Here is a 57,671-nt window from a genome sequence, read left to right as displayed (position 1 = left end):
CGCCGAGCGGAATCACGGAATCGGTACGGATGTCATGAATCTCCTCCCACGGTTTTAATTTTCCCGCCGTCAGCATCACGAGCGTCTCCGGGTCCATTTTCTTTTCCTCGTGGCACATGTAAACTTCGTCGAATTCATCGATGTGATACATGTGATCCGGGTGCGCATGCGTGATAACCAGCAGCAGAGGCTTATCTGTCAACTCCCTTATCACCGGCAGAATCTTTGCGCCTGCTGTGATGCCGGTATCAATCACAGCCGCTTTCTCTTCTCCTTCTACCACATAGAACGACGAATTTCCCGCGTCAAGAATACAGTAAATTTTTTCTCCGATTTCTGTTACCTGAAAACCTTCCATTTTGTAAAACCTCCCTTTTGTTCACCGGAACATACTGAACCCTATGTTAAATAAAATCCCCATAACAATAATAATAACCCAGATCAGAGCTGCAATTCTTGCTTTTGGCGTATGGGACTGTGTTCGGAGCGGCTCAGGAAATTCCCCTTTTTTCTCCCAGTCGGCAATCCGTTTTTTTGCCTCCTCTGCCTGTTCTTCCTTCACATAAACAACGCGTCCCTGATACGGTATTCCAGTTGTAATCTGCAGAATTTCTCCGGCTCCTTCGCTTTTTCCATAAGCCATGATTCCATGACGCTGCAGCATCTTTACCATCTTTTTTGTAGTCTGTTCATCTACCGTACGATACACCTTTCGATACCCCATATCTTTCCCTCCTGTGCTTTGTGCCTTAGATCCACCTTCCGCTATTTTATGCTATTTTCTTTTTTTCTCTCAGCATCATCACCCACGCAATCCGTAATCGAAGTTGATTGTGAGCAGCATCGTAATCTGGCCAAGTGAAATATGATATCAATGTCCTGCGTTCTCTTCCCCGATGATAATCGAAAGCAGCGTATGATCCAGCATGATCGTGCGGTTCCACGGATTGAAAATCACACCGCTGATCTCCTTTGTCTCAGATGCCATGTGGATCAGCTGTTCCAGACTCACGAGAAACGTAGATTTCACGCTGCTGCTCCCCTTTAATTCCTCATCAAAGCTCGTAAACGCGGCCCACCAGACTTTTCCGTCCGCGCTCTTTACCGTTCCGATCCGGATCTGATCGTCGCCGGATGGCGGTTCCACGGAAAGAATCGCCTGTCCGCCCTCTTTCATTCTGCGGCGGATTACCGTCAGCACATGTGCCAGCAGTTCCGGCGTCGGCTCCTTTTGCAGTCCCAGAATTGCTTCCTCTATCGTTTCATTCCCCTGCAGCCCTTCGTCCTTTGGAGTTTCCATTTCTTTTGCCATTGCTCTTGTCCTTTCTTTTTCGTTTTTCCCACACAGAATCTGTGTACCATCATCCCCGGCAGCTTCGGCACTTCCGATGACATTTACTCTGCGCCTACCCAGATGCCGTCTTCCCCGCAGAATCTGCACTCTTTTGATAAATCCAAAACGTTTTCCATCCGCTTTAAGATCTGATCGTACTTCCCTTCCCGCATCAATGCAATCGTCACCTGATCCGTTCCGATCTGCAGATGGCGGAAGCCGCGTTTTCCTTCCTCCGTCCACGGCAGAGTCAGCTCCAGTTCAAAGCCGCCGCTGCTTCCGTACAGCTTACCCGGCTGTTCGTCCGCAAACAGCTCGAAAAGCGGCTGATAATATGCTTTGAAATAATTCTCCTCTGGAAACCAAAGTGTCCCGTCCCCGGTCCGCTCCGGCTCTTTTACAACGGCATTCAGATAGCCTCTCTCGTAATACGTCATGCACGCCGCGCTCTTCGTCAGCGGATTTTCATTGATCTTCTCGATCTCCGACGCCGCCCGGCATCCGTTTCCAAAGGCCGCCTGGCTGTTCTCGCTCCTGCCGACCGGCTCCCAGACGCTCCATGCGTTCTGCTTTCCGTATCCGATCAGATCCTGGCGGTATGCACCGTTGTATTTTACAAATTTTTTCTCCCCCGGCTGCTCGATCAGGTTCAGCGGTACCATACAGTCAATTCCGTACAGCTTCTGCGCAATCAGCCGCGTGTAGATGATGCCGAGATAATGACAGATTGCACTGCGCTCCGCCGTGTCGAGATACATAATCTGCTCCGCTTTTGTCAGCTGGTCGCCGCGTGTTTCGAGCACACTCTCCACCATCGCAATCCGTGACTGCAGCTCCGCCTTCCGTTTTCCGCGGTAGCGCGCCGACAGACGGCCGTACGGCATCGTGCTTGCAAGAACCGCGTGCAACAGCTCCAGATTCGTGTATTTGATCATAATATCTTTCTTATTTAAACCGAGCTCTGCGTCGGTATCGACTTCCGTCACATTGATGATATATGTTTTTTCTTCGGTCAGTATCATTTGTTTTGCCTCTCTTTTTCAGTACTCTCTTCCATGCTCCTTCAGCCAGCTCTGCCACACTTTGTAATCGGGCATCTGCTGTGCCACCACCGCGTAAAACCGCGCGGAATGGTTCATCTCTTTCCGGTGCGCCAGCTCGTGGATAACGACGTAATCCATCACGTGCTCCGGCATCAGCACCAGCTTCCAGTTGTAGTTCAGGTTTCCGGCGCTGCTGCAGCTGCCCCAGCGGGTTTTCTGCTCACGAATTGTGATTCTGCCATACGTTACGCCCATCTCTTTTGCAAAATGTGCCGTCTTTTCCGCCAGCATCTGCGCCGCACGTTTAACCGCCGCTTTTCGTTCTGCTTCCGTCAGACGGTTCGCTTCTTTCTGCTCTGCGGCCGCCAACGCTTTTTCCCGGTGTGTGTGAATCCAATCCTGTTTTTCTTTTAAGAATGCTTCGATTTTGTATTTTGCCATCCGTTTCGGTGCGCGCACCACCACGCTTCCATCCGCTTTGACCTGGACGGCGAGCGTTTTACGGGCGGAATACACGATCTCATAGGGAATCTGTTTTAAAATCCGTTCTGCGCTGTCTTTCTGTTCCATTTATTTTTCCTCAAAAGCTGTCTGTTTTACCATTTTTTTGCCTGTTTTTCATTATACCTTTTTCCCGGCGGAAACGCAATCGGATTGCTCACAGAAAAAAAACGCGAGCAGAATCACCGTTTTTCTTCCGGCAATTCTGCTCACATTTTTCCTTCTCTTATTTCAGCTCAATTTTTTTCTGCTTTCTTCGGATGCACAGCCTCACAAATAAAATCGCCGCCTGCACACAGAGAATCATCACCAAAATTCCAATCATGGACAGCGCTGTTGCCCCCAGTCTGATCAGTTTTCCCATTCTTTTTTCCTCACTTTTCTTTCTATCGTGCCAGAACCGGATCGGCTGCCGCATCCCACAGCAGGCTGTCCGTCTCACTTTGTTCCAGGTATCCATATTTTACCATTGCCGCCAGCACCTGCTTTTCCCGCTGCAGCGCCAGATCCGCGTGGCGCGACGGTGCGTAGGCGGACGGTGCATTCGGGATTCCGGCGAGGAGAACGGCTTCGCTGTCGGTCAGCTCCTGCGGTTCTTTCCCGAAGTAGCCAAGCGATGCTTCTTTCAGTCCATAGTAGCCATCCCCGAAATAGATGGTATTGATGTACAATTCCAGAATTTCTTCTTTCGAAAGCTGCCGTTCCACATAGAGTGCCGTCCACGCCTCTGCCGCTTTCCTGGCAAATGTCTTATTCTGATCGTAATACATGTTTTTTACCAGCTGCTGTGTGATGGTACTGCCTCCCTGCTCCGGTTTCATCACGCGGATATCATGTACAACGGCCCGCGCCATGCTGATCCAGTCTATCCCGTGATGTGTGTAATACCGATGATCCTCAACAGCAAGCACCGCTTTTTTGTACAGATCCGGCACCTGTTCAAGAGAAGCCCACTGTGCTCCGCTTCTGGCTTCCTCTACTGCCTGCGCGAGCGGCTTTTCCTTCACTGCCTTCTGATAGGAAACATATCCCTGGATTGCCCAGAACATTCCGGCCGTCAACAGGATCAGGCAGAAAAATGCCAGAAAACCTCCAACCATTTTTCCCGCTGTTCCCCGGTGTTTTCGTGTTCTTTTTCTCATAGTTTCAAACCCCTTTGTTGTTCTTTCCTGCTTTCTATCCTACCATATCTCCCTTAACGCCTTCTTGCCTCTTTCTTAGGAATTCATTAAAATTTTGAAACTGTATGAAATGCATTTTGCACGTTTTTTCAAATAACCGCTGCTGCTGCGGAATACTTTAACCGAATCAGGCAAGTAGCGAAGCGGATTGCGAATATCCGCTTGACAAAACAGAAAAAGACAGACACCTGGCAGATTGTCAGGATGCCTGTCTCTTGTTTTTATCTTTTGGTTTTTCAGAAACGCTCTGTGATTATGCTGCGGTTCCGTAGTTCATTACATGAGCTGCTGACAGTGCTTTTCGAACGGCTACACCGAGAATTTCAGCTACTACAACGGAAATCACATCTTTTACAATGTACGGAACGGAAACTGCAAGGAACGAAGCCGGGATCGTGTTTCCTGTTACAATGGAAAACTGTACCACACCGAATGCGTGACATACCGCAAGACCTGCGATTCCAAGAACGAATGGTTTGCCCGGGAAGCCTTTTTTAATTCCGGCACCGCAGAGCATTGCCATCGGAATAAATCCGAAAATAAAGCCGCCGGCCGGTCCGAGAAGAGCGCCGAAGCCACCGCTCATGCCGGCATAAACCGGAACGCCGATCGCGCCGAGGATCAGATAAAGAGCGGACGATGCACCTCCCAATTTCCAGCCAAGCACGTAGCCGCAAAATGCCATTGCAAAGGTCTGCAGCGTCACCGGAACGCCGGTCGGAAGCGGAATCGTCACAATGGACAGTACCGCAAGCACTGCCGTCATCATGCCGGTCAGTACAATCTGTTTTGTTGTAAGTTTTGATTTTTTCATGAATGTAAGTCCTCCTCGCAGGTTCTTGTATGCAATTCTTTCTGTCTTTGAATTGTTAACCTTGTTACAATATAGGTTAATATTTCATTTTTGTCAATCTCTTTTTTTAAAAATGCAGAGAGTTCTGCTACGATTCTGTTACACTTCCTGAAAATAGCGGTCACCCTCTTGTTTTCTGTTTTCTTTCTATGGTATACTATATAGTCTCGGAGTTTTTCCGGGAATTTTCACCCGATACAAACGATGAACTTTTACCTCATTTGAAAGGAGATACCCTCTATGAAACCTTCCGAAAATCCTCTCGGCTCGGAACCGGTCAGCTCTCTTTTGCGGCGTTTTGCGATTCCGAGCGTCATCGCGATGCTCGTCAGCGCCCTCTATAACATGGTAGACCAGCTCTTTATCGGTCACAGCATCGGCGTGCTCGGAAACGCAGCGACCAACGTAGCGTTCCCACTCAGCATGGTCTGCACATCCATCGGTCTGCTCTGCGGCATCGGCGGTGCTGCAAACTTCAATCTCTGCATGGGCAGACGAGAGCCGGAGCACGCGAAATCTTATGTTGGAAGTGCCATCTCCATGCTGGCAATCCTCGGTGTGATTCTCTGCGTTGCCGTTCAGCTTTTTCTGCGCCCGATGATGCTTCTCTTTGGTGCAACACCGGACGTCATTGATTACGCCTGTACTTACACCAGAATCACCTCCATCGGCTTCCCGTTTCTGATCGTCACAATCGGCGGCTCCAACCTGATCCGCGCGGATGGCAGCCCGAAATTTTCCATGCTGTGCAACCTGGTCGGCGCGATCGTCAACACGATTCTCGACCCGCTGTTCATCTTCGTTTTCCACATGGGCATGGCAGGTGCAGCGCTCGCCACGATCACCGGACAGATTTTATCATTCGCGCTTGTTGTCTTCTATCTGCGCGGTTTTAAAACGCTGCCGCTTTCTCTTTCCGATCTGAAGCCGAACATGGCCTGCTGGGCACGGATCGCTGCGCTTGGTGCAACTCCGGCATTCAATCAGGTGGCAATGATGGTTGTTCAGATCGTTATGAACAACACACTGACCTACTACGGCTCCAATTCCGTCTATGGAAGCGACATTCCGCTTGCATGCGCCGGCATTATTTCAAAGGTGAATATGCTGTTCTTCTCCTTTGTTATCGGCATTTCCCAGGGACTTCAGCCGATTGTCAGCTTCAACTTCGGTGCGCAGAAATATGACCGCGTGAAGGACGCCTATAAAAAAGCAGTTTTTGCGGCGACTGCCATTTCCATCGTCGCCTTCCTCTGCTTCCAGTTCTTTCCGCGCCAGATTATCGGCATTTTTGGTTCCGGTTCAGAAGAGTACCTGCATTTTGCAGAGCGGTACTTCCGCATTTTCCTGTTTTTCACATTCCTGAACGGTATCCAGCCGGTCAGCTCAAACTTCTTTACCTCAATCGGAGCACCGAAGAAGGGTATTTTTCTTTCGCTGACGAGACAGATTATTTTCCTGCTTCCGCTGCTGCTGATTTTTCCGTATCTCTTCGGCATTGACGGCGTGATGTACACTGCACCGATTGCAGACCTTGCAGCCGCATCAGTCAGCATCGTTATGGTCGTGCGGGAATTTAAGATCATGGCAGAGCTACAGAAGGCTGCCGCCTGAAAACAGTTTTTTTCCTGTAGTTTCCGCTCGTTTTTACTGCGCTGCGGTCGCCAGAGTCTTGCTACAGATCATTGCCGTGTAAACAGGAAAGAATCCTGTCCGGAAAGTAAAAAATCGTATGCTGTTGCTTTTTCCACAACAGCATACGATTTTTTTATGTGTTATCCACACTTTTCTTTATTTATTCACATGCATCCACATCAGTCCATGCGAAGAATCATGGTCAGGATTCGTTTTGCACAAAGAGCGATTTCGTCGCGGGTGATGTATCCCTTCTCAAATGCCTCCTGTACGCGCTCCTCGTATCCGTTTGCCATCTTGATATCATTTCCGGCTTTTGTCTCGCGGTAATGCTCGCCGTGTGTCCACCAGTCGGTCGTTACCATTCCCTTAAAGTCCCACTCACCGCGCAGAATACCGGTCAAAAGATCCTTGTTCTCAGATGCCTGAACGCCGTTGATCAGGTTGTAGGACGACATGATTGTGTATGGATCTGCCTCTTTTACAATGATCTCGAAGGCTTTCAGGTAAATCTCACGCAGCGCACGCTCGGAAACGCGGGAATCGCTGTCTTTTCGGTTTGTTTCTTTGTTGTTGCAGCAGAAGTGTTTCACACTTGCCCCGATATGCTCGGACTGCATACCGCGTACCATTGCCGCACCGGATTTTCCGGCTACAAGCGGATCCTCGGAATAATACTCAAAGTTTCTTCCGCAGAGCGGGCTTCTGTGAATATTGACAGCCGGGGTCAGCCAGATGCCGATGTTGTTTTCTTTGACTTCCTCTCCGCCGGCTTTACCGATCTCTTCGATCAGCTCCGGATCCCAGGTGCAGGCAAGCAATGTTGCGCACGGCCATGCGGTCGTGTTGACGCCACACTGCGGCTGAATGCGAAGGCCTGCCGGTCCGTCTGCGGTCATGATATTCGGGATGCCGTACTCAGGCAGATTTCCCATGCCAAACGTATTGGCAACTCCTGTGTTCGGCTGACCGCCGAGCAGATGAATGAGTGCTTCTGTCGGAAGCTTATCTACAAACTCGTCGAGCGTTTCTTTTCCTTCGACCACATTCATCAGGTTCGGATTCGTCTTTGCTGCTTCCATAAGCTCGCCAAAGCTCTTTCTCTCCTGTGCTTTGACTGCCGGGAGGAAGCCTTCCAGAGTCAGCTTATCCTGACGCTCCAGTCCTTCTTCCTCGACAGGGCCGTTATCGGTCGGAAGCGCTTCGTAGGTTCCATCCGCAAGGAGACGTTTTTCCAGCTTATGCGGAGCGGCAAGGCTGGTGTACTGTGCAGTCACTTCTGCCTCTGCCAGATCGTAGGTGAAGTCCAGTTTCTTCGCATCTCTTACATTGTTTCCAACGTAGAAGACGTAGCTTCCTGCCTCAAGAACATAGGCAGATTTTGCAACCTTTCCAAGGTCATCAAAAGATGCCATATCTTCCACTGTAAAGGAAAGAACGACTCTCTGTGTCTCGCCTGGCTGCAGCAGTCTTGTTTTCCGGTAAGCGCCAAGCTCTTTGGCCGGCTTGCCAAGCTTGCCCTGCGGTGCGCCATAGTAGAGCTGTACAACTTCTTTTCCGGCACGTTTTCCGGTGTTGGTAACAGCTGCTTTTACAACAATCTTTCCATCCTTCTCTTCTGCCCCCAGAACTTCTGTCTCAAAGCTGGTGTAGGAAAGACCGAAGCCGAACGGATAATTGACCTTCTCCGCTGCGCCAGGAATCGTCTCGAAATAACGGTAGCCAACGTAGATATCCTCGTTGTAATCCACGTAATAAACGGATTTATGGAAGTTCTCGGTGGATGGATAATCCTCGAGGGTTGCTGCGTAGGTATCAACCAGTTTACCGGATGGGTTGACGCCGCCTGTTACAACGTCCGCTGCCGCGAGGCCGCCTTCCATGCCGCCCTGCCATGCCATCAGCACCGCCGGAATCTCTTTGCAGTCTTTGAACCAGCTGGTATCAACCATACCGCCGACGTTCATGACAACGATGACATTTTTAAAGTTTGCTTTTACTTTTTCTACCATGGCTGCTTCGCCGTTTGTCAGGCAGAAGTCGCCGTTTTCGAAGATGCTGGCGCTCAGCTCGATCTGTTTTTTCTCATCCTCAAACAGCTCATAGCCTTCCTCGGTGATCTGGCATTTGCGGTCCCAGCCCTCGCCGGAGAAACGGCAGATGGTGATGATTGCGGTATCGGTATATGCTTTTGCTTTTGTTACCAGCTCGTCCGGTACTTCCGGCTCTCTTGTCATGCCCGGTACAGCGCCTGCAGCATACTGTTCTTTTACATTTTTCTCATAGAATTCCGGAAGTTCATGGAACAGAGAAACCTCCCCCTCGGCTTCTTTGATCTTCATGCCTTCGTAGAAGTTGCGGATATACTCGACCGTAACGTCACCGCTTCCGCCGCCGCCTTTTACGTAATCAATCGTTCCTTTTCCAAATAAAGCTACTTTTGTGCCTTTTGCGAGCGGCAATGTCTCGTTCTCGTTTTTCACCAGAACCATACCCTCGCCTGCTGCTTTTCTGGAAAGTGCGATATGTTCCGCGCTTCCTGTTACCCTTTTTCCGTCTTTTCCCAGCGGCAGAACCGGCTGGTAAAGACTTCTCTGCCATTTACCCATTTTAAGCTTACCTCCTGTATTTTCCGGTGCGCAGATTGCTTTCCGAACGCGCCCCATTCTGTCTTTATGATACGAAGTTTTGGAGTGGATGTCAATTGATTTTTCAGCATTTTATCCTGTTTTTCGTTTCTTTTTCTTTCGATTTTATTCTATTTTGCCAATTTTTCAGGCATCCGTCGTTTCTTTCCTTTCTCTCAATATCTTGATCCGTAGGTGGATGCTCCGTCTGCGTCTCCCCGGTGTTTCTGCTGCCTGTCGCTTTTCTGTTATATCAGACACTTTTCTCATTTTGTGGATTGTCCGAAAAATAACAGCGTTCTATACTAAAGCGTGTCTGAAAACAAAACATCGGCATCCCCTTTTTCAGGTTCTCTTCGGGATACAACAAAAGAATGGAGTTTTCTTATGAAGGTACTGATTTTATCCTGCAATACTGGCGGTGGCCACAATGCTGCGGCCTCTGCATTAAAAGAAAGTCTGAATTTTTATCACCACGAAGCCGAGGTTCTGGATCTGATGAGCCTCGGGCGAAAGCATACCTCCGCACTGGTCGGCGGAGCTTATGTGAAGCTCGTCTCCGTTTTTCCGGCCGGCTTCGGCGCACTCTATCAGCTTGGTGAGCTGGTACGGAAATTTCCCTGGAAATCCCCCGTTTACTATGCAAATGCGCGGCTTGGAAATGCGCTTGCAGATTATATTGATCAAAACCATTTTAATGCCGTTGTCACCACACATCTTTATCCGGCGGAAACACTGACCTGGATGAAGCAGAAAGGACGGCTGACGATTCCCTGCGTTGCCATTGCCACCGATTACGCGTGCATTCCGTTCTGGGAAGAGACGAACTGCGATTACTATGTGGTTCCGCACAAGGATCTGATCCCGGAGTTTGCATCCTGCGGCATCCCGGAAGAAAAACTGCTTCCTCTCGGTATTCCGGTGCGGCCCGCATTTGCGCGCCCTGCATCCAAAGAGGATGTGCGCCGCCATCTCGGTCTTCCCGAGGATGCTCCGCTGTTTCTCGTCATGAGCGGCAGTATGGGATTCGGCAAAGTGCATCTGCTCGCACATGAACTCGTTTCCCGGCTGGAAAACGGCGAACAGGCTGTGATCATCTGCGGAAATAATAAAAAGCGGATGCGTTCGCTCCGGCTGCAGTTCCATAAGAACCCAAATGTACATATCATCGGTTTTACACGCCACGTTGCGGAATATATGGCCGCTGCCGATGTGCTGTTTACAAAGCCCGGGGGCTTAAGCAGTACCGAGGCCGCTGTGCGGCGCGTTCCGCTCGTCCACACTGATCCGATTCCGGGTTGCGAAACAAAAAACCGTACTTTTTTTGTCTCCCGCGGAATGTCCGTGACCGGCGCACATCAGAAAGAGCTGGCAGAGGCCGGTATTTCGCTCGCCCGCGATGATGCACGTCAGATTGCGATGCGCGATGCCCAGCATCAAAACAGCCATCCGCAGGCGGGAACGGCAATTACACACCTTTTGGAAAAATTAGTTTCGGAGTAACTGCTTATGATGCTTACTGCTTATCTGTTTTATAGTTTTTTCGGGTATCTCTCGGGTAGCGTACTGTACTCGTACCTGATTCCAAAATACTTCTGCCACGTGGATGTCCGAACTGTGAATGAAGATCAGAATCCCGGTGCCTTCAACGCCTTTTCAGTGGCCGGACCGCGGATTGGACTGCTCTGCGTCCTGTGCGATATCGGGAAGGGATTTCTGCCGGTGTTTCTGGCGGCGCACAGTTCCGCTGTTTCGATGAGTTCCTGGATTTTCGCCCTGATTCTGCTCGCCCCGGTGGCCGGACACGCATGGCCGTTTCTGCAGCCTGCGAAAGGCGGAAAGGCGATCTCTGTCTCGTTCGGCGTGCTGCTCGGCCTCCTGCCGGATCTGCGGCCGGCGCTTCTTCTTGCGGCGTTTTATCTGACGTTTTCGTTGATTCTCATTATCCAGCCACACAATCTGCGCTCAATTGTCTCGTTCTCCGGGTTTGCCGTCGCCGCACAAATTTCCCGATTTCTTCCGTCCGTGCGGCTCGGTAGTCTGCTGGTATCACTCGTGGTGTGCTTCCGCCATCTTTTCAGCCTGCGGGAGCATGAGACCGAAAATGCTGCATTTACAATTCAGTCTTTGTCTGCTAAAATAAGGAAAAAGCAGAAAAAAAGAATAATATTTACAGTTCATTTAAAACAGCGGCAAACAATTTACTTCAGGAGGATTGACACATGATTTCAGAAAAAATGGTAACTCTCGGCACAAAAAAATCGGTAATCCGCGAGATTTTCGAATACAGTAAAAAACGCGCTGCCGAGATCGGCTCAGAAAACGTCTTTGATTTCAGTATCGGAAACCCAAACGTGCCGGCTCCGGCCTCCGTTCATGAGACCATCAAGGAGCTGCTCGATTCCAAAGACGATTACTATCTCTTCGGCTACACCTCCGCGCAGGGCGATGCCGATACCCGCGCCGCCGTTGCAGCCGACCTGAACAAACGCTTTGGTACCGCGTTCCATGCCGACAACTTCTACATGACCTGCGGTGCAGCCGCTTCGCTCCGCATCGTCCTTGGCGCTTTAACCGTTCCGGGCGACGAGTATATCGTATTTACCCCGTACTTTCCGGAATACCGTGTTTTCATCGAATCTGCAGGCGCAGCCATGATCGAAACGCCGGCTGATTCTTCCACGTTCCAGATCGACTTTGACCGCCTCTCGGCCGCTGTCACAGCACACACCAAAGGCGTTTTCGTCAATTCCCCGAACAATCCGTCCGGCGTTGTCTACACCGAAGAAAACATTCAGAAGCTCGCTGCTTTTCTGGAAACAAAATCTGCCGAATACGGTCATCCGATTTATCTGATCGTTGATGAACCGTACCGCGAGCTTGTCTACGGAGACGTGGAAGTTCCGTATCTGACAAAATATTACAAAAACACGCTGGTCTGCTACTCCTACAGCAAATCCCTCTCCCTGCCGGGCGAGCGTATCGGCTACGTTCTCGTTCCGGATGAGGTCGATGATGCAAGAACCATCTACGCAGCCGTCTGCGGCGCCGGACGCGCCCTCGGCTTCGTCTGCGCACCAAGCCTGATCCAACACGTCATCGCCAAATGCGCAGGACAGGTTTCTGATCTTTCGGTCTACAAGAAAAACCGCGATCTGCTGTATGATTCATTAACCGCCTACGGCTTCACCTGCGTTCACCCGGACGGCGCTTTCTATCTCTTCATGAAAACTCCGGAACCGGACGCGTATGCGTTCTGTGAGAAAGCGAAAAAGTACGAACTTCTTCTTGTACCCGGCGATGACTTCGGTGCACCGGGATTCGTGCGGATTGCTTATTGCGTTACCACCGCACAGATTGCGCGGGCACTGCCGGCGTTTAAGGAACTGGCGGGAGAGTATTTTGCATAATTTTTCAACTGTCAACTTTTCTTAAATAGATGTTGGGGTCAAAAGGCTTTTTGACCCCTTTGACCCCGGTATCTTACATATAGTAAAAAACGGACACTGCTTCATCTTTGAAACGCAGCGTCCGTTTTTCTTTTATTCTCCTACATCCTGTTTTCCAATCACAACTTTACATCTTTTCTTCCACATCCCTGTTCTGACACACGCATACCGCTCGCTTTCGATGATCTGTTCCATCGCTGCCGCTCCTTTCTTTTGAGCTATCTCAATCGCATAAGGCGGGCAGGACTTGAACCTGCATTCTGTGCCTTATCCTCTACGAAAAATTTGCTGTACGTTCCACAAACATGAAACATTTTTCTGCACAGGTTTTGCCCGTTAAACTACCGCCTTATTTTCAGCCACATTTTTTGTGGATACTGATGTGTATCAAATGCTGTTCCACCCTGACTTGCTTTATATCATCGGTGGAGATGCTATTTTCCTGCCTCTGCCTTCTCTCTAAAGCTCAGGATTTCCTTCAGAGACCTTGGTTCATAATTCATCCATGGCTTCATACATCCCACATTGTATGCCTGCGTTCTGCACTCATAAATGTGTCTGCTGCATTCCTGCTTTCTGCACGTCTCTGTTCTTTTTGTGAATGTCCGTGCTTTGTTCTGTATATACTATATTACATATTTTCGATTTTTGCATTTAACTTCTGGTTTAATTTTTCATGTGATATATTTTCTGGTTTTTCCCAGCTCCACACAGTACTGTCCAGACCTGATTTCCCTTTGGACAGTGCCTTTAGCTCTTCCACGCAGAATTCCGTCGCGCGTACGATGTACTCGTTGGCCATTTGTCTGGTAAGGATGGACAGTTTCTCTTCTTTTCTCTGGGTAAATTCCCTGCGTACTTCTTTTATAAGACCTTTCACATCAAATTCAGCAAGCTGTGCCAATGGATCTTCTGTAAGATCCAGCTCCTGGATCATTTCCTGGAAAAGGCCATATTTTTTCGAAACATATTCATTTAATATCTCGTAGTCACGATGCAGTTTTTCTACATTTCCAGGAACGCTCGAATTCCAGCCATGCTCCCCATACATAAATCTCCGATATAGCATATCCTGGATCAGATGAAGATAATAGCCGAGATATAAATCATCCTTCTCCATGTATTTCCCGTATCTGTCGCGGAAACATTCGAGATCGTATGTGTATCTGGTATTTTCGCAGATTTTCTTCTTTAAATGGCTATTTCCCGCCACCGCCCCATCCGGCAGAATCACCCCAAGGAACAGGCGGTTGATATCTCGAAACGAGACTTTCTTTCTCATCTCCTGTACAATTGCCAAGTGAATCATGCTTGATGCCATAGTGTCCTCTTTTCCTTTATTCTTCTACATTCTATTTTCCAATATCAGCTTTACATCTTTTGAAAGCTTTCTATCCATACTGCTAACTTTAACATTTTCATGCCGCATTTCCAGTTCTGACGCATGCGTACCGCTCGCTCTCAATCACTTTTTCCATCGATTTGACCGGTGTGCTGTCAATATTGTTCAGGAGATTCTGGAATGTCGTAACCGACTGGCCGCTGTATAGCTGGACACCTTTTCTCCGACTGTCGGCATGGAAAATATCGTTTCGGCTGTCTACATTCCAGAAAATAATATTCGGCAATTGGTAGCCGCAATACTCGTACTTTTCTTTCATATGATCATAAAACGTCCAATTGCGGTCTCCGCATCTGTCGATCTCCATGTCAGATACAACGATCAGCGCTTTCGGCATTTCTTCCGGCGGTACATCGTGATCCATCGCTGTTTCCAGAACCCGCTCAAATGCAGCCTGAAGATTAGTATTCATCCCCCATTCCGTACGCTCGACGTATTTGATTTTCTGCAACAGGGTTTCCCCTCTCAGAGAAACAAATTCCGGCTTCTGGCTGAACGTCATGAAAAGATTGTGGTAAGCGCCCCGGTTCCGCTCTGCAAAGTAAATAGCAAGACCAATGGATGTCGCCAAGGGTCTTCCACTCATGGAACCGGAAACATCTGCAATGACAATTGCATTCGTTTCCTGCGCCACATAATCCGGCAGCTGCCTCCACTGCGCCTCCAATACCTGATTCCATTGACGTCCATACAGAACTTTTTCCACGAGATCGTACGGGTACAGCGTCTCCGCATGAATCTTTTCTTTTCCATCCAGTGCCTTCGCCAGATACTGGTTAAAACGCTTTTCATCATGTTTTCGAAATGCGTTCCTGTAAATCATCATGGCTCTTCCGGAGACCTCCGGGTAAACGATCTCCTCCCACTTTCCTTCTGACATTTTCACTTCCAGCACACCGATATATTTCCGCAGGGAACGGACGATTCTTTTGAAGTTGTAAACCGGATAGCCGAGTTTCTGCGCCGTCAGAATGCCGAGTTTTCTCGTCTCCGTATTTTTAGAGTCTGCCGTTTTGATCCATTTAGCAAGCAGGGAAACGCTTTTTCCCTCCTGGAAGTTTTTCAGATCTGCTTCCAGCTGCTGCTTCATGGCACTCCACATCTCGTCCTCAACGCCAGTTCCGATCAGGCAGTACCAGTCGTCAAAACGGCCGAAAACACCAATCAGGTCAAGGTTGGCAATGACTGCCTGCGGATGGTACTCGGCAAGATACTGTAGTAGAATCCGAAAGACACGTCTCTCGCCGAGACCTTCCCGGATATCACGCGCATAAAACAGGATTTTCAACGCGAACAGCGGGTCTGCCTGATATGCTTCCGCAAACAGAAGCTCAATTCTTTCCGGATCCGCTCTGCGCAGGGATCCAATTGTCGCAAACAGATCCAGCCGCGCATCGCCGGTTGTGTTCCGTGCTGCTGCTCCATTTTCTGTATAAGTTTTTGTCGCCTGCTCCCGTATCCATTCTGCAAAATCCATCGCTGCCGCTCCTTTCCTTCCACTGTTTTCTCCATACATCCTTTTCTGGATCTGTGGACTCCATTCTTTCTCGTTTGCTCTTCTGTTTTTTTCTGAGTGAGGGCCGGATTTGAACCGGCATCTTCGCCATTACCACTGGAAAAAAGTTTGCCGTTACGGTCACGCACATGACCGTTTTTTCGCGCTCTTTCTTTTAAGCTACCTCACTCGCGTAAGGCGGGCAGGACTTGAACCTGCATTCTGTGCCTCCCTATTCTCCTCAAAAAGTTGCTGTGTGTTCCACAAACATGAACCCTTTTTTTCTGCACAGGTTTTGCCCGTTAAACTACCGCCTTATTCTGTTATTTTAGTGTTTCTGTCTTCTGTCCCCAGCTCAGGATTTCCTTTCGGGATCTTGATTCATAATTCATCCATGGTTTCATGCATCTTTTCCAGATCATTTTCTGTAATAGCATTTTCCCCAGTGATTTTTTTCTTCCCGATTCGGATTTCAGGGTCTCTCACCGTAAAATTTCCAGTCGCAGATATCCCATGTCTCAGAAATTTTTCGAAATGCTTTTGATTTTCCCCACAGTGTTTTCGCCCGTCGAACCCTCTTATTTGCCGCGCGCTTTGCCCAACGGAAATTTTTGCATCGGCCTTTGCTGACGGGCGTTTTTTTACAGCTTCGGCTCATCAGCCTACTCCCCATCCAGAATTTTCTGATAGAGAAGTCTGCCTTCCTCCCCGGCAAGCCGTCCGCAGATTTCTGCCCGTTCGGCGATAACAGGGATCTGGATATGTGCTTTGGCATCTGCCAGCTGTAGCAGCATCAGGTTTTGAAACATCGCAAAGCTGGCCATTTTCGTATGGCGTCTGACGTGCTTTAATTTCACACTGACGTGGTCATCATGATACTTCACATAATACAGGAGCTCCTGTACATCGAAACACGGAATCACATACCCCTGCCGGTCCAGCTCCGGGACCACGACGTCGCGCACGATTTCCATGCTTTTTTCGGGATGACCGTAGTAATGCATGTCCGGATCACCCTCGCGTTTTCCCCTGAACTGCGCTTCCGGCTTTCCGATATCGTGCAGCAGCGCCGCCAGATAGACCATGTCATTTTCCATCCTCCGCGGAAGATTGCAGACCACATGGAGGGAATGCATCCATAAGTCATACTGATGTGCACTGTTCTTCTGATCATAGCCAAACATGGTTCGTACGGCCGGAATCAGCGCTGCGATTTCTTCTCGTCTCACATCCATCTCTTCCGCAGTTTCTGCTGTTTTCAACACATTCAACAGCTCGCTTAACTTCATGTGTTCACTCCCCCTTTCTGGTCTTTTTGTGAATATCTGTGTTTTGTTATATATAGACGTTGGGGTCAAAAGGTTTTTTGACCCCTTTGATACCAGATTGCTACGTGCTTTGCACTCCCGCAATCTTCATGTATATACTGTATCACATGCTTTCGTTTTCTGCACTTAACCGCTGGTTTAATTTTTTTTGCTGATTTTTTATGCTGTTCACCCGGCACAAAATCCGATCTGCCGGCTCTGCGGTTTCTTTTTCAGGCCGATCATCTCGAAATCGTCCGCCGTCAGAAGACAGGCCTCCTCTTTTTCCAGCGTACCATTCTGATGTTCCCGAATGAGGCGGTCTGCCTGGCGCATGATAGCGTGGTCCAGCAGGTTTCTGACAAACCGTCCATTGCCGTAATTTTCTTCCCGGCATGCATCGGCGCAGATGGAAAAGCATTTTTCCCTTGTTCTTTCGTCCATCCGGTATTCCGATTTTTCCAGCATCAGATCCAGAATCTGCGTCAGTTCTACCGGTGAGTAATCCGGGAAATTCAGGTGAAAGGCAATGCGGCTTGCAAGACCTTCATTCTGCTCCAGAAACTCCTGCATCTTCTCCGGATATCCTGCAAAAATGACAATGACCTCATCCCGGTAATTCTCCATCTCCTGCACAATGGTATTGATCGCCTCGGCGCCATACGTGCGGTTGTCTTCTACAAGAGAATACGCCTCATCGATAAACAGAATGCCGCCACGCGCCGCCTGAAATTTACTCTCAACAATCTGTGCCGTCCAGCCGACATATTTTCCGACCAGATCCTGTCTGCCGCACTCTACAATGTGGCCATATTTCAGCACTTCCTCTTCCTTCAAGACCTGGGATAGCAGACGCGCCACGGTTGTCTTTGCTGTCCCTGGATTTCCGGAAAACAGCATATGCATGGATGACTGAACCCCCGGAAGACCCATCTGTTTCCGCATTTTCTGCATTTTGGCCGCCGCCAGAATCTCATCTGTCACTTTCTTTACATCCGACAGGCCTACCATTTTCTGCAGCTCCACATACGGCTTGTCTGTCTTCTTTTTCAGTTGAATTTTGACGAGGTCTTTTTGTTTGTAGGCCTTGTAAATATGCGTTTTTAATCCGCTTCCGTACCATCTGTTGTAGGCAGAAAAGATATCCGATACAGAATACAATTTCTTTTCTTTCGGAAGATACCGCGTCAGCTCTTCTATCGTGTAGTCGTGATACTCTGTCTTATCCGCCAGACGTTTCAAATAGCCCGTCGCCCGTTCCAGATCTCCCTGGCCTTCCTGAATCTGAATCAGATCCGCGTTGGAAAGAATTTCCGCTATCGTCTCATCCGATACGCTGCGGCTTCCGGAAATGTCCACAAAGATAAACAATGTAGAATTTCCATACTCATTCAGTTTCTTCCCAAGTGTTTTCGCCAGATCATAATTGCCGGTGGCATACATTCCTGTACTCTTTTCACCTTCCAGATTCAGAATCACTGTTCCGCCTCTAGCACTGGAGAAAATATTGTCAAAATTATCTTCCCGCTCTGCCTTGTATGTCATCTTCTGCACATCGTAAACTCTGCCGCTCAGCAATCGTTGATTCTCCAGCAGTGCCGGAATCAGAAGATCTATCATATCATCCGCAGCCGCTTTGTCACCGGCTGTGATCAGATAATGAACCGGATGCCCAACAAAACGTTTTTCATTTTCCGGGGCGTAAATCCGCTCCATTTCGTCATAGAAGCTTTCCGATGCCATAATTTCCTGCATCTGCTCCGCCTGCTTTTGTCTGGTCATATTTTGAGCGGTATAAATCCGTTCACTTACCTGATACGCAACAGGTTCAAAAAAACTGTGATGTTCTGGTTCTATCGCAAGTTTTAATTTTTCCTTCAGCGACCCGCTGTAACACTCCGTCCAGTTATTCCGTTCTGCCCGAACCAGTTCTTTGCAAAACGCATCATTTGTGATCTCCTCATACGCAAGCAACTCAATTTCCGGCAGTATCTTCTGAATACAATCCACACATACCCGGGGAACCACTTCCATCTCAAGTGCAGCCACAATCGTCATCTGACCATTCAGAATATCACTGATCATAATGAAAAACTTCTTTTCTGTACGGTAGGCAGTGTAAAACTTGCTGTTCCATTCCGCAGCATCACTCCGTCTGGAATAGAGACGCTCATATCCTTCCTTCGTTGAATCCTCCTGTTCCAGATTCAGTTTTGAACAGTCTGCTGTGTATTTGTAAAGAATCATTCGCTGCTACCTCCCTTGGAGCTTTTACTGGTAATCCTTCTGTTGTCTCTTTCTACCTGCTATCTTACCACCTGCCGTATCCCATATGTGGACAGGTTCTTGTCTATACGAAAACCAGACAATTTTCTGGTTTTTCTATTTCTCCATAACAGGTACTTACTTCTTTTTTCTTCTGCATTTCTGTACAGTATTTCGACACTGGAATAACGGCTACAATCACAACATGTTCTTTTTTCTCGCAGTTTCCCAGCAAGCCAATCATATACCGCAGCTCTTCTTTTCTGTCGGCAAAATTTTTTCTGCTTGTCATCATCGGCACTTCATCAATCACAAAAACAGAAATTGCTCCATTCTCTGCTTTCTGCGCTATGATTTCTGCCATTCTCTCCACCATCATCGCTGGTGTATCATCAATTTCTATCTTGGAAAGCTCCTCCTGCCCGTACATGCTCTGCAGAATCTTCCACATCTCCTTCTTTTCATGCTGCAGTGAAAAAAGGAGAACTCCATCCTCGCTGGTTTTTCGCTCTTTCCAGCCATATGCAACCGCTTTTTTCGTTTTTCCGCTCGCCGCAGATCCCGCCAGGAAAATCATCCTTCTGCCCCTCCCTCATCTTTCAGAAAAATTTCAAGCATACGTCCAATTACCATATTGTCTCGTTCTACCAGATCTCTGGCTGTTCCAAACATGAATCGAAATCTCAAATCGAAAATCATTCTGGCCTGCTGTTCATCCAGTCCATACTGCTTTTCCAGTGCCAACGCTGCAATCCCCTCATTTGGGTAGTCCGCTTTCATGATCTGGCAAAGTTCATCTTCATGGCATTGTGCCCAGCTTTGTGCTTCCAGCGTGTGTTTTCTTTCCAGAAGCATGTTCTTTCTTCTTACCAGATACTCTGCAAAATACTCCAGCTCTTCCTGGCTGTATCCGATCCACTGACCCGAAATATCCCAAAGTGGTTCTATTTGTTTCATTTCCCGAAGAAGATGCTCTTTTTCCTCCAGAAAAGCTTTCCATCTCCCCTGTTTTTCCCGTTCAAGCGGCTCTTTTTCTTTCTCAGGAGCTTTTTCCCACTTCTGCAGTATTTCATTATAGTCCTCCGCTTTTTCCACCATGGTAAGAAATACCTGTTTTGCTTCAGAATTTTTTCTCATAACAGAATACAGAATAGCCAAAAGTGCATCCAGTACATATATTTTATTTTGCCCGCACTTTTTCTCCAAATATTCCTGTTTCGAAACAAACAGCCTAATCACGCCATCTCTGTTGTTTGTGCGAGACGGAACGATGATATAGGCCTTATCCTTTTCTTCAGGAAAATCTTCTGCCCTTCCTTCAAACACGACTTCCGTGGCATCTTCAACGCAGATTTCCGTCAGTGGATCAAAACATTCCAGAAATTCTAAAATACCCATATTGCACCTCTCCTTTATTTCCCGATCTGATCTGCGGTTCTTTTCGTTTTCCCGGGTTTCCGCTTTTTGGCCTTTCGGATATAATTTTCACTGAACTGCTTTTCCCGTTCAATCCAGTCCTGCGTTCTCTTCTCAATCACAAATGGAAGTTCTCTCCAGATCATCCTGAGCTGTTCTTCTGTGATCTCCGGCACTTTCTTTAAAATTGCCTCCCGCAGATATACACCGCCTCCGCTGCAGGAATCCGGGAAACAGTTTTCTTCGCTGATAGCATCCAGAATTTCTTTATAATATTTTCGATACATCTGATATGCTTCGTAATGTGCAATACGGTTCACATGATCTTCGATTCTGGATTCCTCCTCCTGTTTCAGAATTGTTTTCTTGTTGATTCCGCCGCTGTTCACATTCGCATAATACATCGCATATGCTTTAGCTTCTTCCAGACTTTGGAATGTGCGGAGAAATCTGCCGAAGTTATGAATATCACCATCTGAAAACGTAATCCAGTCATAATATGCCAATTCCGGCGGAAAATGATTTTCTTTTCCGTAAAGCTCTGCACATTCCTGTCTGCTGACAGAATGATAATCCCACGGACCGATGATATCATCGTAATCCGCGTAGAAAAGAATATAGGCTTCCACCTTTGCATCACTGTATATCAGCATCGGGCTGTGCTCCTCGTACTGATACAGAATCGAGTATTTTACACCCTTGATTTTTCCGTCATTCCTTCTCATCAACAGTGCGTAAACGCCCATCTCAGAATTATCCGGAATATTGTTCACATGCATCGGCTTCCAGTTAAATTCGTTCTCCGTCAGTTTCTCCTTCTCGCGTTTTTTCCGGCGTTCCGCCATTTTCCGATCCATTCTTTCCCTGTACAGAACGCTTCCGATGTAATCATATCGTTCCAGATGCTCCACGCCAATTGCCCGGCCGGCCAGATCGATGGCATAAAAATGCCAGAAATTTTCCTTTTCCCGTTTCGCCTCCGCAGCCGCTTTGCTGTACTCATCCAGAATGTCTTCCCGGATCAGTGCATTTTCTTTCTCCAGATATTTCCAGCCGTGATCTTCTGCTTTATATTTATGACGATAACCAATTCTTTCATCGGTCGTCTCAAAGATCGGGAAAAGCTCGGTACTTTTGTAAAATGGTGTCTCTTCAAATCCGAAAATATACTCTTTTCCCTCTTTGCTGAGCAGACATACACATCCCGGGCCGCCCATTCCAGAAGGGGGATCCTCCTGTGCAAACACAACGGTTTTCCAGAAGTCTTCTGTTAAATCTGGTAAATCAAACGTGTGATCTCTATCCATATCTCTGGCTCTCTTCCTTTCCTTTTTCCGTTGCATAAAAAGTTCTCTTTTATTCTGTTCTCAGATCTTCTCTCGGCTGATTGGAAAGCACAATCACCATCTGCTTTCTGTGAACCGTTTCATACTGAACATCCATCCACATTTTCTCAACATGTGGACACTCTTCCATTCCGATGCCGTACACATACATATCATCGTATTTCTCCGGTATCTCACTCCGATATTCATAGTATTCAGATGACCAGTCATTTCGATTTACGATAGAAAAATGTCTGCCGATCTGCAGATACGGTTTTAGATCCCGGAACAAAAGCTTCTGTTCCACACTCCGTTTGATATCCCGCGGTTCTTCCGAAATCATAAGTTCCATCGCCGGATTCATTGTATCATCTTTACTGCACCAACATTCTCCTTCCGGTTCCGGCAAAGCCGTATAGACATCTCTGGAAAATTCCACATCCACCATTCCGACTCCATAGATGTAAAAGCCGGCATATTTCTGTTCCGGAATGTCTGACATCATCAGATAATCGTGGTAATAACCATCCTCAAAACAGATGGATAAGCGGACATTGCGTGCAACATATTTTCTCAGTTCTTCAAATTTAATTGCCATCAGAAAACTCCTCCTTTGTCAGTACCAGTTTTACTACTTCGTGTGCGAAAAAATTATCTTCTTTTTCGAAAATGTTACCCAGCACAACCATGACCGGGCCGTCCTCTACTTCTCTGAACCCCAGCTTCCGCAGCAGGCTGATCGTTGGTTCATTTTCTGTCTGGGTTGTCACATACAGCTTATCGATGAAAAGATTCTTTCCGTTTGCAGAAACCCCATCACCAAAGAGCTGATTAATCAGCTCTCGGCTGGCTTCTTCACAGTAGCCGTTTCTTCGGTATTCTCTGGCGATATAAAATTCAATTTCGTATTCGTCTTCCATTTCTCTATGTACGCCTACGTAACCAATAAACTTGTCTTTCTGCTGTTTGGGAAAAATGGAATAGGTGCAAAGCTCATGATCGGTTCTCTCAAAGTAGTTGGCAAACCCCATCACATGTTTTTCGGATGGGCTGACTCCGCAGAATATGTAGAAGTCGCCATCATCCCGCAGCATTTGTAAAAATGCCTCGGAGTCTCTGTCCGTCCGGCTTGGGAGAAGGAATAATCTTTCAGTTTCGATTGCAGATCCTGTGTTCATTTGTGATCTCGTCTCCATTCTTTTGTACGTTGACTGTGAGTTTTCATGTTTCAGGAGTGAGGGCTGGAATCGAACCAGCGACAATAGATCTTTTGCTGTACCGACCACACCCATGATCGGCTTGGTTTCTCTGCTCTACCATGGCTGAGCTACCTCACTCATATTTCTCTTTTAACTTTTGTATTCCTTATGTGATTCCACTCTGTCAGGAACCAGCCTGCTCCGCCGGAATATCTCCGCCGGTTCTTCTGCGATCTCACTCCAGCCGGCTTTCAACAGGAATTCTTTTGTTACGTCTGCTTCCTGAATTGCGAAAAGTTCGTTCAACGTCATATCGAGTTGTTCCTCCTGATCTGTTCGGTATTCTGATGCATCCGCCGGTGTTCTGATGTACTCCTATTATTCCACTTCTCTCCGGCATTTGCATTGAACTTGTGGTTTACTTTCCGGGTATGCCTTATCTTATCATGGAACCGTTCCTGCATGTGGACACTCTTTTGGCCACTTTTCTGTTTCACAGGATTTTACTTTCACTGTTCCCGAATCTTCAGATACTGCTCTGCCATGCAGCTAAGACTCTCTTCATCGATATTTTCAAGGAACGCATTTTGATTCCCGTACAGCGCTTTTCCAATCCGTTTAATCGCCTGAATTCCGACCACAAGCTTCTCATCTGGATATTCACAATAATTGAGTAATCTGCGAAGCGTCTTAAGACTTGGAATCTCTTCTTCCTCCACATACTCTGATAATTCGATGTCTCTCATCATGCTTGAAACTGTAAAGTTGTATTCTTCCGCTGTCCGCAGAAATCTCTCCGCATTGAACCAGTAATTTTTCCCATCCTCGCGGAGAATATTGGTGAATTTCTGAAGCAGATGCTTTTCCTGCAGGGTCACAGCACTTTCTCTCTTCACATCAGCTGGGATACGATAGACGGTTTCTTTTGTAATTTGATTTTTCATTTTGCTCCTCCTTCAGTATCTGGCGCAGAAAAACTTTTTTGTCACTTTACAATATATTTCCTATCATTCTGCTGATTCTCTTTCTCATTTGAGTACTCCTGTTTCAAAACAGCTTCAGATAATCCCTAAACACGATTGCCTCCACCGCCGGGGTTTCCGATGCAAATTGTGCGTTTTCGATTCCATTGGTGAGCAGCAGATGTTCCCAGAGTTTTCGGTCCTTTTGAAAGTCAAATCTGCAGTCATCCAGAACTACATACTCTTCAATCTCCGGATGTGCTTTCAGGTATTTCAAAATCCCTTCTCCCCTTTTGTACATCTGATCCTGTGTCTGCCCATCGATCGACAGCCCGCACAAAGCAAGTTTAGAAATGAGATACACATAATCATCATCTGTCGGTTTCATTTCTTTCCAGTCGGAAGACAAAACAAGATCTGCTCCACCAATTTTTTCAATTGTCTTTGCCAGGACTTCCACTCGTGCATCATCAATCCCCGTATATCCATCCGGGGTTTTCTGGACTGTGGTTGTGGTATTCAGCACTCCGTCAACATCCAGAAATATCACAAAACGTTTATGTCTTTTACACATGTATCTTTCCTCCCTGACCTTGGATCTGAAACAGCTTTTTGTTATGTGCCTATTCTATCCGCAATAGGCGTTGTTTGTGTAACGCTTCTTGCGGAACAAAAAAATAATTCATACTACAATTCCATTTTTCATTTCTGCAGATTTTCTTTTGACTGGAGATGGTATCGCCATCTTCCCGTCGTTTCCTCAAAGCTGTGAATCTGGATTTCTTCACGCATGGCAAGCTGCATAGCCCGTTCGCCAAAGGTTTCCAGATCTCTCGCCTTTTCTCTTTCCAGCGCAGCATGTTCTCTCTCATATGCAGCAATTGCATTTTCCCAAGTGGAATAAATTCCAAGCCACTCATCCTCATCATGAAATTCCTCATAGCCACGCACCAGTAGATAATGAACCTTACCTTGTTCTGTCATCGTAACAAACGCCTCCTTACGCACCCTGCAAAAATTTTTATATTTCCCTATTTTTACACACTTTCCAGAATTTTTCATTGAACTTCTGGTTTATTCATTGGTCTGATAAAGCCCTTCCAGTTCTTTCATTTTATTCCGAATCAGCTCCTGTACCGCCGGTGTCTCCACGATGACATCCCGTGAATTCATCATCGCCCAGTTTGCAATGAAATACGCGGTTCGATATACCAGCACCCGATCATATTCCTCAGTTCCGCCTTTCAGAAAATAGAATTCGTCATCAAACGTGTGGTACATGACGGTATAAGCATTTGGCGTTTTCCGCACCCGTAAAATAATGGGTTCCACACTGCCATAGCTGCCGCCCTGGTGTTCCGCTACATAACGATACTTATCCAGCTTCCTGTTCTCGTCTTCCAGTTCAGACATCGGACGGTATCTTCCCTCACCCGGCTCAAGCACCTGAATTTCGTCCATGCGTTCAATCGGATAATTGGACAAACCCTGATACGGCTCATGGTTTCCAACCAGCCACAGTTTCCCATTTGAACTGCTGATGAAATAAGGTGAAATGACATAGACCTTTCCACCATCGACATAAGCACGCTCCCCTGATTTCGTATACTGTATGAGTTTAAATGAGATTTTCCGAAAAAACTGTCCTGTCTGATTGCTCAGTGCTTCAAAGATTCTGCTCATATTCTCATGCAGATTTGTATAGTGGCACGGTTCTGCCCGGCGGACGACCTCTTCGCCTTCCATCTGCGGTATTTTCGGATATTTCCGTTCTTTTGAAACCTTCGCTTTTCCCACATCATCTAATAAATATTCCGGGGAAAACCTTTCCAGATAGCAATGATATTTCTTAATATTTCCTACTCCGGCACAGGTGATCAGATCTCGAATAATTTCCTGTTTTTCCTCCATCGTTGCTGTCATGGTAAAAGTATGTTCAATCAGAAATGGCAGTTTTTTCTGACTCAGTGGATGATTGTAATAGATAATATTCTTTTTATTATCTATCTTTCCATCCTCATCCATCTCGGTGATCGTAACAATGCCTTCCGCTTCCAGTTCAAAGACATCCTTTTTTACAGTTCTGATCTGGTTATCGCGTTTGTTCTTTTTCTTCTCTTTGTCTCCCTCTACGGAAATTTCCCCATAAACAGCATCGCGCAGTTTCCAAATGGATATTGGTCTTTCTATATTTGTCTCTTGCATTAGCTCCTGTAAAATTTTAAATTTTATATCGTTCTTTAAGCCCATTGTTTGTATTCCTCCACTTAATCTGAGTATCCAGTTGCTGGATTTTTCCTTGATCCTATTTCATTTTCGGTCTTTTTTTCTTTGTTGAGGCCATTCTAGCATTCGCAAGCGTTGTTTGTGTAACGCCTTATGAATTTAAAAAAATCATGCTGCCCATTCTCCGGGCAGCATGCATAACATCATCAAATTGCTTTTCTTTTTTCTATTGTCCTTCTTTCGGGAGTTTCTGTCCATTACCAGATTCTTGTTTTTTCAATCGCAGCAAGAAATGCGAGCATAGAAATTCTGCTATTGGTCAGCGTGCCTGATTCCGACAGAAAATCGTAAATCACGGTGCATTCCTTTCTTTTCATGACAGCTTCTGCCAAAGTATACAAAGATTTCACAAATTCCTGTTCGGCGCGGTCATATTCTCCTAATGCTTCTTTATCCTCACGTCCGTTAACCGGATCAAAACATGCCCTCACATACGCTGCCCTGGCTGCTTTTCGCTGCATCTCAAGATATTCTGCCTGTACCTGATCCGCAATTCCATCCAGTTCTTTTTGTAGCGTGTTATAAATTTCATTCAGCTCTGTGCGTTCGTACTTCTCTTTCGTGTCGTAAGACGGTACCTTGGGTTTCCATTGGGATGCCAGTTTGAAACTTTTGTTTTTCAAATCGACAACATACGCATAGCGCAGACGCATGGTTCCGCTCCATAAACCTGTCCGCAAAAACGGATGATTGGAATAGAAAAACTCGTAGGAACAGGATGAAAAATCCGCTCCGGATTGATCATATTTTTCCTGGTTATATTTATGTTTGAACATGATAAGGACTTTATCTTCTACCGTGGCTTCATACAGAAATCCACCATATGGATCATCTAATCTTTCCTTACGCAACCAACGGACATCAAACGGGGCGCGTGTCAGGAATTTCATTCCTACATCGCCCCACCACATTATCTCGTTTGTGTTGTGGAAGAAATGACCGTAGGTGCGGATGTCGCGGTAGAAGTTATCAGTTTGTGGGTTGAGGATTGAAGAGACTTGTTTAACTAACTCATTTACATTCATTTATTTTATTCGCACATTCTTTAATGAAATAACATAATTTTTCCACAATTACTTCTGCAGATTCATTAAAATTCACCGGAAAATTATAATAAACACTATTTTCGTCATATAACATTGAGTCTTCTCCACTCGCTGGATAATACTTTAATGAGCGTGGTTCTGCCTTTTCATAAATTTTTATTTGAAAAGAATTCAATACACAACTTACTTTCATATTACATTTAAAAAATCTGACAAACATCAAATCATATTTAATATTTTCATATTGTAATGGTATAAATTGAAATAATTTTAGACTCATATTTATATTAGTTTTTGAATACATTGTAGCAGCTCCTCCTCCATCAATCCCTCCCTTTTTATTTTTCCTTATGTACTCTGCTCTCGTTGTTGATAGTACATTGAAAATTTTTTCTCTTTTATCTGCTATTGATTCCGAACAACTTTTCAAAAGCATTGGATCTAATGGCAATAAATGAACATTTTGGGTTGTTTTGTCATATATAAATGACTCAAAAATTTTTTTGTCTTTTTCCGTAGGTGGATAAATTAATATTTCATACTTCTGATTAAACAAATATAACTTTCCTGCTACATATCCATCTCCAATGCCTATTTTATAATTAGATCCATCATCATTTATTACGTACATTCTTTTTTCTACCTTTCTTTCTTATAAAGCACAAACTTACTGTCAAAATCATCATTACTATCCCACCAAATCCCCCAATCATCACCCCTCTCCCTGAACTCAGGTAATCTAATATCTGCAACGCCGCCGCGACAATAGAAACAAATCCAAATACCGCAATAATCATACTCACTCGTGATTCCCGCTTGCTGTCGATGTGATCCTGTTCTTCGTTTAACAGTTCAATTTTTTCTTTGATCTCATCCAGTGCTTCATTCACGCCATTTTCTTTCTGCAGCGCTCGATATGTCTCACAGACATTATTCCATTTTGACATCTGGGATGGTGTCAGTGTTCCGTATGCGATGAATTCCAATGCTTCTTTTTTCAGTTCTCGAATACTCTGAGCTGAAATCCCCTGAAATCTCTCATGGATTTTTTCATTCAACAGCATACAAGTATATTTTTGATACATTACAATCATCGTTAGTGCCAGATCGTCTTCTGCTCGTTCTGGCAATGCTTCTGCTGTAATTGGAACTGTTTTCCCCGGTTTTGGACCATACGCATAGGCAATCTCCTGTGATGTAATTGCACATGCCCATCCATAATGGCTGTCATTTACATCCCTTGCCCCAGATGCATACTCAACGTCTTTCTCCGATAAATCGGAAAACTCCTTCGTTACATCAATCAGCCGATGTTCATTATAGGCAATTTTCTCCGCAATCTTCCGTTCTTCAAAACGTTTCGGAAGTGCCGCCACATTCAGTCGGTAAGCTTCTTTCATCATGTAGATTTTTGTTTTTTCGCTTTGGCCGAACCATTTTAACTGAACGTCATATTCCTTATGCCATGATTCAAATACTTCCTGTTCTAAGATCGCTAACAGGCTGTCCTGAATTTCCTGTTTTTTGTCATCTATGTATCCCGGATTGATTAACTGATAAATTTCCTGGACGTCTTTATTTTTATATGCCAGATACACAGTTAAAAAGGCAATTCCATTGTTGAAAGAAAATATCTGCAATTGCGTCAGATCATACGAAAAGGAGATCTTTACTGCTTCTTTCCATTTTTTCTGCACTATTGCAACCTTCTCCTCCAGCATACACCTTTTAACAAATTCGCCAGAGCGGCATTTTATGGATAGAATTTCCAGAAAATCATCGGAATCAAATCCGGAACGATCCTTTTCTTCATCGGATTGATCTTTCTGGTTTGTATTCATTTTTTCGCACTAAACGGTATCTGCTGAAAATCCCCTTGATATCGAAGAGGAAGTATGATATATAGACCTCGATCTATTTCTTCCGTATTTTTAACGTCTTCCCAGTATTTTTCCATCGCTCTCCCATCCCCTCAAAGGATTACCGTAGTTCCTACTTCTATATTTTCCAGCAGCCACTCTACATTTTTCTGGCTGACCCGAATGCAGCCTGCTGTGCCGGTATCTCCGTTGCTGATTGGCTCTGCCTGCTCAAATGTTTCAGATGTCACTCTGTCCATATAAAGATCACTGTGAATAAAGTAGTCTTCGAAAATCACCAGATAGCCAAAAAATTTTATCCGTTCATACTTTTTATGATAGCCGCTGATATATTCTTCTTTTACCTTTGATTTTTTTACAATATCAAACACACCATAAGGAGTTGGGGAATCTTCGCGGCCGAACAGGCATGGCATTTCCTTGATTTTTTCATAAATCGTATATTCACACGGGACAAAATCCTTTCGGATGCTGTAATTCTTCCGCAGAGCATGCTCATCTGCTTTTTTATAAACTTCAAGCTGATGTGCCTGTTGATTCAATTTCAACAAAAAATTTTCTGTACTGATTTTCTTTTTGACGATATAAATGTCATTTTCCATTACTTTTCTGTTTTCTCCCAGACTCATTTCATTAATTTTTCATTACACACTTTAATTATTTTTTATAATAACGCAGTCCGCTTTCTTTTGCCATTCTTTTTTTCATTATTTTAATATAAATTTGTTTTTTTCTCGTTTATTCATCTTTTATCTGATAATTCACTCTATCCGCGACCATGCACTTGAAAAGTATGATTTATATTCTTGCTTTCCATCTTCTACCCCAAGAATTTTTCCCGTCACATCATAACAAAAAACATCATGGATCAGCTGTTCCAGTTCGCATTCTTTTGCTCTTTGCAGCATTTACCTCGCATAATATTCTTTCCCTGTATCCAGGCAGATTGCCGCCAGTCTTCCATTGCTTTTCCCTGCTCCACAGTCGATCGCAATGTGATGGTTTGCTTTAAAAATATACCCTGGGCGGTTGTTCCCAAGAATATTCTGTGTCGGTGTATGTCCGCTGACTACAATGATATCATCGAAATACGGAATCTCGTAATCAATCCGCGTCCATACCAGATCATCTACCGAATATTCTTCCAGATGTTTTGTTTCTGAAAAATGATCCAGTCCGGCATGCACCAGCCAGTATTCCTGCCATTAACAATTTCCTTTCCGTATGGGCGGAATGATTTCATGTATTCTACTACCTGGTGCCGTTCTTCCTGCGGCAGTTTGCGAAAATCCTGGATTGTACTGGTACTGCCGTTCTGCGTCCAGTTGTCAAAATCCCGATACACCTTCGGCGGCAGTTTATCCAGAAAATTTCTCGAAACTTCCAGCACCAGAAGTTTGAGATTCGGTAGCGCCATAACTTCATGATTTCCTATGATCGGAATGATATTGGAATGTGCCATCATGTATTTCAGGATTTTCATTGGCTCTGGTCCACGATCGACTACATCGCCTAAGATATAAAGAGTATCTTCTTTCCGAATACCGATCTGCTCCAACAGCGTCAGAAACTGCTCATACTGTCCATGAATATCGCTCATCGCGTAAATCATCGATTCTTCTCCATTTCTCTTACCAGATCGCACAGCTCTTCTTCCCAGTCACTGATTTCCGAATACCAGATACAACCATACACTCCGGGAAGCTTCATATTTCTGGATGAGCATACGATAACCTTTGTCTGTTTGCCCTGCTCCTGCAGGAGCTGAACCAGCTTTTCTCCCGCCTCCGTATCACTGACAGCTCCCTGCTTCATGGGATAATGCATATCTGTGATAATCAAATCGAACGGTGCCCCAGCGTCTTCTGCATTCTTCAGCATCTGCAGACCATCCTCGACATTTGACACCAGTTCAATTTTAGCCACGCCGCATTGGTTCAATACCTTGCGGATTGCATTTGCTTTGTAAACGCTGTCTTCAAAGTTCAGAACCTTCATTTATCCTCTTCCCCTCTCCTGTTTGTCATAGCCTATTCTACTTATTACAGGCGATATTTGTATAACGCTTTTTATTCTTAAAAAATTAATCTTGTCTGCCTTTCATGAAGTCATATTTTTTGTTCGCTTTTACGTTCTTTCAGAGCCCAGCTTATAGAAAAGCCCGAAAATAATGAAAAAAAGACAATGCTGCAAAATGCGAATCGCAAGGAACAAATTTTAAAGCGTACCAGGGTACGACGAAAATCTGTGACACAATAATTCACACTCTGTGGTACTGAATTTTTTGCATTCTTTTCGGGGTTGCTATAAATTTTATTTTCTACCTCCAAGCGCCTGATTGAATGTATCATAATTTAACGTATCATTTTTGCCGCAGAACACCGCATATTCTATCGTTTCAAAATAGGATGCATATTTTTCCTGTACGCTCCGAAATGCACGTGCTACAATTCTCGGCGGGTTACAGAAAGCGCCACAGCCAAACGCGCCTAAAATCAGAACTTCCGCTCCGTTCGATGCTGCCGCCTGAAAAACACGTTCCATCCTTTGCATCTGAAGTTCGTACAGTGCTTTCTCACTAATCTTAACCGGCGCATTTCCTGCGGACGGATTCATGGCATTGCTTGGTTTCTTTCGGAGATTCGGGGCCGCGCAGGTAATGATGTCTACCTGATACCAGTCTTTTTCTTCCATTCGTTCCGGCGCAGAGGTATCGGTCTTAAATACGACGACTTCTGGTGTATATAGCAGATCATCATTATAGCGTGGATCGCCTGCTTTCCGGTGCGTTTGATAGAACTGATGCCACATCGTTTCTGTGTCCAGGCATGGATAAAGTGTGCTGCATCGGCAAAGACATTCTTCCTGTGCTGTGCTTCCCCGTGTTACACCGCCGCCGGGGTTGGTTGCAGAGGCGAAATTCAGGACACAGACTCGTTTTCTGGCTTTTGCGTATGCAGAGGCGGCTTCGAAGCTTCTTTTGGATGAAACAATCGTTTTGCAAGGTGATTTTCCAGATTCAGGAAGTGCAATCGCCTGAGATGGAACATACAGTTTTTGGTTCTGAATTGAAAGCTGAACTGCCTGCTGAAGCTTCTGGCTTGCTTTTATCATATCCATGGAATCCTGAAATATCGCGATATTATTACTTCTTCTATCCATTACACTTCTCCTCCCGTATTCCTATCATACAATGCTGTTCTGTTGAAAATCATACACCTTATCCTCCAGCTTCGTCCAGGCTTTTACATAGTCCGCATCGATAAAGCAGCCCCTTGCCTGTCGGAATGCACCTGGCTGCTTGCCGCCTTCCGTGGCATATAATCCTGTATCCCAGCAGCCTGCTGATAAGCTGTTGTCTTTCAGGATCAGTAAGCATACCTCGAAGTCATTTGGATAATCGCCATCCTTTATGTAGTGAAACCCGGTGAATGTAACGCGAATATTCTCTGCCATGTTTGCTGTCTTTTCTTCCATTTTTTCTCCTCATGATAGGCTTTTTCTTTTGAATATTACCATTTTATCTCATATCGAACGGAAAATGTTGACAGAAACTTGTCCGTATATAAAATTCAGGGCAATATCTCTGCCCTGAATTTTATAACAAATTGTAACTATTCAGAGCCCCATCCCGATTCCGCTTACGCTGCATCTCTTCTTCCATCACACAACACTGTTTTAAATGAAATGCAATCCCATACTGCACCATTTTTTTATAGCCCTCCTGCCACAGTGTCTGCGTATAATCTTTATCCCGAATCTGCTCCAATGCCTTCCGGCAATCTCTCTCCAGATCTTTTTTCTCATCTGTATACTTCACTTCTATCACAATTCCTGTTTCTGCATCTCCCGTTTCAATCACAATATCGCTGAATCCTTCTCCCGATTCTCGATTGGAAGATACACGCCAGTCATTTTTATAGCTTAAGATTCCAAGCAGAATTCCATGATAGAAATTTTCTTTCAGTGATTTCCGCACAAAGGTATCGCGTACGCTGACTGTCTTCTGCAAATACAAATTCAAAAGTCTTTCCACCTCTGCTGCTTTTCCGTCAAAGAGTGCCTGGCAGAACTGTTCTGCCATTTTCCCGTCTTTTTTCACTTCCTGCTGAAACAGTGTAAGAATCCGTTCTGTTATGATATTTCGAATTTCCCGGTTTGGAATTGCAAGGCAATAGCGGCCATCGCTTTCTCTTCCGCGCTGTGTCAGGTATCCAGTCATGAAAAGTGTACTCCACAGGTGATCCATGGTCGAATACAGGTCATTGTAGGTAACCATTTCATCGATTGGTTTGATCACTGTTTTTCCGTTTATCAGCCATTCCAGTTCTGTTTTTGTGAGCATATCCGGCTCGTTGATACTGTCTATAAAATGATGAATCACACTGTTCCCGCTTGTATTCATCCAGTAATTTTCCGGCTCGGCCTCTGGATTATGGATATGATCATTGCAGTAATTCACAACATCCCACGGACAGTACACATCTGCTTTTCCGAATCGGTATCCGTCATACCACTCTTTTACCTCGTCGTATCGGTCATCCATTTCATAGTCATGCAGCATGGTCTTTACTTCTTCATCTGTAAAACCGAAGGTTTCATCAAATTCTGTATTTGTAATCGAATATACTTTGAAATTGTTCAGTCCGGTAAAGATGCTTTCTTTTGCAATGCGCAGGCAGCCCGTCAAAACGGCAAAGGCGAGACTGCTGTTTGTTTTCAGAACATTTCCGAACATATTTCGAAGCAGCAATACCATTTCATCATAATATCCATTTTCATGGGCTTTTGCCATCGGAACATCGTATTCGTCAATCAGGACAACCACTTGCTGTTCATAGTGAACTTCCAACAGTTCTGTCAGTTCCTGAAGACTGCTGGTAATGGTGTCTTCTTCCATATTTCTTGTCAGCAGTTCTGAAAAAAGTGCTTTATCAATCCGGCTCAATTTGTCGCTTTTCAGAAGAAATTGGAATCTTCTTGCTTCACGATTGATTGTTTTTATGAGCTGCGCACGGGCTTTTTCATAGGAATCGGCATCAATTCCTTTTAAGCTGATGGAAATAACGGGATATTTTCCCATATATTGTTCGTAGATCTCCGAATTTTTGGAAATCTTCAAGCCGTCAAAAAGTGCAGAATCCGTTCCAATTTCAAAGAAATACTGAATCATACTCATATTCAGAGATTTTCCAAAGCGGCGTGGGCGCGTAAAAAGAGTGACCTCACTTCCGTTATTTAAAATCTGTTCTATGAGGGAAGTTTTATCTACATAATAGTAATTTCCATTGCGAATCTTTTTAAAGTTGTCAATCCCGGTCGGGAGTTTTGGTTTTCTCATCTTGAAACCTTCCTTTCCAACTTTTGTGGCTTTTGACACCAGCGGCTGTGCTTATGGTCTGATTTCTATTTTAGCTGGTTTTATTTGCTTTGGCAATGTCTCTGACGTTGTAAGTAAAAGAAAATAGCTATTAATCCCAAAGCCAATCGTTCATGTTTCCTTGAAAATTTCCATTAGAATCATATGAATTTCCTGTATTAGGATCATAATAATCGTTATACTCGTTACCTTTCTCATCGGTCCATCCTCCATACCATTCATCATGGATTTCACCACTTGAGCTTCCACCAGAAGAACTTGCCCCACCACTGTAATCACTGCCAGAACCAGAATCGCTATAGCCAGAATTGGAGCTTCCACCACTGTAGCTATAATCATTGCTCTCATCATAGCTATAGTCACTTCCACCACCGTAAGACGATCCAGCACTCTGCTCTGCCGCTTCCTCCGCCGCCTTTCGTTCTGCTTCTTCCTGCGCGGCTTTCGCAGCCGCCTCTTCCTCAGCTTTTTTCTTTGCTTCCTCTTCCGCTTTCTTTTTTGCTTCTTCCTCATCTTTCTTCCGAGCCTCTTCTTCTGCTTTTTCGATCACAGTTATTCTGTCATTGTATTTCTTCACGTATTCATCAATCGTACTGTTATATTCGTCAAAGCTGTCCTGCCCGATGGTATTATAATTTTCGAAATCACCTTTCAACGTATCTTTGAATACCGTAAATTCACTGGCGGCGTTTTTGAGTGCTTCCTTATCGTCCTCTTTTTCAACCTCATCGCCGATTTTATCCGCAATAGTTTTGATGGTATCGTCATATTCAGAAACAAAGGAATTCTTCATCTGCGCAATGATTTTTTCATAATGTGCGGAGCATTCCTCATAAGCGTCTTCTGTCTTTTTGTACTGTTCTGCACTCTCCATTTCTTGTTTCAGTGCTTCCAGCTTTTTATCCCGGTCTTCTTCTTTTTCAAACTTCTGATACGCCTCATCAATCTCACTGTCTTTCGTCTCAACCGCCTGTAAGCGAAGCTCTTCCTGATGGCGATCATACGCTTTTTTCGCAAAAGCTCCGATGATACAGATGCAGACAATGGCAATGCCAAACACTGCAAGCATAATGGCTGTCTTTCTTTTTTTGTTCTTTGTTTCCATTTCGAAACACTCCTCCCTTTAAATCTTTCTTTCAGTGTAATATATTTCGTTTTGTTTTTCAATGCATTCTGCATTGTATACTATCTTGCAGAATGCATTCATTTTTTTCTCAGCTAAACTCTCTCCGGAACATTTCGCGGAATGCCGCTGCAACTTCTCTCTGATACAATCTTGTCTTGGAAAATTTCATATGATTTCTTCTTGCTTTTTCTTTCTGTTCCGCAAAATACTGCTTCTGCCGTTCGATCTCTGCCTCATCCGGATCAAAGCAGAAACCGATCTGGAATCCTTCCTCGTCGTTAAATTTTCCCTGTTTAATCTGCTGATACAGATCCGGGGTTTCTTCGATAAACTGGAATACGCAGTCAAAATACCGCAGTTTGGGATTTACCTTATACCAGCGCTCTGCCACGCCTGGGATCTCACACACGCAGACAAGATGTTCCACATCATCCGCCAGCTGATGCAGTTTTTCACAGTACTCTCTGTTGTTCCAGAAACGATTGTCAATCTCTTTCCGGATTGCCCAGATCTTTTTTTCAAAAAACTCTTCTCCGTTTTCTTCCGTTCCCGGTTTGTAGTTATAATACTGTGATTCGGCAATCCAGTAGATCAGCTCGTTCATCATCGCATACACACTGTTTAAATCCCCAGCGCCATAAATCTCCTGCACTTCCATGCCTACTTTCAGGATATTTTCTCTTTCTATTTTGATCAGAAAGGCATAGGCATCTCCGCACAATGCTTCCCCAAGAAGTTTGATTGTCGAAATGGTAATGGATGGATCTTTATACTCCTCCCGCACCAGACCTCTGCAGTAATCCATCACACGTCCGATCGTTTTTCTGCTTGGAATTTTCTCGTTTTCCCCACGATCCAGCATTTCCATTTTAATCTGCATTCTTCTTGGATCGAAGTTATATTTTGCAGCCTCCTCAATATATCTCTGCGTGTTCAGCCAATAGGAATCCGTGCCTTCTTTAAATGTTTTGCAAAGCTGTTTGATCATTTTATCTTCTCTTGAAAGTTCCATGCTCCGTTTCCTCCCGGTTTTCATCTGTGTTTTTTACAGGCATAATTTGCTCTTTGATGAATCCCAGTATAGGCGCTCGGCAACCCCTTTTTGTGCAAAAAATGTTGCGACCTCAATGGCCGCAACGTTTCTGCATCTCTAATCTGTTTTTTATCTGTTCCACAAAGGCTTCCGGACCAGCAACCTTCAGGCTTGTTCCAAACGACAAAATCTGAATCATAAGATCGATTTCATCTTCTGCTTCATAGGTCAGTGTAATTCTGTAGCTATTTTCTTCTATCCTTTCCGTAGCTTTCTGATAAATCGAAAACTGCATCATAACTCTTTCCAGTGCCTGTCTTTCATCCTTTACTAAAAGTTCCACATTTCTTTTATCATGCACTTCTTTTTTTATCTTCGCTGTTCTAAAAGATCCGACGGTTTCGCATTGGATGATTTTGGAAACACTGATTGTATTAATTCTTCCTTTGTATACCGAAATCAATCGGAATTTGTCATCCCTTAAGGAGTACTCCAACCGAACCGGATTACATTTGATCCATTTCTCGGTTCCATTTTTTAATGGATATAAAACCCGGATAGAGTTTTTCTTTTTTACTGCTGACAGGATCTGACGAAAAATCTTAGTATAGGTTTCGTCTCCATACGGATCCCCATCTGCAAATTGATCAAAAAGCACAATATCTTTTGGCTGAAATAACGGTTCTACGTCCTCCAGTCCTGTCTGATCCGGCTGGAATAAGGCAATTCTTGGATCCGCCAGCAAAGCTTTTAACCATCGTTTTTCCATTATCGTGAGCGGCATGCTGGTTTTTCTGTGGATAACTGCTCTTCTCTCTTCATTCAGAAGCGGCCATTTTCCTTTTTCCGATAATTCTTTCGGAATCGTCAGGCTGCTTTCTGCAAAAGCCTTTTCCTTCACAATTTTCCAGATCGTCTTGTCAGAAATCTCTTCTTTCAAAGCAGCATCCAGAATTTCTGCTACCGTGCGGTAATAGTTTCCGTATATCTCATGAAATATCATTCTGCACCTCCCCAAAGTACATGGAATACAGCTGCTCCATATCCTGATCAAATTTCTTTTTCAGCTGCGGATTACTGCTTTCCAGTTTTTCAATTCTGCCCATAAACGTTCTAATCCACGGCATTAGTTCCATCGCATCGTATGTATCAACAACATACTTGTATTGCTGGTCTGTGATCTTATAGACACGGCCATTTCTTTTTTCACGTTCCAGACGTCTTACGATAAACTCCTCGCCCTCCGCTGCCTTTACTGTCATTTCAATGTGCGTAATGTCCTTCGCACTTCCGGAGCTAACTCCCCACAAATAGGATTTGCTCGCCTGATATTCATTTTCAAACTTCTGATATTCGTCACATCTTATTCCTGTTTTCACCTTCTTTATCCTGTCCACCCGGATGAAATCGAGCCCTGCTGCTCCAGATACATGACCCAGAACATATTCTCTTCCATTCTGCGTGCTGACATATAGCTTGATCGGATATAGTTTGATTTTTCTCTCCTGCTGTTTTTTACCGATTGCAACAAGCTCCAGATATTTCTTTTCTGTAATCCCCTCCAATATTGCTTCAACAATTTCACTGTCAATGGCATGTAGCATATAGTGGTGTTTATACCAGAAACTGGACGGGCATCCCGCCAGTTCTTTTCGATCAAGCAAGAAGGAACCAACTATGCCCATCGGCTCTGTTTCAGAGAAAAATTCAATTGCATCCTGCCAGGAAACCAGATCAACCGCATCCGCCGACAGAGAATAATACTGCTTTTTCTTTCCTTCTGTTCTGACTTTTAGAATTCCAAGTTTCTCATACTCCTGCAATTTTAATCGAATCGTTCTTTCATTAATCACATTCTCCTCTCCGGAGAATCCATATTCCTGCAATTCACCGGCAATGTTTCGGAATGCCAGTTCTTTTCCTCCTGCCAGCATATCAAGAATGCAAAAATGCAGCAGGATATCATAATCGGAAAAGTTCTTTGTTTTAAACGCCTTATAAAGCGGGTTGTGAACCACCTCTCTGCTGTCGACAGAAATGATCTGTGCTTTTCCGGAGGCAGACTGCTGAAATGACATATAACCATCCAGCCAGCTTTCGATCTGTCTGCGCCGATTGTCGTATGTTCTTCCGCTCTTGTCCGAAAAATCACTGCGCTTCTTAATACCATAAATAAAAAATTCTCTGATGTAATCCCGCACTTCATCAAAGCTTCCAATTAATTCTTTATATGCCAAAATGATCCCTTCTCTCTTCTCTTATGTTTTTCTCACTGCCTCCAGCTCCTCTCGATTTCTTCTGTCACTTTTCTGATTACGTCTGGCTGCTCGGCCTTTTCAGCCAGCTCTTCTAATTCTGCCAGCAGCGCTCTCTTCGTTCCTTCTGCTGTCGCGATCTCATCCGGGATCAGTTCTGACAGACGGAGCAATTCTCTGGAAAATCTTTTTATCTCAATCAGAACAGCACTTTTATGAATCAAATCTGTCTCGCTTCTCAACAGCCCCGTTACTTTTTCCATAAGACATGCATACTCACACGCCATCCATTGAAACAGTTCTTCGGATGTCCGTCCATCTTTCTTTTCCAGACTTCTTTCATACCGGATGCAGATCCAGTTATAATAGGAAGGAATGAACATGAGCTGATAGTCCTGATCCCCCCGAATATAATTCTCTCGGAAATGGAGCGACGCATAGCTTTCTTCGATTTTTCTGTTTAACTCCTCGTATGCTTCCAGATCCTCCTCATACAGCTCCTGCAGATATTTTTCCGTAAAACGATTGACGATGATCAGAATGCCATCTCCTGCATCTTTCTTTGCGATAAACGTATCGGAGCTGCAATACAGCGCATACGTTTTTTCCCAGGATGTCATCTTCTGCTGACAATCTACTTTTTCTTCTTCGATGTAATTCGAATACAGACCGATACTTTTTTCTCTTACCTTTTGATCATAAGCCCGAAGAAAAGTAAGAAACATATCCTCAAGTCTTCCAATCCGCTCCACTTTGTTTTCTTTTCCATAGATTTTAATTACCTGCTCAAAAAGCTCCAGATATTCCACAATCAGACCTTCCGATTCCTGCGGGAAGAATTCAAAATTTCTTCGAAAATACCGTTCCCTCAGCCAGGGATAGACGGTCTCCGCATTCTGCCCCTCGAAAATTTTCTTCAGATATTCCAGCAGATTTGCAACATTTCGGATGACCGCCATTTGATATCGCTTCAACTGTTCTTCTGTTAAAGTTTCTTCCCTTAATCGCAGAAGGAACAATCTATCGCTGTATTCCTCTGGCCGGAAAGATGTAATATTCTCTGCCAGTTCTTCCAGTTGATCGATTGTGTGATTTACAATATTTTCCCAGAAAATAACTTTTTTTATTTTTGAAATACGTTCATCATTTTCCAGTTCTTTTTGCTGCTCTGCCATTTCTAAAATACGAAGCATCGTTTCTTTTCTGTTCTGATCTATTTTTCCAAGCTCCGGCTGCTGTAAAACAGTATCTGCCAGCATCTCATAGGCATCTAGCAGCACATCATAAATCTTATTTCTAAGCGATTCATCCCGAACGAGCGGAAGAAGCTGCTCCAGATAAACTCCGTAGGAATTCCCGGAAAAAAATCCTCTCTGATCCTTTCTATCCTGTTTTACCAGATTTACAAAAAACGTCACGGCACTTTTCTGATCTTTCCAAGCTCCAACAATCTCCCGAACAGCAGCCATTCTCGGTTCATCAGAATATGCGTCAAGATCATCTCTCAGCTTCATCCGATCCGCTGTGAATACCTGAAACCACTCGTCCACGCTCCCATGTTCCATACAATGTGAAATTAGTTCCTGTGTATATTCACATGCCAGACGATCGGATTCACGATACCAGGATTCACGATACCAGGGTGCACGTTTTTGAAACTGAATGGGAATTTTTCTAAAATCTTCTGCGGATAAGATCTGCATTTTTCCGTAATGTAGAAGTCTGATCTGCCACAAAACATCACACTTCAGGTTTTCATTGATCTGGCTGGCATAATACGTCTGCGGTGCTCTGTCATACTGCATATGGATCAGACTTTTTACGTATTCCTCCGTTGTCTCACCAAAGTCCATCCGTCTGGCAGCGCCATCAACGTTTAATGCTCTTCTTACATACTCTCCCCATTGCTTTCCATAACCCTCTTCTTTCCAGTCTGCCGTCTGACACCAGCTGACCAGACTGATCCGGTATCTGCATACTGCTTCTTCAGCAGCTTCCGAAAGACTTTCGAATATATACTGCCCATACGCTTCATTCGCAAATTCATACCGGTTCTCTCCGGCGGCTCTTTTTACGGTCAAAAGTGGAAGAATATCGTTCAGTACACCAACGACATCATAGGATATTCCGGTAAACAGCACGAGTTCACAGATTTCCCTCAGTGTAGCAGATCCAAAAACAGCAATCGCTGCACTGATTAGCTGCAGGGTATGGAGACTGGTTCCGCAATACCGCTTCTGCAATTTTTCCATATAATTTGCCGCAACATCATACGCAGTGATTTTCGTATCTGCCTTTAGCACACTGTCTCCCCTTGCCAGATACGGCCGGATATACAAAAATTTCCGTTGTGCCTTCTCTATGATATCATTCGCCTGCTCATCCGACAGTTTTTTGTAATTCTTCTGCAGATATTTTTTGAGCAGCGCAAGATAGCATTCATTTCCGCCGTCAAACCGTACAATCCTGCCAGCTTTTTTCTCCGCTTCTCTGATCCACTCTCTTGCCGTTCCCTGCAGATCTTCCTCATCCTGGATCCGGGAAAGAAGAATCAGATAAATATGATTTTCTTCCGGAAGAGCATTCAAAAAGACAGGATCCGGGATCGCATCCAGAACAGAGCCTGCATTACTGCCTAATTCGTCGATTCCGTCAAGGATATAAACCAGTTTCAGTTCTTCCTCTGTTCCCTCGTGATCGGTCAGTTCCTCTTCGTAACGCTCTCGGAACAGTTCCAGATACTGGCAGAATGCTGCTGGCGCATCATCCCCTCCGTGTTCCATCTGCTGGCGGATATCTTTTCCGTCTATGTAATAGTCTTCATTATCCATTTCCAGCTGCTCGCCGGCAAAGGAACTCAAGTTACTACTTAATGCGGTAAAAAAGTCTCTTGCCGGATTTTCCTCGCGAAACTGCATATCACGAATATGATATACACGCACCACCGCTTTTAAATCTTCCTGCAGAATTCCTCTCTGATATCTTCCATCCAGTTCGTGCGCCAGGGTGGATTTTCCCATTCCTCGCTCCATCTGAATGTGAAGAACACCTCTGTCATGTTCTTCCATAAAAGTTCTGATTTCATCCAGTACAAACTCCGGTTTCTCATAGCCAGGTGCACAATTCAGACATGCATATGCTTCACGGTCACTGCTCTTGGTAATCTGCCGTTCTTTTTTTCTTCGCTGGGATTTTTTTCTTCCATCTAGCATGGAATATATATTCTCATAATAAGGATTATTTTTTAACCGCCGCGGTGCATCCAGATAATTTGTGATCTCGGCATATTTTTGTCTGCTGTAGTAGGAATCAAAAAAATAGTCGTTCTCTTCAAAAGAATAAATATATTCCGAAATCGGGTACGTCTGTTCTCCTACTTTCAGCACACTGGAACCATCGCTCTCTTTTTCAATGGAAATCCGGCCATAAAACTCTTTCAGAAGCGTATTTCCATCTCCCCGAAAATACAGGGATAGTCCCTGTACCAGATCGTAAACCTGTTCCCAATATGCTTCTGTATTGATGAACAGCGTGCCGTGGCCGATGGTCTTATTTCTCCAGTTTCCGATATCTTCATACCTCCCCTGTTCCCTTATCTTTTTGGGTTTGACCTGGAACAACAATAGGGTTCTTTCCAGAATTTCTTTCAAATTTTCATCGAGCGCAAATACACTCGAATTCTCGACGATAGATGAGGCAAGCTTTCTCCAGCTCCCGATGGATAGGGGTTCTTTTACCATGCAGGACAGGATGTCTCTAACTTTCTCCTGCAGTTCAGAATCGCTCTCTGGCGTTTCACGCCCTGTGAGAAAATCTTCCTGTTCTTTCTTTAATTGCGTCTCTGACATTCGGACAAAGGCACGGTCACTTTCCATTCGGGCACTGATTGTGATGATCGACAGGATAGACGGCAGTTTGATGCTGATTTCATAGATGTCTTTCAGGCGGAATAAGGCTCCGCAGATATCATCGTTTTGAACGCTTTGCTGTAAAAGCTGATATTCTTTTTTCAGAATGGCCGGGATGTTCTGAAGCTCCTCTTCCCTGACCCAGATTTTTTTATCTTTTACTGTTTTTTTGAAGTCCAAATGAAATTCCTCCAGACTGTTTTTCGTCTGCCTCGTGTATTTTCAACAAATCCAATATACAAAACCGGGGAGGTCTCCCTCCCCGATATTTAAAATTTCTTTTCTCTGATATAGCTCTCCATACCAGTAATGCTCTCCTCCGCATCCGGTACGATTCTTGAGTCAAACGATGCTGTTTTTGTAATACCGCAGATATCCAAATCAACAAATTTGAGTGTATAGTACCGTGTTCTAAATATTCCGGTCTTGAATTTCTTTAAGCGGTCTACCTGCGTTACTCCATTTACATCCTTATAGAAAATTTCAGCAACGTGTTCCTCGTAGACAGTGCCTGTAGAAATATCAACATTTCCATTATATACCAACATTTGTGTATCTGTAAATGCATATACAGTAACCTGCACTAAAAGATATCTAGGCATGCCATCCCTTTCCATACGATATCCCTCAATAGGGTCGTTTGTAAAAAGTTTTGACATCAGTTTGAAAATTTTAAATCTTTTATTCTCTCCAATGCCAATTCCGATCGGTTTTTCACCAGCGCCTGCAATCTGAATAGGCTTAACTTCGCTTATCTGCTCTCGATCAACATGAAATCTATGAAGTGCACGAGCTTTCAGCATCTCAATTGAATTCTTTGTTGCTGTATCAACATTTTTTTCTCCAGCTCCGGTAACTCTGATATAAATTGTGAGTACAATCGACACACAGAATAAAATTGCTGCTAAAGTTTTGATCATACCACATAAGCCTGCAACCGGACTCACGCCATAATAATATGCAGAATCAAATTGCCCCTTCAATATCGAAAAGATGATCCATACTACTGCCGATAACCACATAAGATCATTGAATCCAAAGAAATAACTTCTTATTATTAGTTTAGATTTCAAAAGATCAATCCCTGATCCCTGATTTTCTGTTTGGGCAGCTGATACATTCGCAGAACAATGTACGTTACCTGCCATACCTGCCTGATGATTCGTTGTGCTGTTTCCAATTGGTGCCCCGCACCCTGTGCAAAACTTATCTCCGGGCTTTAATTCCTTACCACACTTTGGACAATTCATATGTTGTCTCTCCCTTCTCTTTTGTCTTGACACGAATATGTTTTATTTGTGTCTTTATTATCTAAAAACAGCAACTGCTGCTTTTAAATTACTTATTTGTAATCTCTAAATATGTAGAATACAACGCTTTTAAGATGTCAATTGTCTGCTCCGAAACTGTGCACTTTGGCATTTTGATTTCTTTAACGTTTTTCATTTCATATCTGCCAAGAAAAGACCATGTAATCTCATTGGTGTAAACATTCATTGACCATTTTGTATCATTTTTATTTTTAGGAATTCCTATGACTAGCTTTGTATTATAATCTTTCAGATCTATTTCAAAATAATATCCATCATCGCCTAACAGTTTATCTGCCTCTTCCACTTCTTTCAGCAAAGTTAATGTATCGTCTGCACTTCCATGAATGACTTTATCCATCAGCTCTTTGGAAACACCTTCCTCTTTTAATGAAGTTATCTTCCGATCCAACACTTTCTCAATCTGGTCATAAGAAATTTTCACATCACCGGAAATTGATTTTATAAATCCCCCTATAAAAGGACTGCTGTCTGCGGCCTTCTCAACTGCCGCATTCACGAGTGGCCCCACATCAAACACAACATTCCCCTGTTTATCCGCATATATCTTAAGGTACGTTGAATTCCTGTAGATTAAGTCGCCGCTGATTACGTCTTTACTCTTTTCCCCCTTTATCGTTCCCTCAAACGAATTTCCCAGAAGTTTAAGGTTCATACCTTCCACTTTTCCCTCAACTACATATTCATACTGTTTGTTTAACAGCTGATCTGCCATCTGTCTCAGTTGAATATACGGTATAAAATGCAGATACAATAGTATTCCGATGACTGCTGATAGCATCACGAATCCACAAATAATGCTGATTATGATTGTTTTCTTTTTCTTCACAATAACCACCCGCTTATGAAAGCATTGCATTCCTCTTCTTTACATTCTTTAGAATCTCCTGAACAATTTCAGGAATTTCCTGTATCTTATTGTCATCCAGTTTATTTCCCAGTTTATCGGTCAGCGCAATGATCTGTATTTCATACTTCATAGCCATATCATTTGATTTTAAAGGACAGCATCTGACCGCATCATATGCTTTTTCAATTTCTTTCTTTAAAACCTCATTATTTGTCTGCTGTCTGCACATCTGAAGTTTTTTTGAAACCTCCCGCACAAACTGTCTTTCCGCATCAATTTGCTCAAGATTTGTTTCTACCTCATAATTCACTCTGAGACTTATAAACAACTGCTGTAAATACATTATGCAGAAAATTACATTAAGAATTAATACGACAGAAACACTTTGCACTTTTACCAAAAGAACCACGGCATTAAATAAAATGGCTATTCCTGAATAAATCCAGGAAAATGTATAATTTGTTATCAGATTTTCCGGTATTCTCTTATAGTTCTTACAATAAAGCGGTGCTATATAAGAAACCAATATTGCCAGCCACACAAATCCATAAGCAATCCACCCTGCTGCAGAACTGTCCATTCCGCCTTTCATAAAAAAGATAAGATTGTATATTATGATATAACCTATGTATACAATCGTTCTCATAATCTGTTTTGCATTCATAAAGTTCCCTCCACATTATTTAACATATCTTCCTGCGACAAACTTCTTTTTTGCATATGGATTTCCCTTTTCCGCACTGCTGCGATAGTATTTTTCGGCAATTTTGTAATTTTTCTTTACACCAATACCCTTGGCATACATCTCTCCAAGCTGAAATTCTGCAAGCGAAACCGTCCAACTGTCCTGGCAGAATTCAGCACATTTCGTAAACCAGAACACTGCATCCTGAGATCGTCTTAAAATATTCTGTTCGCTTTCAAATAACTCTGTCGTATCATGATACATGAATTCCCAGTCTTCCTTTTCAGCCAGGATTGCATAATACTGAAAAGCCTGTTCGTTATTTCCTTTTTTCATCTCTGCAACAGCATTCATTCTTATGTCCTGTTCCGACAGCTGTCTATCCGCTGACATATATCCATCGTTTTCTTCCGCTTTGCCTTTCATCGGCACATCTTCAGTGTCCATTGATGCCACAAAACTTCCAAGTTCGCCATTCTGTGATTTCAGACTGTCTCTGCCGCTGGCCGCGAAATTTTCTGTTCTCGATATTTTAAGCGCTTTCTGAGTTGAAAAATTCTCTGTCTCCAATGCTCTGAGTGCTCTCTGGGTTGAAAAATCTTCTGATGTTTTGAGCGCTCTCTGCGTTGAAAAATCTTCTGCTTCTGATGTTTTGAGTGCTCTCTGCGTTGAAAAATCTTCTGCTTCTGCTGTCTTGAGCGCTCTCTGCGTTGAAAAATCTTCTGCTTCTGATGTTTTGAGCGCTCTCTGCGTTGAAAAATCTTCCGTTTCTGCTGTCTTGAGTGCTCTCTGCGTTGAAAAATCTTCTGCTTCTGCTGTCTTGAGCGCTCTCTGCGTGAAAAACTTTTCTGCTCCTGATGCCGCAATCGCACTCTCTGTTGTGAAATCCTGTATTTCCGGTGTTCGAAGTGCCTGCTCTGTTTTTAGATTCTGATTTACAAATCGCAGCAGCGCATAATCCGTCGCATAATTTTTTATTTCCGGCTTTGCACTTTCCGTCTCGTATCTTTGGCTATCAAATTGGCTGACTCTCTTCGTCCCTTTTTTCTTTCCAACCGCTTGATATAAGATCTGCAAATCCGTTTTCATCTCACTCGCCTCAGAATATCGATTGCCGGCCGAAAGTGCACACGCCTTGAGCAGGATTCTGTTTAATTCCGGATTAACTCCCTCAATAGGGGCTATTTCTTCTCTATACCTATTACAGGATGGAAATTTCTGATTATTTGCCAGATAATACAAGGTAAGACCAAGACTGTAAATATCAACACGATGGTCATACCCGTTTCTTCCTGTCAGACCATCAAACTGTTCCGGAGCCGCAAATTGCCAGGTTCCTTGATATGTATGAGCCAGGTCACCTTTCTCTACAATCCTCGAAATGCCAAAATCAGCAAGCAAATACTTACCCTTATCCTTATCCTCGGCATAAAAAATATTGCCCGGCTTGATATCTCGATGCATAATTCCTTTTCTTTCGCAGGCTTCCAGCGCATTGCACACATCCATACCAATTTTAATAATATCGGATTCCGATAAAACTTTTGACTTTGCAATAGAATCAAGGTCTTTATATTTAAACATACGAATCGTAAGCACATAGGAAATACCATCCGTGTCAGAGATTTCCAAAAAACCATAATCCAGATAACCGACAATATTTTCACATGTTTTCAAATCATACATCAGCGCTACTTCCTGGACGGCCTTTTCCTTCGCTTTCTTTCGTTGAGTCTCATAATTCCGGCGGCTCTCTTCCGTCATGTCTTCCCAGCAAACTCGTTCTTCAAGCAGCGTAACTATTTTTATAACATTTTCTTCTTTACAACCATAATTTCTGTTGATTTCGTACACTACCGTTCCACTGGACCCGGTGCTAATTCTCTTTCCGATCTTCCAACCTTTGTATGCCTCTTCAATCTCCGATATCATGCGGTCAACTTGCATTTTTATCTCTCCCTAAGCAATTTTCTTATCTGTAAGTTGCAGTACAATGACTGTGATATTATCTTTTCCCCCAAAACTCATAGCCATCTCAAACAATTCATGTGTAGCTTTTTCAACATCACCGCTCATTGTGAGACATTTCAAAATCATTTCAGACGTACACATGTCGTAAAGTCCATCACTGCACAATAAAATTCTGTCATTTTCCTTCCATTCTATCCATTCACTCTCAAAAGGTACCGCTTGACCAGCATAATCCATGCCTATAAATTCTGTGAGCTGATGATTTTCCCTCTCAGGAATTTCTTCCGCGGAATGGTATATTCCCATATCTAGCTTAAGCTGCGCAAGAGTATGATCTTTCGACAGCACATACAATTTTCTATCACGCATAACATAAACACGACTGTCACCCCGATGAAAGATTTTGAATGAAGTTCCATCTGTAATTAAAACAGTTCCCGTAGTACCACATGTACTATGTTTTTTTCTTTCTTCCACTACTGCCTGATTTGCTATTGCAAAGGTTTTTTCTATGTGACGGCTGATTTTCTCTCGATCAAATGAATCAAAATTCATGGTGTTTTCCTGGAATACACGTGATGCTATGTTTGATGCAATCTCGCCTCCAGCTTCACCGCCCATACCATCGAACACCCCTGCACACGTCCATAAACCCGCTCTCTGCGTAAAATGTGTTTCACTTTCATCGAGACTTTCCGCATTCAGACAATTTCCCAAAAGGTAATTGTCCTCATTATTTTCTCGTACTCTGCCCCTGTTGCTGACTGCATGTCCAACAATTTTTTTCATATTACCCCCTGGTATCTTTCGACACTCTGTGCAGCAGGATATTTCCAATCAGTAAAAATGCCACTGTGAATCCAGCCAATATTGCCCATACCATGAGTAAGTGTCCGGATGTCGCTTCAAAACGATTCTCAAAATCATGCGGCACATTCGGAACTGTCATCTGGATTTTTAACTGAAGATTATTTAAATCTGCAATACTTCCAAGAGCTTCCATTCCCCATTTGCTGATCATAATATAGGAAATATAATCCGCCATTCCCTCCATGTTAAATAGTATTCCGGAAAAAATTAACTGTACAATCAAAATATATGGTGCCAATACATTTGCTGCTTCTTCTTTTCTCACCAAGCAGGAAATCATGATTCCCATTGCATCTGCTGCATACATAAGCAGTAAAATACTTATGTAAAATTCCAGCATAGGATAATTCGTAACAAGTCCTTTTTCAGGCAAATCATTCCCATATACTACTGCCACACCAATATAACTTAAAGACAGAATGGCACTCTGAATTGCGCATAAGAAAAACTGTACCAATGCTCTCGACCCCGTATAGCATCTAAGTCTTGAACCAGACATGTAATATCTCTTAACATTCTGCCGGTCCTTTACGATTGTCTGTATAGAATTGAACAATCCACCCCAAATCGCTGCGCTTACAATTACAAAGCTTCCTGATTTTGTTCCATCGTAATGTACAAACATATTTTCTCCGGCAATCCAAACAACAATAATAGCTGCGAGTACTGGAAACATCATGGAAATGACCAAATTTTTCTTTCTACCCATGAGGATATACATATACCCCGTAATAAAAATCCTCAGTTCTTTAAAAGCACTGATTCTCTTTGGTGCCTTTTCAATCCCGTTGCTCATTAGAATTCCCCCTTATTTTTTCGAGTCCTCTTTATTTTCAATTAAATTATAAATTTCCTTAATTTCTCTTCCAAAATGCTCTCGTGCTTCGTTCGGCGTGCCCGAAAAAGCCAGTCTTCCCACATTATCAACTTTATTCATTATTATAATCTTATCAAACAAATCAATGTCAGATACATCGTGAATAATGCTTAAAATAAGTTTACCTTCACTATGTGCAAGATTTCTCAATGTCTCAAACAAATTTCTCTTATTTCCAGGATCAAGATTTGCCTCTGGTTCATCTAGACAAAGAAACTGTTTATCTGCTACAAGTTCCATTCCAATGCTTACTCGTCTTTTTTCTCCGCCGCTGCACTTTGCAATCTGATTATTTCTGACACTCTCAATTCCAAGCTGTTTCAGTGTCCTATTAACGCTATCTTTGATTTCCGCCTTAGAAGAATCTTTCGGCAGCAATCTACTTGCTTCCATGATAAGCTGCTCCTCTACCGTCATTTCTTCATTAAATATATTTTCTTGCGGTACACTTCCAATAATCCATTTCATCTGCGAAAATTTCTTTATCAAATCTATTCCTTTATATTCAATACTTCCTTCCATTCCTCCTGTGTCACTTCCATTCAGACAATTCATAACTGTTGATTTTCCGGCACCCGTACCACCTATAATTGCTACAAGCGTTCCTTCCTGAATTTCAAGTTTTATATCTTTAATCAGTTCTTTCTTTCCAAATCCCCTGTTGTTCTTTACCTTACGGCTCTTTATATCTGCGCAAAGTATAACAGGGTGATCACTTAAATCCACCTCTTCTATACTTTGTTTTGTTGTTCTATTTTTTAAAACCGGTATATTATAAATAATCTTATTTCCACACAAAATCATGATACAATCACAGATTGCAATCATATCTTTTTCCTTTAACTTTGCCTCACCATGAATTTCCTCTCCATTAAGCCAGGTGCCAGCCATTGAATCGCAGTCCATAACGAAATATTCATTATCACGTCTTCTAATTACCATATGCTTTCCTGATACATATGATAATGGAATTGTAATATCATTCTCCTCATTTCTTCCAAAAGAGATTTCCTTTTTATTGAGTGTTACTGTCTTCCACTGATTTCCGATTCCCTCTGTCGTGAATAAGAAAAAAACACCTCTTTCCTCTGGATAATCAAGGCTGTCTGAATCGATTCGTAGAATATCTCCATTTGAAAGCTTTACTGCATCAAACTCTCCATGATCATTTGCTTTTATTTTGCTGCCATTATAGTATGTTCCGTTCAGGCTTCCATTATCAATGTAATACCATTCGCCATCAACACTTTGAATCTGCCCATGCTTTCTGCTTACAATTTTTGATTCCAGTTCAATATCATTCTCGCTCTCTGGATTTTTTCTTCCAATTTTCCAAATCTGGTTTTCATTTAATGGATAACTCCTTACCGCTCCATCTTCTAAAACCACAAGATTGGCTGAACTGCTGATTGAAAGATATGGCATTGTTTCCATAATGTATTCCCCTCCTGATTACATTCTACTTAATACCTCTGTTTTTTTTGCGTTATAATCATCTTCTGTGATCAGTCCTGCATCCAGAAGCTGTTTTAACTTTCCCAAAACTTCTATCGGATCCTCTTTGGGAGATGTCTGCTGTGCTCCGGGTGCATTTTGAAAAACCTGGCTGGCCATATTTCCTACTGTTCCGCTGACTCCCATTGCTACTCCAAGACCAGCCCCCATTGAAGTTATAGAGCCCCCTCCTTCATTTTGTGCAAAACTCCGCATAATAGAAGCGCTCTGCATCTTGTCCCAGTTATTGCCCAACGTATTCATATACGTATTTTGACCGATGCCCTGTTTCACTTTCTTCACATTGGCAATCTGCGCCTCATCAATATCATCATATTTTGCAGTGTCGACTGCCAACGCCATTACAGAAAAATTCACGCACGACAGACCATATGGTACAAACATTTCATTGATCTGTTTTTCAATGTCTCCTGAAATTTCACTCAAATGTGCTTCCAGTCCTATAAGTTCATGCTCATATTCCAGCAGAAACTTATTGATACAGGATTTTATTTTCGTCAGCATTTCATTCTTAAAATATCCCATAAGATCTGACTGTTCCTGATATCTGATATTGTTTCCAACCAGTTTTTCTAAAAACAATACCGGGTTTTCAATTCTTACCTTATAGGATCCTCTGGCCTGGACAGATGTTCTTATCCCATAAACCTTATCTCTTACCTGAATCGGATCGGAAGTTCCCCATTTAATTTCCCCACTGTCTGCTTTTCTGAAAAAGTAAATCACGCAATTAAATGTACTGATTCCGCCTGTTATGCAATTTTTTAATCTGCCGATAAACGGATAATTATTCGTGCTGAGTTCGTAAGTTCCCTCTTCAAAAGTCTGAACAACATTTCCACCATCCACAAAAACTGCCGTTTCACCCGGCATGACAATTAATTTTGAATGAGTATTAAAATCCTCCTCCGGCTGTCTCCATATCAGGAAACTGCTGTCTCCTGTATTTTTAATAACATCAATAAAATGCTTTTTTCCATCAAAGTATGCCGCTTCATTGCGATTTTTCTTAAATGGCATCATTCTTGTTCTCCTTTACATTTTCTGAAAAACAGCTCTGTTTAATACTCAAATCGATATCTCCTGCGGCATCGTCACACCAAGTATATCGAATAACTGCTCTGCATCCATTCTGCTCAACCCGCACTGTATTGCCTGCCTGATGCACGCAACATAATCCGGCGTTGTTCTAAAGCACTTTCTCTTATAATAATCATACTTGATATATGCTAAGAAATAGTAATACACACCCTTATTTTCAATGGATATCGCATCACCAAGATACGTTTCCATCTGCTGAATCACGGTACGTGTTGTCAAAAATGCTTTTTTCCCTTCCAGTAAACAAACCGCAGCATAGAAATAGTTTTCTGAATCATTAAAGTTATCTTCCATAGCCTTTTGAAAATATTTTCCCGCCATCTGATACTGCTTTAGCTTAAGATAGCACATAGCAATTGATTTATTTACTGCATCATTTTCACCATTGTTTTCAATTTCTTTTTTATATGAACCGACATACCTATTGAGTTCTGGCATTGACATGGATGCTATGCTGGTAAAATTTCGGATGATAACAGGTTTTCCACAGTATTCACAAACTTCATCCCGCGTTGAAACATCTGCACCACATCCCGGACACTTGATTTGTACAAATTCCATTCCCCTTACTTCTCCTTATTTTTCATTTTCCAGTCATGTTATCTCGAATGTTCATCCGTGATCCCTTAGTTATTTCTTGCATCACGTTCCCGCTGAAGGGTTTGAATATTCCTTTTTTCCACCTCATTAAAAACGCTATCTGAAAAATCTTCTGGTTTTACAGTTTCTTTATACCAATCATACTGCTCATAATAAGTCCGCAATTGATCGTCTTTAAAGATATACCCATGTCTTGCATATATTTCATTCACAGCATATCTCAGCTCCTCATCCGACAGTTTCTTGAGGTCTTCGGAGTTTATTTCAGCTGTTGAACTATCAGGAAAAATCATGCCATTCTCCGCTTCGGAAGCATTTTCATTGCTACTTTCTTCTTTATTTTCCTGTTCTGCTTTTTTGGTTTCTGACGCAGCCGCAAGTTTTTCATTTACGTTATCTTCGTGTTTGTAAGAATCCAGATTATCTGTTACTGCTTCTTGATATAACTCGTCCAGAGTTTCATATCCGTCATAATACCACATGGTGCCTCCCCACCAGCCGTCAGCTTCATCTACATCAATCCTTACACCGCTGTATGGTGTTCCGTAATTTGTTACGTCAACCGTTGTAACGCCATCTGAATCTACTAATAAATCATAAAAACAAATATACCAGTAGATCGTATTCAATTCCGTATACGTCTTACCCTTATTCGAATAGGTATCCTCCACCTGCACTTGATAAACAAGATAAAGAATATTATTACTTCCCCAATAATCATCATTTTTCTTATTGACCAGCAAATAGTTTCCCATATACGTAAGGCTCTTTAATTTTTCGCTTTCTCCCCAGTTCTGAACTACATCATCTTGATAAACCTCTTCCGCCTGCGACTGCATCTCTTTTAAACTTTCGTCTGATATCTCTGAAATTTCTTTTATGTAACTGTTAATTCCATTGACGGTATAGGTCTTTGTTAAAGATTCCGGTACCATTCCATAAGCTCTAAGACAATAATCCGTTGGATCATCCTCATCATACATACATGCCGTTACTGTTACAGTGTCTCCATTTGACAGACCCTCACTCTTATCAAGCTCATAACCAAACTGCTGCGCCGCACTTGCCGATGGATTTCCTTCAACATATGCATAACCATTAGGAGCAACTCCATCAAATGTCACCTGGATTCCCTCAAACGGATCAAACGTTTTCGCTTCTTCCAGTTTTTCCGCTTTAACCTCTATGTCCTCATATTTCAGTTTATATCCATAAACGGAACGGGCTACTTCATCATTGCAGTTCCATTTGTATGTAACAACATCTCCATTGCTAAGCTCTGTCTCTTTGTCTAACGCACCATCAACACAATCAGCCAAAAACTGTTCTGTTACTGAATCCTTAAAACATTCAATGTGTTTTTTTCGAACAATTTTTTCTAAATTCTTTCCGTAATCTTTTTCGAATTTTGCATAATCAAAGGTTACCCCTGCCTGACCCACCGTATTATATCCATCAATAGAAACTGTTGTATACTTATTCAAATCAATAGACGGTTTCATCATTGATGCTAAAATTGCAATAATAGCACAAATTCCCAACACCGTGCCTGCTGATAAAACAATTATTTTATTTCTTTTCTTTTGTTTTTCTTCCTCTTCTGGTGTTCTTTGAATCTTTTTTGTTTCTTGATAAACTAATTTTCTTGCTGGTTGTATTTTTACATGAGCTTTGTCTTTTTCAACGCCGCTTCCACATTCTGGACAAAATAAACTGCCCTCTGGAATTCTGCATCCGCAATTAGCACAGTGTTTTTCTTCCTTCTCCTCAACTTTTTTCCCAACTATCTGTTCTGCCCCACATTCCGGACAAAATAAACTATCATCCGGCATTTCTCTTCCACACTTTGAACAACGCATTTTCGCCACTCCTCATTTTATTCTTGAAAAAATTGATCTATTCCATTTGCGATACCCTGTACAATTTTTAACTGGTATTCTTCCGTTTCCATAGCCAAATCTTCCGTTGGATTTGTCATATAACCCATTTCTACTATGGTGACTGGAACTGTACACCAGTTAATCCCGCTCATTGTATCCGTTTCCCATACATGCTGCTTTTGACATCCTGTTGCATCACATAACGAGTCCAAAATTATTTCCGATAACCTTTTACTCACATCTGCCAATTCTCCATTATATGGATTAGAACTTGTCTGGCACATTGTCATAGCTCCATTCACTGAAGCATCCGTAGATCCATTTGCATGTATTCTTATAAAAGCATCCGCATTTGCCTTATTTGCAATCTGAGCCCTTTCACTATTACTGATATCAACATCGTTTGTCGTGCGTGTCATAATTACCTGATATCCACGGGCTTTTAATTCTTCTTCCAGCCTTAATGATACGCTGAGCGTTAATTCATATTCTGGAACTCCGCTGGCCGTTCCCATAGTTCCTGATGCCACTTTTGCTTTTGTCTCCGACGCTCCTGGTCCAACCGGTTCCTGTTCACTGTTTCCCTGCGCCTGATGACCAGCATCAATTACAATCAAACGATTTGTTTCTGTTCTGTTTTCTGCGGTAAGAAATTCACTTAAAATATAACCAAGTTGACCACAATATGAAATTTTTGACCATTCGCCCCTGCTTTCTACCATCTCAACTTCTTCGTGAGCGTCTAAGAGCTTTATTATCCCGGCTTCTGTATTTGGTTCGCTTCTAAATTCTGCCAGTCTGGTAATATACATAGTTACCGGCTCTGGCATCGCTGTTGGTTCTGGTGTCGTTGTCGGCTCTTGCTCCTCGAACTCACTCTCTGTTACCGTTTCATTCTCTTCTTTCATTATCGTGGGGGAAACATCTGGTGTTGTCTTTTGCCTCACTTCAGATTCTGGTTCGTTTTCCTGCGTTATCGCTGCTTCCGATTCTATTTCTGTAATCGTATTCATTTTCATTCCTGGATCAACATTTTTCCCACATGCAAGTATCAGAAACATGATACCGATTAACATTGTCGGAATTCTTATTCTTTTCACTTTTTATTCCCTTCATTTCATTTTTTTCCATGGGATATCATCAAGTCTGATTTCTTGTCCCGAATTTTCTCTGTAAAATCTGTGCTTTCCCTTTTCAGCGTCTGCCAGACTGCATACTTTTCTTGAAACGACACTATTGTCCAATTCTACATAATTTCCCATCGAATTGTGAACCTTATATAATTTGATACCGCCCGTTTCCTGATAATTGGCAATATAATGGTGATTCGGATTTTTATCCTTTTCCCGCGGCGTTCTGTTATCCCGCTTTGGCTCCGATCTTTTTTCTGATCTGCTTTCGGAATATCCAGAAGATCCTCCTGCCTCAAAGGATGATGCGGACTGCCCAGAGCCCTCACCGCCGCTTCCGGCACTTGCCAGACCATCTAATAACAGTTTTCCAATTCCAAGGATAACCACAAATATAAAAATACAGCCAATTACAGCAGCACCTAACGCGAGAATATTTTCCAGAATCCAGACAACAATCGGAACCACAACCTTGGCAAATATCATTGCTTCTGCTGTAAAAGTAACCATTCCACAGCTTCCTGCTTCCGCCAAAAGCAGTCCAAAAAAGACAATCAGTGCTCCCACTGTAAGAATCGTATAAGTAATTCCAACGGGCTTTACATACATAATAACTTCCGGGAAATTGACAATCAGCGCACGAACTGCATTCGGCTCCACCGTGACTCTTCCTATGCGAATCCATAAAAGAACAAACGCTGCCGCAATCTGCACCAAAATCAGTATACCCGATGCGATAAGCGCTGTTTTTTTCCCACCTTTACAAATTCCGCAATAATTAAGTGACAGAACTACAAGTTCTGCAATCAACAGTAATAAAATAATATTTCCTGCAATCCCTCCAAAAACAAGACCTGTTGTTCCTGCTGTAAATGTATCCGTACTTATAAAACCATATTCCTTTATAGCAGCAATCTGCGCCAGATATCCACCGTTTACAATATACATAATATAAGCGATCACACCAGCAATCATTGCAGTTGCCATAATTACAACTGGAATATGATTCGCCAGATCTTCCATTGACATTTGTTTCCATTTCTGAATATCCAACATGAATTTTATTCTGTCTTTTTTCATTTTCTTAACCTTTCTCATTTTTGCGACCTTTTAGAAGTTTGTCCCTCCTCCCATTTCATTTGCTTTGTATTTTACAGTTTTTTCTTCTAGTGTAATACATTCTCTTGTTGTTTGCAATACATTTTGTCATGCGTTTTGCAATGCTTATTTCAATTAGTTTATGCAATACAATGAAACAGGCTGGACTTTCCAGTTATCTTGAATATCAGAAAACAGCCAGAAAAAGGTACACCAAAATAAGCTGTCTCCCAAACAGCTTTTTCCAGATTTCTCCGATTTCCCAGATCCGAAAAATCTTATTTTTATTGTCGAACCCTTTTGAAACACACCTTTGTTATGTTTTATGCTGCCTGTAGTTCACATCTCATAACCGGAAATGGTGTTCCGGCCTGTATTTTCAGGCAGCGGAATGGAGTTTGATATGGCATTTCAATTAAAAGGCAATCGCAAGGAAACGGAAAATAAGACCATCCGTTTTCCCCTTCACCTGATCGATCAGATCGAGCAGGCAATTTCCGATTCTGACCAGGACATTACGTTTTCCAGTTTTGTGATTCAGGCGTGTGAGTATGCATTGGATCATATGGATGTCCCATCAGAAGAAAACAACTGACTTTTCTCTTTTCAAAGCAGATTTTTTATGGTTCGACGTGCATTTTCTGGCTGCTCTCTGCTTCTATTTTATCTTATCACGCTTCTTATTTTTTTCCGGCCAAGATTTTGTCCAATTTTTTACATCAAAAAGAGCACCAGATTTTCCGATGCTCTTTTGTTCAAATTCTATGATTGTATTTATTCTTTGCGCCATCTCATTCCCATCCTGACTACTTTGACATCCTGTCTTATTACAACTCCACAACCTCATCATACAGAC

General features: G+C 43.3%; 57 protein-coding genes and 3 tRNA genes (2 of these 60 cut by a window edge). 5 read left to right on the top strand and 55 right to left on the bottom strand.

Annotation, left to right across the window (positions count from 1 at the left end):
- The 8 genes from DW642_RS07940 to DW642_RS07910 form a co-directional block, all read right to left on the bottom strand.
- Positions 1–358, bottom strand: the 5' portion of a protein-coding gene (locus DW642_RS07940; RefSeq protein ID WP_117509829.1) for an MBL fold metallo-hydrolase. It extends 443 nt beyond the left edge of the window; only the first 358 of its 801 coding nucleotides appear in the window; it begins with the start codon at positions 356–358; the stop codon falls past the left edge of the window.
- Between the two features lie 21 nt (positions 359–379).
- A complete protein-coding gene (locus DW642_RS07935) occupies positions 380–724 on the bottom strand; it encodes a putative signal transducing protein (RefSeq protein ID WP_117509828.1) in 345 nt (114 codons plus the stop codon).
- A gap of 147 nt (positions 725–871) precedes the next feature.
- Positions 872–1,312, bottom strand: a complete 441-nt coding sequence (locus tag DW642_RS07930; RefSeq protein ID WP_242991156.1) for an SseB family protein — start codon at positions 1,310–1,312, stop codon at positions 872–874.
- Between the two features lie 83 nt (positions 1,313–1,395).
- Complete coding sequence (locus DW642_RS07925) at positions 1,396–2,355, bottom strand: hypothetical protein (protein ID WP_117509827.1); 960 nt, start codon at positions 2,353–2,355, stop codon at positions 1,396–1,398.
- A gap of 18 nt (positions 2,356–2,373) precedes the next feature.
- Positions 2,374–2,946, bottom strand: a complete 573-nt coding sequence (locus DW642_RS07920) for a M48 family metallopeptidase (protein WP_117509826.1) — start codon at positions 2,944–2,946, stop codon at positions 2,374–2,376.
- Between the two features lie 157 nt (positions 2,947–3,103).
- Entirely contained in the window at positions 3,104–3,241 is a 138-nt protein-coding gene (locus DW642_RS15855; RefSeq protein WP_156327580.1) for a hypothetical protein, read from the bottom strand.
- 22 nt (positions 3,242–3,263) lie between these two features.
- A complete protein-coding gene (locus DW642_RS07915) occupies positions 3,264–4,019 on the bottom strand; it encodes a transglycosylase domain-containing protein (RefSeq protein WP_070103231.1) in 756 nt (251 codons plus the stop codon).
- Between the two features lie 292 nt (positions 4,020–4,311).
- The gene (locus DW642_RS07910) at positions 4,312–4,872 is read right to left on the bottom strand and encodes a biotin transporter BioY (RefSeq protein ID WP_022461328.1); all 561 of its coding nucleotides are present in this window, start codon (positions 4,870–4,872) and stop codon (positions 4,312–4,314) included.
- A gap of 279 nt (positions 4,873–5,151) precedes the next feature.
- Between DW642_RS07910 and DW642_RS07905 the strand changes: the two genes are divergently transcribed.
- Entirely contained in the window at positions 5,152–6,525 is a 1,374-nt protein-coding gene (locus tag DW642_RS07905) for an MATE family efflux transporter (RefSeq protein ID WP_117509825.1), read from the top strand.
- Between the two features lie 200 nt (positions 6,526–6,725).
- On the opposite strand, the gene DW642_RS07900 is transcribed toward DW642_RS07905, so the two are convergent.
- A complete protein-coding gene (locus tag DW642_RS07900; RefSeq protein ID WP_117509824.1) occupies positions 6,726–9,155 on the bottom strand; it encodes a glycoside hydrolase family 3 protein in 2,430 nt (809 codons plus the stop codon).
- A gap of 405 nt (positions 9,156–9,560) precedes the next feature.
- Between DW642_RS07900 and DW642_RS07895 the strand changes: the two genes are divergently transcribed.
- Genes DW642_RS07895 through DW642_RS07885 form a run of 3 tightly spaced genes read left to right on the top strand, consistent with a single transcriptional unit; the run spans position 9,561 to position 12,583 of the window.
- Positions 9,561–10,676, top strand: coding sequence for an MGDG synthase family glycosyltransferase (locus DW642_RS07895; protein ID WP_117509823.1), 1,116 nt, complete (start codon positions 9,561–9,563; stop codon positions 10,674–10,676).
- 6 nt (positions 10,677–10,682) lie between these two features.
- The gene (locus DW642_RS07890; RefSeq protein ID WP_242991155.1) at positions 10,683–11,399 is read left to right on the top strand and encodes a glycerol-3-phosphate acyltransferase; all 717 of its coding nucleotides are present in this window, start codon (positions 10,683–10,685) and stop codon (positions 11,397–11,399) included.
- Positions 11,396–12,583 carry a pyridoxal phosphate-dependent aminotransferase gene (locus tag DW642_RS07885; protein ID WP_117509822.1) on the top strand — a complete coding sequence of 396 codons (1,188 nt, stop codon included), beginning with the start codon at positions 11,396–11,398 and terminating at the stop codon, positions 12,581–12,583. The genes DW642_RS07890 and DW642_RS07885 overlap by 4 nt, the downstream gene beginning before the upstream one ends.
- A 271-nt stretch (positions 12,584–12,854) precedes the next feature.
- Here DW642_RS07885 and DW642_RS15850 read toward each other — a convergent pair.
- The 44 genes from DW642_RS15850 to DW642_RS07690 all read right to left on the bottom strand — a co-directional run bounded on the left by DW642_RS15850 (position 12,855) and on the right by DW642_RS07690 (position 56,815).
- A tRNA-Phe gene (locus DW642_RS15850) sits at positions 12,855–12,973 on the bottom strand.
- A gap of 280 nt (positions 12,974–13,253) precedes the next feature.
- Positions 13,254–13,943 (bottom strand): hypothetical protein, encoded by a 690-nt coding sequence (locus tag DW642_RS07880; RefSeq protein WP_117509821.1) that lies wholly within the window; start codon positions 13,941–13,943, stop codon positions 13,254–13,256.
- A 97-nt stretch (positions 13,944–14,040) separates the two neighbouring features.
- Positions 14,041–15,501, bottom strand: a complete 1,461-nt coding sequence (locus DW642_RS07875) for a DUF2828 family protein (protein WP_117509892.1) — start codon at positions 15,499–15,501, stop codon at positions 14,041–14,043.
- Positions 15,502–15,713: 212 nt separating this feature from the next.
- Positions 15,714–15,836: transfer RNA gene (locus DW642_RS15845), tRNA-Phe, on the bottom strand.
- A 345-nt stretch (positions 15,837–16,181) separates the two neighbouring features.
- Positions 16,182–16,808 (bottom strand): HD domain-containing protein, encoded by a 627-nt coding sequence (locus DW642_RS07870; RefSeq protein ID WP_117509820.1) that lies wholly within the window; start codon positions 16,806–16,808, stop codon positions 16,182–16,184.
- A gap of 207 nt (positions 16,809–17,015) precedes the next feature.
- Entirely contained in the window at positions 17,016–19,073 is a 2,058-nt protein-coding gene (locus DW642_RS07865; protein WP_117509819.1) for an AAA family ATPase, read from the bottom strand.
- Between the two features lie 103 nt (positions 19,074–19,176).
- Positions 19,177–19,668, bottom strand: a complete 492-nt coding sequence (locus tag DW642_RS07860; RefSeq protein WP_055228060.1) for a DnaB-like helicase C-terminal domain-containing protein — start codon at positions 19,666–19,668, stop codon at positions 19,177–19,179.
- Complete coding sequence (locus DW642_RS07855; protein ID WP_055228061.1) at positions 19,665–20,489, bottom strand: hypothetical protein; 825 nt, start codon at positions 20,487–20,489, stop codon at positions 19,665–19,667. The genes DW642_RS07860 and DW642_RS07855 overlap by 4 nt, the downstream gene beginning before the upstream one ends.
- A 14-nt stretch (positions 20,490–20,503) precedes the next feature.
- A complete protein-coding gene (locus DW642_RS07850) occupies positions 20,504–21,814 on the bottom strand; it encodes a hypothetical protein (RefSeq protein WP_117509818.1) in 1,311 nt (436 codons plus the stop codon).
- 49 nt (positions 21,815–21,863) lie between these two features.
- Positions 21,864–22,430 carry a hypothetical protein gene (locus DW642_RS07845; protein ID WP_117509817.1) on the bottom strand — a complete coding sequence of 189 codons (567 nt, stop codon included), beginning with the start codon at positions 22,428–22,430 and terminating at the stop codon, positions 21,864–21,866.
- Positions 22,420–23,010, bottom strand: coding sequence for a GNAT family N-acetyltransferase (locus DW642_RS07840; protein ID WP_055228064.1), 591 nt, complete (start codon positions 23,008–23,010; stop codon positions 22,420–22,422). Before DW642_RS07840 ends, DW642_RS07845 begins: the two co-directional genes overlap by 11 nt.
- Positions 23,011–23,064: 54 nt before the next feature.
- A tRNA-OTHER gene (locus DW642_RS15840) sits at positions 23,065–23,169 on the bottom strand.
- A 12-nt stretch (positions 23,170–23,181) separates the two neighbouring features.
- Entirely contained in the window at positions 23,182–23,343 is a 162-nt protein-coding gene (locus DW642_RS15835) for a hypothetical protein (RefSeq protein ID WP_156327583.1), read from the bottom strand.
- Between the two features lie 197 nt (positions 23,344–23,540).
- Positions 23,541–23,975: a hypothetical protein gene (locus DW642_RS07835; protein ID WP_117509816.1), complete on the bottom strand. Its 435-nt coding sequence runs from the start codon at positions 23,973–23,975 to the stop codon at positions 23,541–23,543.
- A gap of 103 nt (positions 23,976–24,078) precedes the next feature.
- On the bottom strand, positions 24,079–24,567 hold the full coding sequence (locus DW642_RS07830; RefSeq protein WP_117509815.1) for an HAD domain-containing protein: 489 nt from the start codon (positions 24,565–24,567) through the stop codon (positions 24,079–24,081).
- A gap of 128 nt (positions 24,568–24,695) precedes the next feature.
- Entirely contained in the window at positions 24,696–24,977 is a 282-nt protein-coding gene (locus tag DW642_RS07825) for a hypothetical protein (protein ID WP_117509814.1), read from the bottom strand.
- A gap of 90 nt (positions 24,978–25,067) precedes the next feature.
- Positions 25,068–26,198: a WYL domain-containing protein gene (locus DW642_RS07820; protein WP_158554996.1), complete on the bottom strand. Its 1,131-nt coding sequence runs from the start codon at positions 26,196–26,198 to the stop codon at positions 25,068–25,070.
- A gap of 278 nt (positions 26,199–26,476) precedes the next feature.
- Entirely contained in the window at positions 26,477–27,304 is an 828-nt protein-coding gene (locus DW642_RS07815; protein WP_147326107.1) for a hypothetical protein, read from the bottom strand.
- A complete protein-coding gene (locus tag DW642_RS07810) occupies positions 27,291–27,956 on the bottom strand; it encodes a hypothetical protein (RefSeq protein WP_117509811.1) in 666 nt (221 codons plus the stop codon). The genes DW642_RS07815 and DW642_RS07810 overlap by 14 nt, the downstream gene beginning before the upstream one ends.
- A complete protein-coding gene (locus DW642_RS07805) occupies positions 27,940–29,166 on the bottom strand; it encodes a hypothetical protein (RefSeq protein ID WP_117509810.1) in 1,227 nt (408 codons plus the stop codon). The genes DW642_RS07810 and DW642_RS07805 overlap by 17 nt, the downstream gene beginning before the upstream one ends.
- A 131-nt stretch (positions 29,167–29,297) precedes the next feature.
- Positions 29,298–29,807, bottom strand: a complete 510-nt coding sequence (locus DW642_RS07800) for a L,D-transpeptidase (protein ID WP_158554995.1) — start codon at positions 29,805–29,807, stop codon at positions 29,298–29,300.
- A gap of 306 nt (positions 29,808–30,113) precedes the next feature.
- On the bottom strand, positions 30,114–30,392 hold the full coding sequence (locus tag DW642_RS16235; protein WP_242991154.1) for a hypothetical protein: 279 nt from the start codon (positions 30,390–30,392) through the stop codon (positions 30,114–30,116).
- A complete protein-coding gene (locus DW642_RS07795; protein WP_242991153.1) occupies positions 30,335–30,817 on the bottom strand; it encodes a metallophosphoesterase in 483 nt (160 codons plus the stop codon). The genes DW642_RS16235 and DW642_RS07795 overlap by 58 nt, the downstream gene beginning before the upstream one ends.
- On the bottom strand, positions 30,814–31,203 hold the full coding sequence (locus DW642_RS07790; RefSeq protein ID WP_117509808.1) for a response regulator: 390 nt from the start codon (positions 31,201–31,203) through the stop codon (positions 30,814–30,816). The genes DW642_RS07795 and DW642_RS07790 overlap by 4 nt, the downstream gene beginning before the upstream one ends.
- 315 nt (positions 31,204–31,518) lie before the next feature.
- The gene (locus DW642_RS07785) at positions 31,519–32,367 is read right to left on the bottom strand and encodes a TIGR02452 family protein (protein ID WP_117509807.1); all 849 of its coding nucleotides are present in this window, start codon (positions 32,365–32,367) and stop codon (positions 31,519–31,521) included.
- A gap of 24 nt (positions 32,368–32,391) precedes the next feature.
- Complete coding sequence (locus tag DW642_RS07780) at positions 32,392–32,682, bottom strand: hypothetical protein (RefSeq protein ID WP_055228085.1); 291 nt, start codon at positions 32,680–32,682, stop codon at positions 32,392–32,394.
- A 121-nt stretch (positions 32,683–32,803) separates the two neighbouring features.
- The gene (locus DW642_RS07775) at positions 32,804–34,546 is read right to left on the bottom strand and encodes an AAA family ATPase (protein ID WP_117509806.1); all 1,743 of its coding nucleotides are present in this window, start codon (positions 34,544–34,546) and stop codon (positions 32,804–32,806) included.
- 130 nt (positions 34,547–34,676) lie between these two features.
- Complete coding sequence (locus tag DW642_RS07770; protein WP_117509805.1) at positions 34,677–35,690, bottom strand: hypothetical protein; 1,014 nt, start codon at positions 35,688–35,690, stop codon at positions 34,677–34,679.
- Between the two features lie 109 nt (positions 35,691–35,799).
- On the bottom strand, positions 35,800–36,723 hold the full coding sequence (locus DW642_RS07765; protein ID WP_117509804.1) for a hypothetical protein: 924 nt from the start codon (positions 36,721–36,723) through the stop codon (positions 35,800–35,802).
- Between the two features lie 112 nt (positions 36,724–36,835).
- Complete coding sequence (locus DW642_RS07760; RefSeq protein WP_117509803.1) at positions 36,836–37,747, bottom strand: WYL domain-containing protein; 912 nt, start codon at positions 37,745–37,747, stop codon at positions 36,836–36,838.
- Positions 37,734–38,981, bottom strand: a complete 1,248-nt coding sequence (locus tag DW642_RS07755) for a WYL domain-containing protein (RefSeq protein ID WP_117509802.1) — start codon at positions 38,979–38,981, stop codon at positions 37,734–37,736. Before DW642_RS07755 ends, DW642_RS07760 begins: the two co-directional genes overlap by 14 nt.
- 32 nt (positions 38,982–39,013) lie before the next feature.
- Positions 39,014–43,087: a hypothetical protein gene (locus DW642_RS07750; RefSeq protein WP_117509801.1), complete on the bottom strand. Its 4,074-nt coding sequence runs from the start codon at positions 43,085–43,087 to the stop codon at positions 39,014–39,016.
- Positions 43,088–43,176: 89 nt separating this feature from the next.
- On the bottom strand, positions 43,177–44,157 hold the full coding sequence (locus tag DW642_RS07745) for a zinc ribbon domain-containing protein (RefSeq protein ID WP_117509800.1): 981 nt from the start codon (positions 44,155–44,157) through the stop codon (positions 43,177–43,179).
- Positions 44,158–44,245: 88 nt separating this feature from the next.
- Positions 44,246–45,067, bottom strand: a complete 822-nt coding sequence (locus DW642_RS07740) for a hypothetical protein (protein ID WP_147326106.1) — start codon at positions 45,065–45,067, stop codon at positions 44,246–44,248.
- Between the two features lie 13 nt (positions 45,068–45,080).
- Positions 45,081–45,752, bottom strand: a complete 672-nt coding sequence (locus tag DW642_RS07735; protein ID WP_117509798.1) for a hypothetical protein — start codon at positions 45,750–45,752, stop codon at positions 45,081–45,083.
- A gap of 15 nt (positions 45,753–45,767) precedes the next feature.
- The gene (locus tag DW642_RS07730; RefSeq protein ID WP_117509797.1) at positions 45,768–47,720 is read right to left on the bottom strand and encodes a protein kinase domain-containing protein; all 1,953 of its coding nucleotides are present in this window, start codon (positions 47,718–47,720) and stop codon (positions 45,768–45,770) included.
- A 12-nt stretch (positions 47,721–47,732) separates the two neighbouring features.
- The gene (locus DW642_RS07725) at positions 47,733–48,533 is read right to left on the bottom strand and encodes a PP2C family protein-serine/threonine phosphatase (RefSeq protein ID WP_117509796.1); all 801 of its coding nucleotides are present in this window, start codon (positions 48,531–48,533) and stop codon (positions 47,733–47,735) included.
- 1 nt (position 48,534) lies between these two features.
- On the bottom strand, positions 48,535–49,410 hold the full coding sequence (locus DW642_RS07720) for an ABC transporter permease (RefSeq protein ID WP_117509795.1): 876 nt from the start codon (positions 49,408–49,410) through the stop codon (positions 48,535–48,537).
- A gap of 12 nt (positions 49,411–49,422) precedes the next feature.
- Positions 49,423–50,925, bottom strand: a complete 1,503-nt coding sequence (locus DW642_RS07715) for an FHA domain-containing protein (protein ID WP_117509794.1) — start codon at positions 50,923–50,925, stop codon at positions 49,423–49,425.
- Between the two features lie 18 nt (positions 50,926–50,943).
- Positions 50,944–52,029 carry an SPFH domain-containing protein gene (locus tag DW642_RS07710; RefSeq protein ID WP_117509793.1) on the bottom strand — a complete coding sequence of 362 codons (1,086 nt, stop codon included), beginning with the start codon at positions 52,027–52,029 and terminating at the stop codon, positions 50,944–50,946.
- A gap of 45 nt (positions 52,030–52,074) precedes the next feature.
- Complete coding sequence (locus tag DW642_RS07705) at positions 52,075–52,668, bottom strand: hypothetical protein (protein WP_117509792.1); 594 nt, start codon at positions 52,666–52,668, stop codon at positions 52,075–52,077.
- Between the two features lie 65 nt (positions 52,669–52,733).
- Entirely contained in the window at positions 52,734–54,566 is a 1,833-nt protein-coding gene (locus tag DW642_RS07700) for a YARHG domain-containing protein (RefSeq protein ID WP_117509791.1), read from the bottom strand.
- A 17-nt stretch (positions 54,567–54,583) separates the two neighbouring features.
- Positions 54,584–55,687 (bottom strand): N-acetylmuramoyl-L-alanine amidase, encoded by a 1,104-nt coding sequence (locus DW642_RS07695; RefSeq protein WP_242991152.1) that lies wholly within the window; start codon positions 55,685–55,687, stop codon positions 54,584–54,586.
- A 12-nt stretch (positions 55,688–55,699) separates the two neighbouring features.
- Positions 55,700–56,815, bottom strand: coding sequence for a hypothetical protein (locus DW642_RS07690; protein WP_117509790.1), 1,116 nt, complete (start codon positions 56,813–56,815; stop codon positions 55,700–55,702).
- A gap of 403 nt (positions 56,816–57,218) precedes the next feature.
- Here DW642_RS07690 and DW642_RS07685 point away from each other — a divergent pair, with 403 nt between their 5' ends.
- Entirely contained in the window at positions 57,219–57,410 is a 192-nt protein-coding gene (locus DW642_RS07685) for a YlcI/YnfO family protein (RefSeq protein ID WP_117509890.1), read from the top strand.
- A gap of 63 nt (positions 57,411–57,473) precedes the next feature.
- Here the strand turns inward: DW642_RS07685 and DW642_RS16425 are convergent, their stop codons facing one another.
- Entirely contained in the window at positions 57,474–57,605 is a 132-nt protein-coding gene (locus tag DW642_RS16425) for a hypothetical protein (protein ID WP_256359693.1), read from the bottom strand.
- A 37-nt stretch (positions 57,606–57,642) separates the two neighbouring features.
- Positions 57,643–57,671 carry the 3' end of a metallophosphoesterase family protein gene (locus DW642_RS07675; protein WP_117509788.1) on the bottom strand. It continues 658 nt past the right edge of the window, so only the last 29 of its 687 coding nucleotides appear in the window; its start codon lies off the right edge, out of view; the stop codon is at positions 57,643–57,645.

It is taken from the genome of Blautia sp. AM23-13AC (assembly GCF_003435675.1).
In the GTDB taxonomy this organism is placed as follows: domain Bacteria; phylum Bacillota; class Clostridia; order Lachnospirales; family Lachnospiraceae; genus Fusicatenibacter; species Fusicatenibacter saccharivorans.
The sequence above is the reverse complement of the archived record's forward strand: the minus strand, read 5'-3'. Positions and strand labels throughout refer to the sequence as shown.

What these genes read in the sequence shown, in the direction of transcription:
- DW642_RS07880 (WP_117509821.1), bottom strand. Translation starts at nt 13,943, where the DNA reads ATGGCATCAAGCATGATTCACTTGGCAATTGTACAGGAGATGAGAAAG.
- DW642_RS07895 (WP_117509823.1), top strand. Translation starts at nt 9,561, where the DNA reads ATGAAGGTACTGATTTTATCCTGCAATACTGGCGGTGGCCACAATGCT.
- DW642_RS07835 (WP_117509816.1), bottom strand. Translation starts at nt 23,975, where the DNA reads ATGAAAAATCAAATTACAAAAGAAACCGTCTATCGTATCCCAGCTGAT.
- DW642_RS07850 (WP_117509818.1), bottom strand. Translation starts at nt 21,814, where the DNA reads ATGGATAGAGATCACACGTTTGATTTACCAGATTTAACAGAAGACTTC.
- DW642_RS07825 (WP_117509814.1), bottom strand. Translation starts at nt 24,977, where the DNA reads ATGACAGAACAAGGTAAGGTTCATTATCTACTGGTGCGTGGCTATGAG.
- DW642_RS07915 (WP_070103231.1), bottom strand. Translation starts at nt 4,019, where the DNA reads ATGAGAAAAAGAACACGAAAACACCGGGGAACAGCGGGAAAAATGGTT.
- DW642_RS07900 (WP_117509824.1), bottom strand. Translation starts at nt 9,155, where the DNA reads ATGGGTAAATGGCAGAGAAGTCTTTACCAGCCGGTTCTGCCGCTGGGA.
- DW642_RS16425 (WP_256359693.1), bottom strand. Translation starts at nt 57,605, where the DNA reads ATGGCGCAAAGAATAAATACAATCATAGAATTTGAACAAAAGAGCATC.
- DW642_RS07720 (WP_117509795.1), bottom strand. Translation starts at nt 49,410, where the DNA reads ATGAGCAACGGGATTGAAAAGGCACCAAAGAGAATCAGTGCTTTTAAA.
- DW642_RS07920 (WP_117509826.1), bottom strand. Translation starts at nt 2,946, where the DNA reads ATGGAACAGAAAGACAGCGCAGAACGGATTTTAAAACAGATTCCCTAT.
- DW642_RS07840 (WP_055228064.1), bottom strand. Translation starts at nt 23,010, where the DNA reads ATGAACACAGGATCTGCAATCGAAACTGAAAGATTATTCCTTCTCCCA.
- DW642_RS07770 (WP_117509805.1), bottom strand. Translation starts at nt 35,690, where the DNA reads ATGGAAACAAAGAACAAAAAAAGAAAGACAGCCATTATGCTTGCAGTG.
- DW642_RS07710 (WP_117509793.1), bottom strand. Translation starts at nt 52,029, where the DNA reads ATGATGCCATTTAAGAAAAATCGCAATGAAGCGGCATACTTTGATGGA.
- DW642_RS07700 (WP_117509791.1), bottom strand. Translation starts at nt 54,566, where the DNA reads ATGCGTTGTTCAAAGTGTGGAAGAGAAATGCCGGATGATAGTTTATTT.
- DW642_RS15855 (WP_156327580.1), bottom strand. Translation starts at nt 3,241, where the DNA reads ATGGGAAAACTGATCAGACTGGGGGCAACAGCGCTGTCCATGATTGGA.
- DW642_RS07935 (WP_117509828.1), bottom strand. Translation starts at nt 724, where the DNA reads ATGGGGTATCGAAAGGTGTATCGTACGGTAGATGAACAGACTACAAAA.
- DW642_RS07725 (WP_117509796.1), bottom strand. Translation starts at nt 48,533, where the DNA reads ATGAAAAAAATTGTTGGACATGCAGTCAGCAACAGGGGCAGAGTACGA.
- DW642_RS07800 (WP_158554995.1), bottom strand. Translation starts at nt 29,807, where the DNA reads ATGGAAAATGACATTTATATCGTCAAAAAGAAAATCAGTACAGAAAAT.
- DW642_RS07855 (WP_055228061.1), bottom strand. Translation starts at nt 20,489, where the DNA reads ATGGGTATTTTAGAATTTCTGGAATGTTTTGATCCACTGACGGAAATC.
- DW642_RS07885 (WP_117509822.1), top strand. Translation starts at nt 11,396, where the DNA reads ATGATTTCAGAAAAAATGGTAACTCTCGGCACAAAAAAATCGGTAATC.
- DW642_RS07790 (WP_117509808.1), bottom strand. Translation starts at nt 31,203, where the DNA reads ATGAAGGTTCTGAACTTTGAAGACAGCGTTTACAAAGCAAATGCAATC.
- DW642_RS07730 (WP_117509797.1), bottom strand. Translation starts at nt 47,720, where the DNA reads ATGCAAGTTGACCGCATGATATCGGAGATTGAAGAGGCATACAAAGGT.
- DW642_RS07765 (WP_117509804.1), bottom strand. Translation starts at nt 36,723, where the DNA reads ATGGAACTTTCAAGAGAAGATAAAATGATCAAACAGCTTTGCAAAACA.
- DW642_RS07860 (WP_055228060.1), bottom strand. Translation starts at nt 19,668, where the DNA reads ATGATTTTCCTGGCGGGATCTGCGGCGAGCGGAAAAACGAAAAAAGCG.
- DW642_RS07875 (WP_117509892.1), bottom strand. Translation starts at nt 15,501, where the DNA reads ATGGATTTTGCAGAATGGATACGGGAGCAGGCGACAAAAACTTATACA.
- DW642_RS07780 (WP_055228085.1), bottom strand. Translation starts at nt 32,682, where the DNA reads ATGGAAGAAAAGACAGCAAACATGGCAGAGAATATTCGCGTTACATTC.
- DW642_RS07820 (WP_158554996.1), bottom strand. Translation starts at nt 26,198, where the DNA reads ATGCAAGAGACAAATATAGAAAGACCAATATCCATTTGGAAACTGCGC.
- DW642_RS07745 (WP_117509800.1), bottom strand. Translation starts at nt 44,157, where the DNA reads ATGAATTGTCCAAAGTGTGGTAAGGAATTAAAGCCCGGAGATAAGTTT.
- DW642_RS07815 (WP_147326107.1), bottom strand. Translation starts at nt 27,304, where the DNA reads ATGAATGTAAATGAGTTAGTTAAACAAGTCTCTTCAATCCTCAACCCA.
- DW642_RS07890 (WP_242991155.1), top strand. Translation starts at nt 10,683, where the DNA reads ATGATGCTTACTGCTTATCTGTTTTATAGTTTTTTCGGGTATCTCTCG.
- DW642_RS07705 (WP_117509792.1), bottom strand. Translation starts at nt 52,668, where the DNA reads ATGGAATTTGTACAAATCAAGTGTCCGGGATGTGGTGCAGATGTTTCA.
- DW642_RS07830 (WP_117509815.1), bottom strand. Translation starts at nt 24,567, where the DNA reads ATGTGTAAAAGACATAAACGTTTTGTGATATTTCTGGATGTTGACGGA.
- DW642_RS07845 (WP_117509817.1), bottom strand. Translation starts at nt 22,430, where the DNA reads ATGGCAATTAAATTTGAAGAACTGAGAAAATATGTTGCACGCAATGTC.
- DW642_RS07910 (WP_022461328.1), bottom strand. Translation starts at nt 4,872, where the DNA reads ATGAAAAAATCAAAACTTACAACAAAACAGATTGTACTGACCGGCATG.
- DW642_RS07760 (WP_117509803.1), bottom strand. Translation starts at nt 37,747, where the DNA reads ATGATATTTCATGAGATATACGGAAACTATTACCGCACGGTAGCAGAA.
- DW642_RS07805 (WP_117509810.1), bottom strand. Translation starts at nt 29,166, where the DNA reads ATGAATACAAACCAGAAAGATCAATCCGATGAAGAAAAGGATCGTTCC.
- DW642_RS07685 (WP_117509890.1), top strand. Translation starts at nt 57,219, where the DNA reads ATGGCATTTCAATTAAAAGGCAATCGCAAGGAAACGGAAAATAAGACC.
- DW642_RS07795 (WP_242991153.1), bottom strand. Translation starts at nt 30,817, where the DNA reads ATGATTTACGCGATGAGCGATATTCATGGACAGTATGAGCAGTTTCTG.
- DW642_RS07870 (WP_117509820.1), bottom strand. Translation starts at nt 16,808, where the DNA reads ATGAAGTTAAGCGAGCTGTTGAATGTGTTGAAAACAGCAGAAACTGCG.
- DW642_RS07905 (WP_117509825.1), top strand. Translation starts at nt 5,152, where the DNA reads ATGAAACCTTCCGAAAATCCTCTCGGCTCGGAACCGGTCAGCTCTCTT.
- DW642_RS07925 (WP_117509827.1), bottom strand. Translation starts at nt 2,355, where the DNA reads ATGATACTGACCGAAGAAAAAACATATATCATCAATGTGACGGAAGTC.
- DW642_RS07735 (WP_117509798.1), bottom strand. Translation starts at nt 45,752, where the DNA reads ATGAATGCAAAACAGATTATGAGAACGATTGTATACATAGGTTATATC.
- DW642_RS07930 (WP_242991156.1), bottom strand. Translation starts at nt 1,312, where the DNA reads ATGGCAAAAGAAATGGAAACTCCAAAGGACGAAGGGCTGCAGGGGAAT.
- DW642_RS07810 (WP_117509811.1), bottom strand. Translation starts at nt 27,956, where the DNA reads ATGTACGTAATAAATGATGATGGATCTAATTATAAAATAGGCATTGGA.
- DW642_RS07775 (WP_117509806.1), bottom strand. Translation starts at nt 34,546, where the DNA reads ATGAGAAAACCAAAACTCCCGACCGGGATTGACAACTTTAAAAAGATT.
- DW642_RS07690 (WP_117509790.1), bottom strand. Translation starts at nt 56,815, where the DNA reads ATGAGAAAGGTTAAGAAAATGAAAAAAGACAGAATAAAATTCATGTTG.
- DW642_RS15835 (WP_156327583.1), bottom strand. Translation starts at nt 23,343, where the DNA reads ATGACGTTGAACGAACTTTTCGCAATTCAGGAAGCAGACGTAACAAAA.
- DW642_RS07865 (WP_117509819.1), bottom strand. Translation starts at nt 19,073, where the DNA reads ATGATTCTTTACAAATACACAGCAGACTGTTCAAAACTGAATCTGGAA.
- DW642_RS07715 (WP_117509794.1), bottom strand. Translation starts at nt 50,925, where the DNA reads ATGGAAACAATGCCATATCTTTCAATCAGCAGTTCAGCCAATCTTGTG.
- DW642_RS07785 (WP_117509807.1), bottom strand. Translation starts at nt 32,367, where the DNA reads ATGGATAGAAGAAGTAATAATATCGCGATATTTCAGGATTCCATGGAT.